The sequence below is a fragment of the Streptococcus intermedius SK54 = ATCC 27335 genome, assembly GCF_000413475.1.
GTDB lineage: Bacteria > Bacillota > Bacilli > Lactobacillales > Streptococcaceae > Streptococcus > Streptococcus intermedius.
In genome coordinates, this window is the sequence record NZ_ATFK01000001.1 from 1 (window position 1) to 57,671 (window position 57,671).

Here is a 57,671-nt window from a genome sequence, read left to right on the forward strand (position 1 = left end):
AGCGTTAGAAAAAAAGATGAAAAAAGGTATTGACAAGAAGAGTAGTAGGTGATATACTAAGATAGTTGTCGCTTGAATGGCGATAAAGACCTTTGAAAACTGAACAAGACGAACCAATGTGCAGGCGACTGTTGAGAGACAGTCAGTCAAACATAAGCAAATAAATCTGTCAGTGACAGAAATGAGTGAAGACTCAAACTATAAATGAGAGTTTGATCCTGGCTCAGGACGAACGCTGGCGGCGTGCCTAATACATGCAAGTAGAACGCACAGGATGCACCGTAGTTTACTACACCGTATTCTGTGAGTTGCGAACGGGTGAGTAACGCGTAGGTAACCTGCCTGGTAGCGGGGGATAACTATTGGAAACGATAGCTAATACCGCATAAGAACATTTACTGCATGGTAGATGTTTAAAAGGTGCAAATGCATCACTACCAGATGGACCTGCGTTGTATTAGCTAGTAGGTGAGGTAACGGCTCACCTAGGCGACGATACATAGCCGACCTGAGAGGGTGATCGGCCACACTGGGACTGAGACACGGCCCAGACTCCTACGGGAGGCAGCAGTAGGGAATCTTCGGCAATGGGGGGAACCCTGACCGAGCAACGCCGCGTGAGTGAAGAAGGTTTTCGGATCGTAAAGCTCTGTTGTTAAGGAAGAACGAGTGTGAGAATGGAAAGTTCATACTGTGACGGTACTTAACCAGAAAGGGACGGCTAACTACGTGCCAGCAGCCGCGGTAATACGTAGGTCCCGAGCGTTGTCCGGATTTATTGGGCGTAAAGCGAGCGCAGGCGGTTAGATAAGTCTGAAGTTAAAGGCAGTGGCTCAACCATTGTAGGCTTTGGAAACTGTTTAACTTGAGTGCAGAAGGGGAGAGTGGAATTCCATGTGTAGCGGTGAAATGCGTAGATATATGGAGGAACACCGGTGGCGAAAGCGGCTCTCTGGTCTGTAACTGACGCTGAGGCTCGAAAGCGTGGGGAGCGAACAGGATTAGATACCCTGGTAGTCCACGCCGTAAACGATGAGTGCTAGGTGTTAGGTCCTTTCCGGGACTTAGTGCCGCAGCTAACGCATTAAGCACTCCGCCTGGGGAGTACGACCGCAAGGTTGAAACTCAAAGGAATTGACGGGGGCCCGCACAAGCGGTGGAGCATGTGGTTTAATTCGAAGCAACGCGAAGAACCTTACCAGGTCTTGACATCCCGATGCCCGCTCTAGAGATAGAGCTTTACTTCGGTACATCGGTGACAGGTGGTGCATGGTTGTCGTCAGCTCGTGTCGTGAGATGTTGGGTTAAGTCCCGCAACGAGCGCAACCCTTATTGTTAGTTGCCATCATTCAGTTGGGCACTCTAGCGAGACTGCCGGTAATAAACCGGAGGAAGGTGGGGATGACGTCAAATCATCATGCCCCTTATGACCTGGGCTACACACGTGCTACAATGGCTGGTACAACGAGTCGCAAGCCGGTGACGGCAAGCTAATCTCTGAAAGCCAGTCTCAGTTCGGATTGTAGGCTGCAACTCGCCTACATGAAGTCGGAATCGCTAGTAATCGCGGATCAGCACGCCGCGGTGAATACGTTCCCGGGCCTTGTACACACCGCCCGTCACACCACGAGAGTTTGTAACACCCGAAGTCGGTGAGGTAACCGTAAGGAGCCAGCCGCCTAAGGTGGGATAGATGATTGGGGTGAAGTCGTAACAAGGTAGCCGTATCGGAAGGTGCGGCTGGATCACCTCCTTTCTAAGGAAAATACGGAAGACATTGAGTTCGTTTTGTTTAGTTTTGAGAGGTCTTGTGGGGCCTTAGCTCAGCTGGGAGAGCGCCTGCTTTGCACGCAGGAGGTCAGCGGTTCGATCCCGCTAGGCTCCATTAGGATATGGAATTCACCTTTAGTTGATGATATCCTAAAGTAGCACATTGAAAATTGAATAACGATATCAAATAGTAACAAGAAAATAAACCGAAAACGCTGTGAATATTAATGAGTTTATGACTGAAAGGTCAAAATAAGGTTAAGTTAGTAAGGGCGCACGGTGGATGCCTTGGCACTAGGAGCCGAAGAAGGACGTGACAAACGACGAAATGCCTTGGGGAGCTGTAAGTAAGCGTTGATCCAGGGATGTCCGAATGGGGGAACCCAGCAGGTTGATGCCTGTTACCCATTTCTGTTAAGGGAATGAGGAGGAAGACGCAGTGAACTGAAACATCTAAGTAGCTGCAGGAAGAGAAAGCAAAAGCGATTGCCTGAGTAGCGGCGAGCGAAAGGGCAGAAGGGCAAACCGAAGAGTTTACTCTTCGGGGTTGTAGGACTGCAATGTGGACTCAGAATTTATAGAAGAATGATTTGGGAAAATCAGCCAAAGAGAGTAAGAGCCTCGTATTTAAAATAGATTCTGTACCTAGCAGTATCCTGAGTACGGCGGGACACGAGGAATCCCGTCGGAATCTGGGAGGACCATCTCCTAACCCTAAATACTCCCTAGTGACCGATAGTGAACCAGTACCGTGAGGGAAAGGTGAAAAGCACCCCGGGAGGGGAGTGAAAGAGAACCTGAAACCGTGTGCCTACAACAAGTTCGAGCCCGTTAATGGGTGAGAGCGTGCCTTTTGTAGAATGAACCGGCGAGTTACGATATGATGCGAGGTTAAGTTGAAGAGACGGAGCCGTAGGGAAACCGAGTCTGAATAGGGCGTTTTAGTATCATGTTGTAGACCCGAAACCATGTGACCTACCCATGAGCAGGTTGAAGGTGAGGTAAAACTCACTGGAGGACCGCACCAGGGCACGTTGAAAAGTGCTTGGATGACTTGTGGGTAGCGGAGAAATTCCAAACGAACTTGGAGATAGCTGGTTCTCTCCGAAATAGCTTTAGGGCTAGCGTCGACAGAAAGATTCTTGGAGGTAGAGCACTGTTTGGGTGAGGGGTCCATCCCGGATTACCAATCTCAGATAAACTCCGAATGCCAATGAATTATGGTCGGCAGTCAGACTGCGAGTGCTAAGATCCGTAGTCGAAAGGGAAACAGCCCAGACCACCAGCTAAGGTCCCAAAATAATTGTTAAGTGGAAAAGGATGTGGGGTTGCACAGACAACTAGGATGTTAGCTTAGAAGCAGCTATTCATTCAAAGAGTGCGTAATAGCTCACTAGTCGAGTGACCCTGCGCCGAAAATGTACCGGGGCTAAAACAATTTACCGAAGCTGTGGATACCTTTATAGGTATGGTAGGAGAGCGTTCTATGTGTGGAGAAGGTGTACCGCAAGGAGCACTGGAACGCATAGAAGTGAGAATGCCGGTATGAGTAGCGCAAGACAGGTGAGAATCCTGTCCACCGTAAGACTAAGGTTTCCAGGGGAAGGCTCGTCCGCCCTGGGTTAGTCGGGACCTAAGGAGAGACCGAAAGGTGTATCCGATGGCCAACAGGTAGAGATTCCTGTACTAGAGTATAGAGTGAAGGAGGGACGCAGAAGGCTAACTCAAGCGTGCGAATGGAAGAGCACGTCTAAGCAGTAAGGTGTGATATGAGTCAAATGCTTATATCTCTAACATTGAGCTGTGATGGGGAGCGAAGTTTAGTAGCGAAGTGAGTGATGTCACCCTGCCAAGAAAAGCTTCTAGCGATAATTTATACTCTACCCGTACCGCAAACCGACACAGGTAGTCGAGGCGAGTAGCCTCAGGTGAGCGAGAGAACTCTCGTTAAGGAACTCGGCAAAATGACCCCGTAACTTCGGGAGAAGGGGTGCTGATTTAGGTCAGCCGCAGTGAATAGGCCCAAGCAACTGTTTATCAAAAACACAGCTCTCTGCTAAATCGTAAGATGATGTATAGGGGGTGACGCCTGCCCGGTGCTGGAAGGTTAAGAGGAGTGCTTAGCGTAAGCGAAGGTATGAATTGAAGCCCCAGTAAACGGCGGCCGTAACTATAACGGTCCTAAGGTAGCGAAATTCCTTGTCGGGTAAGTTCCGACCCGCACGAAAGGCGTAATGATTTGGGCACTGTCTCAACGAGAGACTCGGTGAAATTTTAGTACCTGTGAAGATGCAGGTTACCCGCGACAGGACGGAAAGACCCCATGGAGCTTTACTGCAGTTTGATATTGAGTGTCTGTGCCACATGTACAGGATAGGTAGGAGCCAATGAGATCGGGACGCCAGTTTCGATGGAGGCGATGTTGGGATACTACCCTTGTGTTATGGCCACTCTAACCCGGTAGGTTTATCATCTACGGAGACAGTGTCTGACGGGCAGTTTGACTGGGGCGGTCGCCTCCTAAAGAGTAACGGAGGCGCCCAAAGGTTCCCTCAGATTGGTTGGAAATCAATCGCAGAGTGTAAAGGTATAAGGGAGCTTGACTGCGAGAGCTACAACTCGAGCAGGGACGAAAGTCGGGCTTAGTGATCCGGTGGTACCGTATGGAAGGGCCATCGCTCAACGGATAAAAGCTACCCTGGGGATAACAGGCTTATCTCCCCCAAGAGTTCACATCGACGGGGAGGTTTGGCACCTCGATGTCGGCTCGTCGCATCCTGGGGCTGTAGTCGGTCCCAAGGGTTGGGCTGTTCGCCCATTAAAGCGGCACGCGAGCTGGGTTCAGAACGTCGTGAGACAGTTCGGTCCCTATCCGTCGCGGGCGAAGGAAATTTGAGAGGATCTGCTCCTAGTACGAGAGGACCAGAGTGGACTTACCGCTGGTGTACCAGTTGTTCTGCCAAGAGCATCGCTGGGTAGCTATGTAGGGAAGGGATAAACGCTGAAAGCATCTAAGTGTGAAACCCACCTCAAGATGAGATTTCCCATGATTTTATATCAGTAAGAGCCCTGAGAGAAGATCAGGTAGATAGGTTAGGAGTGGAAGTTGTGTGAGCAATGGAGCGGACTAATACTAATAGCTCGAGGACTTATCCAAAAAGAAGTAATGAAGGCGAAACCAGTAAGGGTTGAGCTTGAGTACGATTTCATTGAGAATCAGCGTAGAAGGGATGATCTTGAGAAGATTTGAGAAGTTATTCAATTTTGAGTGTGTTACATACTCAGCAGTTAAGTGACGATAGCCTAGGAGATACACCTGTACCCATGCCGAACACAGTAGTTAAGCCCTAGAACGCCGGAAGTAGTTGGGGGTTGCCCCCTGTCAGATATGGTAGTCGCTTAGCATTGATCCGGCATAGCTCAGTTGGTAGTAGCGCATGACTGTTAATCATGATGTCGTAGGTTCGAGTCCTACTGCCGGAGTTGTATATAAATTGAATCACTAGAATCAATAGTAACTAAATAAACCGATTCCCAAACGTTTAACTTTTGAGGGTTGGTTTATTTAGTTTTTTTTTGAAGCATACTGCAAAATAAAATATGAAGTTGGCAATACGTCAGAAGCAGAATTTGACAGACTAAAAGCCAGCGTCTTAAACACTGGCTGATAATAGGAAGGTATAGCTCTGACCTAAGTGACCTAAGCATTTCGTTGTGCGGGTGCTTAGAATGTGAGATTTGACCGAGAAATCTTTCTGTCAAGTTCTTATGTAAAAAATGCTTTGTATAATGCTTTAATAGCAGCTTTTTCTTGTTCGGAATTAATGACAATCATGATAGAAACTTCACTAGATCCTTGTGAAATCATTTGGATATTAATGTGATTATCTGATAATGCTTTTGTAGCGGTAGCGGTCAAACCAATGTGGCTTTTCATTTTTTCGCCGACAATCATAATGATTGAAAGATCATGTTCAATTTCTGCGTGGTCGACCTCTAATTTTTGTCTTAATTGGCGAAGAATCTCCTCTTCTTTAATGGGGGTCAACTCACGATCTCGAAGGATGATGGAGAGATCGTCAATACCAGTAGGCATGTGCTCCCAACGGATATTTAGGTCTTCTAAGATTTGCAGAACCTTTCGACCAAAACCTATTTCACGGTTCATGAGGTATTTAGACATATTGATGCTGGTGAAATGGGCATCTGCAGCGATACCTACCACAGGAATATCCCCGTTGCTATGCTTTAAAACAATTGTCGTACCAGGATGAGTAGGGTTATTTGTATTTTTAATAACGAGTGGAATTTTTCCACGGTAAGCTGGAATGAGTGCTTCGTCATGTAATACAGTAAAACCTGCATAAGCTAATTCACGCATTTCACGATAGGTTAATTCTGGAATGGAATGTGGCTTGTGAATAATACCAGGATGAGCTGCAAAAATACCATCAACATCTGTGAAATTTTCATAGAGATCAGCTTTTATTCCTGCGGCAATAATGGAGCCAGTAATATCTGATCCACCACGCGAAAAAGTACAAATCTGGTTGTCTTTTGTTACTCCGAAAAATCCTGGTATAATCAATACTTCATCGGATTCATTTAATTCCTCAATTTTATCATAACTAGAGGGGAGGAGTCGTGCATTTCCTGGTTCGCTGGATACAATGAGCCCAGCTTCTCTGGGATGAACATAGCGTGCATTTATGCCATTTTGGGAGAAATAGGCTGCAATAAGTTTCGCATTATTATTTTCACCTGCAGCAAGAAAAGTATCATACAAGAATTTATTATTTTCGATAGGAAGGCTTGCGAGCTTTTGGATACTTTTTGAAATTCTTTCTAGAATATTTGGCTTGAGCTCCAGTTCTAGCGCCATGTCTTGATAGCGCTGAATAATCCATTGTTGATGTTTTGTTACGTCATTACCAGCAACATAGTCTCGATAATATTTAATGAGGGCATCTGTTACCTTTGTATCTTGCGCGCTTCGTTTTCCAGGAGCAGATACAATCACAAAACGCCGTTCAGAATCTTCTTTGATAATCTGTAATACTTTTGCTAATTGGGCAGCGGAGGCAAGTGAGCTTCCTCCAAATTTAACAACTTTCATAACCTCTCCTATTGGCTGATTGTTTAAATTATAGCAAAATTCTGAAATCTTTTCAAATTTGTTGGGGCTTACTTGCTAAAGAAAAGAATTTATGTTAGAATATTATAAATTATTTGACAGTCAAATAATTTAATTGACAAAGAAAATGATTATCGGAGGCAAGTTAATGCAATTTGGAAATATTTTATATAGTGTCAATGATGGTGTTGCAACATTAACTTTAAATCGCCCAGAGGTTTCCAATGGATTTAATATTCCCATGTGTGAAGAAATTTTAACGACGATAAAAATGGTTTCTGAAGATGAATCAATTCAAATACTGCTTATCAATGCAAATGGGAAAGTCTTTTCTGTTGGAGGCGATTTGGCAGAAATGCAACGTGCAGTAGAAGCGGATGATATTCAATCGTTGGTAAAAATAGCTGAGTTAGTAAATGAAATTTCTTACGAAATGAAGCGAATGCCTAAACCAATTATAATGAGTGTAGATGGACCAGTTGCTGGTGCGGCAGCTAATATGGTGATAGCTGCGGATTTCTGCATTGCAACAGATCGTTCTCGCTTTATTCAAGCTTTTGTGGGAGTTGGTCTTGCTCCAGATGCGGGAGGATTGTATTTACTTGCAAGAGCGATTGGTGTAACGAGAGCGACACAATTAGCAATGACGGGTGAGCCATTAAATGCTGAAAAAGCTTTAAATTATGGACTTTTATATAAAGTTTGTGAGGCTGAAAAGTTAGAAATTACCACGAACCAGTTGATTAAAAAGTTAAAACGCCATTCACTCAACTCTTATCGGGCTATTAAAGAATTAGTATGGAAGAGTTTATTTACTGGTTGGGAAGAGTATGCAAAACTCGAACTGCATTTGCAGAAAACTTTAGCTTTCACAGAGGATTTCAAAGAAGGGGTTCGGGCTTATGCTGAAAAGCGTCGACCAAAATTTTCTGGGAAGTAAAAAAGTAGTTGCAATTTATTTTGATATCTGATATACTTTTTTAGTCAAATGTTTTGATAGTAAAAGTTTTTGTTAGAGGAGGATAGATTTTTGGATTACCAATTGGTCAATGATTATTTAACATCTATTTTCAATAATGTATTGGTTATTGAAGAATCTAGTTTGCGAGGCAGTCGCTTCAAGGATATCTCTATCAAAGAAATGCACACGATTGATGTTGTTGGAAAAAATCCCGATGCGACTCCCAGTAGTGTTGCAAGGGAATTGATGGTTACACTAGGAACCGTAACGACTAGCTTGAATAACCTTGAAAGAAAAGGTTATATTGAACGGACACGTTCAGAAGTTGATCGTCGTGTAGTTCATCTAAATTTGACAAAAAATGGTCGCCTAATTTATCGTTTGCATAGAAGATTCCACAAGAGAATGGTTGAGAGAATCATTGAAGGAATGGATGCAGAAGAGATGAAGGTCATGGGGAAGGGTTTAAATAATCTGTATCATTTTCTAGAGGATTTGAAATAATGAACTATGCTAAAATTAGTCAAGTTGCTCATTATGCTCCGAGTCAGGTGGTTACAAATGATGATTTGGCAAAAATCATGGATACGAGCGATGAATGGATTTCAAGTCGAACGGGAATAAAGCGTCGTCATCTGTCACGAACGGAGTCAACGAGTGATTTGGCTACTAAAGTGGCAAATCAATTGTTGAAAAAGGCGAAGATAACTGCAGATGCACTAGACTTTATCATTGTGGCAACTATTACCCCAGACTCTATGATGCCTTCAACGGCTGCACGAGTTCAAGCAAATATTGGTGCCCATCATGCCTTTGCATTTGATTTGACAGCAGCTTGTAGCGGCTTTATTTTTGCCCTGTCGATGGCTGAGAAGTTAATTTCCTCAGGTCGTTATCAAAAAGGCCTTGTTATAGGAAGTGAAACTTTATCAAAAGTCCTTGACTGGTCTGATCGATCAACTGCGGTTCTTTTTGGTGATGGTGCTGGTGGAGTTTTACTAGAGAATGCAGAGCAGCAGCGTTTTTTAGCTGAGCATCAATATACAGACGGTTCTCGTGGCGATAGCTTGACTTGTGGTAGAATTGGTTTATCTTCACCCTATTCTGAAAAGGAAACAGCAGCACCTTATCTGACGATGGAAGGTCGTAAAATTTTTGATTTTGCTATTCGAGATGTGTCAGAATCTATTAAAAATACGATTGAATCTAGTGGTGTTCAAGCTGAGGATATTGACTATCTATTACTGCACCAGGCCAATATTCGCATTTTAGATAAAATGGCGAAGAAGATTGGTGTAGCAAGGGAAAAACTCCCTGCAAATATGATGGAATACGGGAATACGAGTGCAGCAAGCATTCCAATTCTTTTATCCGAGTGTGTTGAAAAGGGGCTGATTCACCTAGATGGCAGCCAAACAGTTTTGCTGTCAGGCTTCGGTGGAGGTTTGACATGGGGCACACTTATTGTTACAATTTAGTTATTATGTGGTAATCACATGAATATAAATATTTATTTTTAAAGGAGTCTATCATGGCAGTATTTGAAAAAGTACAAGAAATTATTGTAGAAGAACTTGGCAAGGAACCTTCAGAAGTTACTCTTGAGTCAACTTTTGATGACCTTGACGCAGATTCATTGGATTTGTTCCAAGTTATCTCAGAAATTGAAGATGCATTCGATATTCAAATTGAAACCGAAGAAGGATTGAACACAGTTGGTGACTTAGTTGCCTATGTTGAAGAAAAAACAAAATAAAAAGTTGAAACGGGGCTGAGATAAGATTCTCGCCCTCTTTTGAAAAAGGTATTGAGGTAGGCAGTAAAAGTGGGCTGTATAACCGATTTTCTTTTGAGAAAAGATCAATAGACAGTCATTTTTGCTGGGGTGAAACAATAAAATCTATGGTTAGATGATATGTTTCACTCCCTCTTGTTTAGGTAATAGTTTGACTTTCAAAGTATACAAATACTTAGATTGAAGTAATTGAGCCATTACTTAAGCAATATGAAGGGAAGGTATTATGGAAACACGTGTTACAGAATTGTTGAATATAAAATATCCTATTTTCCAGGGGGGGATGGCCTGGGTTGCTGATGGTGACTTGGCTGGTGCAGTTTCTAAAGCTGGAGGTCTTGGAATTATTGGAGCTGGTAATGCACCAAAAGAAGTAGTTAAAGCTAATATTGATAAGATAAAATCATTGACAGACAAGCCTTTTGGTGTCAATATTATGCTTTTGTCTCCTTTTGTGGAAGATATTGTTAACTTGGTGATTGAAGAAGGTGTTAAAGTAGTAACGACTGGTGCTGGAAATCCAAGTAAATATATGACTCGTTTCCATGATGCAGGTATTACAGTCATTCCGGTAGTACCTAGTGTAGCATTGGCTAAGCGAATGGAAAAGATTGGCGCAGATGCAGTTATTGCTGAAGGGATGGAAGCAGGAGGTCATATCGGAAAATTGACTACAATGACCTTAGTTCGTCAAGTTGTTGAAGCGATTGATATCCCTGTGATTGCAGCAGGAGGGATTGCCGATGGCCATGGTGCTGCTGCGGGCTTTATGCTTGGTGCGGAAGCTGTTCAAGTAGGAACGCGTTTCGTTGTTGCAAAAGAGTCAAATGCGCATCAAAATTATAAAAATATGATTCTGAAGGCTCGGGATATTGATACAACCATTTCTGCTCAACATTTTGGTCATGCGGTACGAGCTTTAAAAAATAAACTAACTAGAGAATTTGATCAAGCAGAAAAGGATGCGTTTAAGCAAGAAAATCCAGACTTATCTGTTTTTGAGAATTTAGGCGCGGGTGCTCTGGCAAATGCAGTTGTTCGGGGTGATGTTGAACATGGTTCTGTCATGTCAGGACAAATTGCGGGGCTTGTTAGCAAAGAAGAGACAGTTGAAGAAATTTTGAAGGATATATACTACGGTGCAGCAGAGGTAATCCAAAAAGAGGCTAGCCGTTGGGCAGGAGTAACTAGAAATGACTAAAACAGCCTTTCTATTTGCAGGTCAGGGAGCTCAGTATTTGGGAATGGCTCGTGACCTTTATGATCAGTACAATGTAGTGCGAGCAACCTATGATGAAGCAAGCCAAGTGTTAGGTTATGATATAAGAAATTTAATTGATCGTGAGGAAGAAAAACTCAATCAGACACGGTATACTCAGCCAGCGATTTTGACGACTTCGGTTGCTATCTATCGGTTATTGCAGGAGGAAGGAATACAAGCTGCCATAGTAGCAGGTCTTTCTCTTGGAGAATACTCTGCTATGGTAGCCGCTGGTGCTTTGGAGTTTACAACGGCGGTTGCTTTGGTGGCAAAGCGTGGTGTTTTTATGGAGGAGGCAGCTCCTGCTGGCTCTGGTAAAATGGTTGCGGTTTTAAATGCTGATTTAGCTACGATTGAAACGGCCTGTCAAGAGGCTAGTCAGCTGGGAATTGTATCACCAGCAAACTACAATACACCTAACCAGATTGTTATTGGCGGTGAAGTTAAAGCGGTTGACAAAGCTGTGGAATTGTTAAAAGAAGCTGGCGTGAAACGTTTGATTCCACTCAAAGTTTCTGGCCCATTTCATACAGCTTTGTTAAAGCCAGCTAGTGATAAATTGTCAAAAGTTTTAGCAACAGTCGAATTTACTGATTTTAAACTCCCTTTGGTAGGAAATACAGAAGCTGCTGTCATGGAAAAAGAACGGATAAAAGAGCTATTAACCCGTCAGGTGATGGAGCCGGTTCGTTTTTATGACAGCATTGCCAGAATGCAAGAAACTGGTGTAACAAAGTTTATCGAGATTGGTCCTGGAAAAGTTTTGTCTGGTTTTATGAAAAAAATTGATAAGACAGCTAATGTTTATCAAGTAGAAGACGCGAAGAGCTTGACTGCTCTTCTAGAAAAAAGGAATAGGTATGGAACTTAAAGGAAAAAATATTTTTATAACTGGTTCAACACGTGGCATTGGACTTGCAATGGCTCATAAGTTTGCAAGCTTAGGTGCCAACATTGTTTTAAATGGTCGCCGTGAGATTGGTGAGGAGCTCATTTCTGAATTTTCAGATTATGGAGTTCAAGTGATTCCGATATCTGGTGACGTATCAGATAGTACAGATGCTAAGCGAATGGTAGAGGAAGCTATTGAAAAACTTGGAAGCGTGGATATTCTGGTCAATAATGCTGGTATCACAAAAGATAAACTTATGTTGAAATTAACTGAGGAAGATTTTGAACAGGTTTTGAAAGTGAATCTTGTTGGTGCTTTTAATATGACGCAAGCGGTTTTGAAGCCAATGACAAAAGCTCGTCAGGGTGCTATTATCAATGTATCTAGTGTTGTCGGCTTGATTGGGAATGTTGGTCAAGCAAATTATGCAGCTTCTAAAGCAGGGCTTATTGGTTTCACTAAATCTGTAGCGCGTGAGGTAGCAGCTCGTAATGTACGAGTAAATGCTATTGCACCAGGCATGATTGAGTCGGATATGACTGATGTTTTGTCTGATAAAGTAAAAGAAGCTACACTGGCTCAGATTCCAATGAAGCGCTTTGGTAATACCAGCGAAGTGGCAGAAGTGGCGACCTTTCTAGCCCGTCAAGAGTATTTAACAGGACAAGTTATTGCTATTGATGGTGGCTTAGCCATGTAATGATAAATTAAGTTGGACAAAAACAGAAAGTTTTGAAGAGATATTTTTCTTAGCTATAAATCAGAATAAAGGAGTTCGATATGAAACTAAATCGAGTTGTTGTAACAGGGTATGGCTTGACTTCTCCCATTGGGAACACACCTGAAGAATTTTGGAATAGTTTGAAAGAAGGAAAGATTGGAATTGGACCAATCACAAAGTTTGATAATAGTGATTTTGCAGTTCACAATGCTGCAGAAATTCAGGATTTTCCTTTTGATAAATATTTCATTAAAAAAGATACTAATCGATTTGATGATTATTCCCTTTATGCTCTTTATGCTTCCCAAGAAGCTATAAATGCTGCTAAATTAGATGTTGAAACAATCAATCGTGATCGTTTTGGTGTCATTGTGGCATCAGGAATTGGGGGAATTAAAGAAATTGAAGATCAGGTTCTTCGTTTGCATGCAAAAGGTCCAAGACGTGTTAAACCAATGACGCTACCAAAAGCTTTACCGAATATGGCGGCGGGAAATGTTGCGATGCGCTTTGGTGCAAATGGAGTTTGTAAATCTATTAATACGGCGTGTGCTTCATCCAATGATGCGATTGGCGATGCTTTCCGTTCTATTAAATTTGGTTTCCAAGATGTCATGTTAGTTGGAGGTTCGGAATCTTCCATTACACCATTTGCTATCGCTGGTTTCCAAGCTTTGACAGCTTTATCTACAACTGAAGATCCAACTCGTGCCTCTATTCCCTTTGATAAAGATCGGAATGGATTTGTTATGGGGGAAGGTTCAGGTATGTTGGTGCTGGAAAGTTTGGAACACGCTGAAAAACGTGGAGCAACGATTTTAGCAGAAATTGTTGGTTATGGTAATACTTGTGATGCTTATCATATGACCTCCCCACATCCAGAAGGAGCTGGTGCGATTAAGGCGATGAAAATGGCGCTTGAGGAAGCTGAAATTCACCCTTCAGATATTGCTTATGTGAATGCTCATGGAACTTCTACACAAGCTAATGAAAAAGGTGAAAGCCAGGCAATTGTCGCTGTTTTAGGAAAAGAAGTGCCAGTTTCTTCCACAAAGTCCTTTACAGGTCATTTACTTGGAGCAGCTGGAGCTGTTGAAGCTATTGCAACTATTGAAGCGATGCGTCATAGCTTTGTACCAATGACTGCGGGAACACAAGAACTCTCAGACTACATGGAGGCAAATGTTATCTATGGTCAAGGGAAAGAGTATGATATTCCTTATGCTATCTCAAACACTTTTGGTTTTGGTGGGCATAATGCGGTTCTTGCATTCAAGCGCTGGGAGGCTTAAATGAATATCAATGAAATCAAAGATTTGATGGCTCAATTTGACCAATCAAGTTTACGCGAATTTTCTTATAAAAATCAAAGTGATGAATTAACGTTTAGCAAGAATGATAAACCATTTGAATCAGGTACTCAGCCTTCAGAAGAGTCAACAGCGAAGACCAATCTTGTCTCACCAGTAGAAGTTGCTCAGTCAACTACTGCTTCGATTGTAGAGGAAACGGTTAGTCCAGAAGCGCCAACAGCTGAAGGTGATGTTGTAGAAAGTCCTTTGGTTGGGGTAGCTTATTTAGCTGCTGGTCCGGATAAGCCACCGTTTGTATCAGTTGGTGATCAAGTAAAAAAAGGTCAGACCTTGATGATTATTGAGGCTATGAAAGTAATGAACGAAGTGCCATCACCTAAAGACGGTCTGGTTACAGAAATTCTGGTCCAAAATGAAGAAATGGTTGAATTTGGGAAAGGGCTGGTACGCATTAAATGATTGATATCAATGCAATAAAAGAAGCACTTCCTCACCGCTACCCGATGCTTTTGGTAGATCGCGTTTTGGAAGTCAGTGAAGATGAAATTGTTGCTCTTAAAAATGTGACAATTAATGAGCCTTTCTTTAACGGACATTTTCCTCAGTATCCTGTTATGCCTGGCGTTCTCATTATGGAAGCTTTGGCTCAGACTGCTGGTGTCTTGGAATTGTCTAAAGAAGAAAACAAAGGTAAGCTAGTCTTTTATGCTGGTATGGATAAGGTCAAGTTCAAGAGACAAGTTGTTCCAGGTGACCAGCTTATCATGACTGCTAAATTTGTCAAACGTCGTGGAACAATTGCTGTTGTGGAAGCTAAAGCAGAAGTTGACGGGAAATTGGCAGCAAGTGGTACTTTAACTTTTGCACTCGGACAATAAAAAGGAGATTTCACCATGTTTCGTAAGATTTTAATTGCCAACCGTGGGGAAATTGCGGTTAGAATTATTCGAGCGGCCAGAGAATTAGGAATTACGACAGTAGCAGTTTATTCAAAAGCTGACAAAGAGGCCCTTCATACCTTATTGGCAGATGAGGCGGTTTGCATTGGTCCAGCGAAGTCGACGGAGTCTTATCTTAATATGAATGCAGTTCTTTCTGCGGCAGTTTTGACTGGGGCAGAGGCGATTCATCCTGGTTTTGGCTTTTTGAGTGAGAATTCTAAATTTGCGACCATGTGCGAGGAAGTTGGGATTAAATTTATCGGTCCTTCTGGAGCAGTTATGGATTTAATGGGTGATAAAATCAATGCGCGTGCGCAGATGATTAAAGCAAATGTTCCAGTTATTCCAGGATCTGACGGTGAAGTTCATACGCCAGAAGAAGCACTTGCGATTGCAGAAAAAATTGGCTACCCAGTCATGCTCAAAGCTTCCGCTGGTGGTGGTGGTAAAGGTATTCGGAAGGTTGAAAGGGCAGAAGATTTAGTAGCCGCCTTTGAATCAGCTTCCACTGAAGCCAAAGCAGCTTTCGGAAATGGTGCTATGTACATGGAACGGGTTATTTACCCAGCTCGGCATATTGAAGTTCAAATTTTGGCTGACCAACATGGTCATGTCGTTCACTTAGGTGAACGCGACTGTTCGCTTCAAAGAAATAATCAAAAAGTGTTGGAAGAAAGCCCGTCGGTTGCAATTGGTAAGACCCTTCGTTGTCAAATTGGTGAAGCTGCTGTACGAGCTGCTCAATCTGTTGGCTATGAAAATGCAGGGACGATTGAATTTTTGTTTGACGAAGGAAAAAGAGAATTTTATTTCATGGAAATGAATACTCGAGTTCAAGTTGAACATCCGATAACAGAATTTGTAACAGGGATCGATATTGTTAAGGAACAGATAAAAATCGCTGCGGGGCAAGAGCTAGCTTTTAATCAAGAAGATATACATATAACGGGACACGCTATTGAATGCCGAATCAATGCTGAAAATCCTGCCTTCAACTTTGCACCAAGTCCAGGAAAGATTTCCAATCTTTATTTGCCAAGTGGTGGTGTGGGGCTGCGTGTAGATTCAGCAGTTTATCCAGGTTATACGATTCCACCTTATTATGATAGTATGATTGCCAAAATTATTGTGCATGGTGAAAATCGTTTTGATGCATTAATGAAGATGCAACGCGCACTCTATGAATTAGAAATTGATGGTGTTGTGACAAATAGCAGATTTCAATTGGATTTGATTTCAGATTCACATGTCATCGCTGGAGACTATGATACAGCTTTTCTTATGGAGAAATTTTTACCAGCTTATCAAAAGAAAAATTAGAGGAGTAAAGATATAGATCATGGCTTTGTTTTCTAAAAAGGATAAATATATTCGTATCAATCCCAATCGTTCAAGTCGTGAGGTGCCTCAAGCAAAGCCTGAGTTTCCCGATGAATTATTTTCAAAATGCCCAGGATGTAAACATATCATTTACCAAAAAGATTTAGGGAGTGAACGTATTTGTCCACAGTGTGGTTATACGTTTCGTATTTCAGCTTTTGAACGTCTCAATTTGACAGTAGATGCCAATAGCTTTGAGGAATTATTTACCGGAATTGAAACGACAGATCCGTTGGATTTTCCAAATTATCGTGAAAAATTGAAAAAAATTCGCACGAAAACAGGTTTGGATGAAGCAGTACTGACAGGAATTGCAACAATTGACGGACAAACGACTGCTTTGGGGATCATGGATTCAAACTTTATCATGGCTTCTATGGGAACAGTTGTTGGAGAGAAAATTACCCGCCTTTTTGAATATGCAACAGAACACCAGTTGCCAGTTACGCTGTTCACAGCTTCTGGTGGTGCTCGCATGCAAGAAGGAATTATGAGTTTGATGCAAATGGCTAAGGTGTCTGCAGCTGTGAGGCGTCATTCTAATGCTGGTTTATTTTATTTGACAGTTTTAACTGATCCAACAACAGGTGGAGTGACGGCTTCATTTGCTATGGAGGGAGACATCATCTTGGCTGAAACTCAAGCGCTGATTGGCTTTGCAGGTCGCCGAGTGATTGAAACCACTGTCCGCGAAAAATTGCCAGACGATTTTCAAAAAGCAGAATTTCTGCTTGAGCATGGTTTTGTTGATGCCATTGTCAAGCGCTTGGAATTGCGTTCCACCATTGCTAGACTGCTTGCTTTCCATGGAGGTAAACAATGACGAATATTACTCGAATTATTAAAGAAGCACGAGATCAGGCGCGATTGACAGCTTTGGATTTTGCACAAGGAATTTGTGAAGATTTTATTGAATTGCATGGAGATCGCTCTTTCCGAGATGACGGGGCAGTAATTGGTGGTATTGGAATCTTGAATGGCCAGCCCATCACTGTTGTTGGGATCCAAAAGGGACGCAATTTACAGGATAATTTACAACGTAATTTTGGTCAGCCTCATCCAGAAGGGTATCGGAAGGCACTTCGTTTGATGAAGCAGGCAGAGAAGTTTGGTCGTCCTATTGTGACGTTTATTAATACAGCTGGTGCTTATCCAGGGGTTGGAGCTGAAGAGCGTGGCCAAGGAGAAGCGATTGCGCGTAATTTGCTCGAAATGAGTGATTTAAAGGTACCAATTATCGCTATTATTATCGGTGAGGGTGGATCTGGTGGTGCGCTTGCTTTAGCAGTCGCAGATAGAGTGTGGATGCTAGAAAATTCGATTTACGCAGTACTTAGTCCAGAAGGTTTTGCTTCGATTTTATGGAAAGATGGCAGTCGTGCCATGGAAGCTGCAGAACTCATGAAAATTACTTCTCATGAACTTTTTGAGATGGGCATAGTGGACAAGGTGATTCCAGAAGCGGGACTGAACAATCAAAATTTGTTGGACGCTGTGAAGCAAGAAATAGTTGCTGAATTAACTAACTTATCCCAGTTATCAGTTGAACAGCTTTTAGAAACACGTTACCAACGATTTAGAAAATATTAAACCTACAAGAGGAGGAAAGTCTTCTACTGCAAAATCAACCAATGTGATAGTAGCTGATTGTTTAAAGCACTGCTTGGAGAAGGTGGATAGAATTTACGAATTCAGATTCAAGGCTATTACTTCTAAGTTTGGAAGAGTACTTTTGGCAAAAACGTCGCTATTTGTATCTACCATCTAGATGGTCTTCCAGACTGTTGAACAACTTTTAGTTTCTAATTTTACTCCTTTTAATTTTCAGAATGTGTTTCTTCTGCTTCATTTTCTGATATAATAGAGAATAGACAAAAGGAGAAGAGATGTTTATTATTGATTTTATTTTGCATATTGACGAGCATATTTACAATATTGCCAATGCAGTAGGTGGTTGGACGTACCTGATTTTATTTTTGGTCATTTTTATTGAAACAGCTGCTGTAGTCTTTCCGTTCTTGCCGGGAGATAGCTTACTTTTTGCGGCAGGAGCCTTATCAGCCAATCCAGAAATGCATTTTAACGTCCTACTTTTTATATTCCTATTTTTCGTTGGGGCTTTTGTGGGCGATACCTGTAATTTTTTTATTGGTAGAACTTTGGGATATCGTTTTGTACATTATAAGTTTTTTAGTAAGTTGATAAAAGAAGAAAATATCAAAGAAGCAGAAGCCTATTTTGAAAAGCATGGTTCCACTTCCATTATTTTAGGGCGTTATATTCCCATTATTCGTACCTTTGTTCCTTTTGTAGCGGGTATTAGTCAATTTCCGATCCATTCTTTTTTGAAACGGACTTTCCTTGCTGCCGTGTCCTGGTCTGTAATTGCAACAGGGGCCGGCTATCTTTTTGGTAATATTCCCTTTGTGAAAACACATTTTTCAGCCATTATTTTTGGAATTGTCATTGTCACTTTACTCCCAACTGTGATAAGTATTGTTCGAAGTGCATTGATTAAAAAAAGAAACAATCAAATGAAACGATAAAAAAACTCTGAGATGATATGAAAATCTCAGAGTTTTTATGTTACTTCGGTGTGATGACATCTATACCACCCATGTATGGCCGCAGCACTTCTGGAATCGTAACAGAACCATCTTCATTTTGATAATTTTCAAGAATCGCAGCAACAGTACGCCCAACTGCGAGACCGGAACCGTTCAAAGTATGTAAGAGTTTGACCTTACCATCTGCTTCGTCACGGTAGCGGATTTGAGCTCGACGAGCTTGGAAATCTTCAGTGTTAGAGCAACTAGAAATTTCACGGTAGGTATTCTGTGCTGGAATCCAGACTTCCAAGTCGTAGGTCTTAGCAGCAGAGAACCCCATATCTCCCGTAGAAAGAGCTACAACACGGTAAGGCAGATTTAGCTTTTGCAGGATGTTTTCAGCGTTTGCAGTCATCTTTTCAAGCTCTTCATAAGATTCTTCTGGCTTGGCAAATTTAACCATTTCAACCTTGTGGAATTGGTGCAGACGAATCAGACCTCGCGTGTCACGACCAGCAGATCCAGCTTCAGAGCGGAATGATGGGCTCATAGCTGTGAAATAGATGGGTAAGTCTTTGCCGTCTAGAATTTCGTCTCGATAGTAGTTGGTCAGTGGAACTTCAGCAGTAGGAATCAGAACGAAGTTAGTATCAGCCAGCTCGAAAGTATCTTCTTTAAACTTAGGATATTGCCCAGTCCCAAACATAGAATCGTGGTTGACCATGTAGGGAGTGATAACTTCTGTATAGCCTTCTTTGCCATGTTCATCCAGCATAAAGTTATAGATGGCACGCTCTAATCGAGCTCCTAAGCCCTTATAGAAGAGGAAACGAGCACCAGTAACTTTTGCCCCACGCTCCCAGTCTAAGATATCCAGCTCTTCACCCAAATCCCAATGAGCTTTAGCTTCGAAGTCAAATGTACGTGGTGTCCCCCAACGACGGATTTCCACATTATCATCTTCATCGACACCAACAGGAACACTATCATGTGGAATATTAGGCAGAGTAGTAGTGAATTCGGTCAATTTAGCATCGATTGCTACCAATTCAGCATCTAAAGCTTTTACCTCAGCAGAAAGGGTCTGCATAGCAGCAATCTTATCGTCTGCATTTTCCTTGTTGCGCTTAGCTTGGGCAATTTCAGCCGAAACAATGTTACGCTCTGCCTTAAGGGTTTCAACCTTAACCAAGATGTCACGACGTTTGGCATCGATTTCTTTTATTTCATTCAAGACAGCGGCATCTACACCACGTGTAGCCAATTTTTCAGCGACAGCATCGAAATCTGTGCGAATGCGTTTAATATCTAACATAAGACCTCCTAGAGAATAAAAGTGCACCTGTGAAACTGTTGGAGTGGCAGGGCCACGGTTCCATCCAACTTCACATAAGTGCACTTGATTGTTTATGAAATTAGTGTTACGGTAGAATTTCAAACTAGCTCTCTATCTGCTCACAGCCACCGCAGACTTTCTGAAAGAGATATAGATTTACTTATCCGTTTCTTACGATTATACAAAAAATTTTATTTTTTTGCAAATAGATTTTTAATAAATTGACCAATTGTTTGAATCAATGTTGGTAATTTAATAACCTTTTCATTACCAATATGATTTCGAGCGTGTTTCAGAATAGTTCCAGCATCTTTTGAGGCAAAGAGGAACTTGCCTTTATCAGTAAAGACTTCAAAATGACGACTAATTCGTTTGCCCGACACATTGGCTCCGATTTGCTTGATACTTTCCCAAGGAATTTGAATGTAGTCTTCAACATTTGCATCGGCATAGAATTCGAGTGCCTTATCTCCAAGTAAAAATTTGCCAACTTTTCCTCCAAGCCCCAGATAAGAAATTCCAGTTGTTTTGAAGCTGATTTTTGTATTTTGTGATTGTGCCATCTTTCCCTCTTTTTCTTAAATCTTTCTTTTTTATTATATCATATTCGAGTTGAAAAATTAATTTCTTCTTCAAAGCTAGCTTTTGAATGATAAGGTTGTCCACTGCATTCGAGTGTTGTCAGTAATCGAACACAGACTCAAGAATCTTTGGATTGGGTTATAGGACAACAATAGGTCGGAAGGTGGTATCTAGTAATTGCTAATCTGGTTCTAGAAGTTGAGTCAGCGCTTTTGGAAATTTAAGATAAAAAAAAGAAGGCAGAAGCCTTCTTTTCGTTTTACATCAAACCAATAACTTTGGCAATAATACCAACGATGAATAATCCGATGATGATAGTGATTGGTGAAACTTTCTTCTTAAGCAACCACATGCAAAGGAAAGTGAGCAGAAGCCCCATCAACCCAGGAATCAAGGAATCAATTTGTCCTTGAAGAGTATTTGTTTTTTCAGGAGTTAAACTCAAGCCGCCAGCAACATCACCTAAGATTTTTTGAAGTTGTTCGCCAGTTACGGCACCTTTAGGGAAGTTGATGTAAGCACCTTCTGAAAGCTTTGTTGAAGGAAGGTGAAGCGCAAAGCTTACGTTTACCCAACGTTCAACGAGTACAGCAAGGATAAACATACCAAGAATAGAAGCCCCTTTAGTGATATCTTGTAGGATACCACCTGACATATCTTTTGTAATTTCAGAGCCAGCCTTATAGCCGAGTTCTTGAGTGTACTCTAAGAAAGCCATACGGATGAGATTCCAAAGGACAAAGAAGAGAATTGGTCCCATGATATTTCCCGCTGAAGCAAGAGACGCACCAAGAGCGCCGAGAATAGGGCGAACTGTGAACCAGAATACGGGATCACCGATACCAGCAAGAGGTCCCATCATACCGATTTTAACCCCTTGGATAGCAGCATCATCGATTTCGACACCATTTGCTTTTTCTTCTTCCAAAGCAAGGGTAACCCCGATGATAGGTGCTGCTACATATGGGTGAGTATTGAAGAATTCCAAATGACGTTCGAGAGCAGCAGCTTGGTCTTCTTTTTTAGTGTATAATTTTTTGATAGCTGGAATTAATGCATAAGCCCAACCTAAGTTTTGCATCCGTTCATAGTTCCAAGAACCTTGCAAGAAAGTTGAACGCCACCAAATTTTTTGACGATCTGATTTTGATAATTGAATTTTTTCTGTCATGATATTAGTAGCTCCTTTCTTAGTAGTCTTCTAAAATATCACCAATTGGGTCATTTGATGTAGCAGATCCTCCACCACCATTTCCGCCTTTTTTAGAAAGGTTAAGGTAGATAAGTGCGATTGCAACACCGATTGTACCAAGAGCGATAAGAGTTAATTGACTAACAGCTGCAAGGGCAAAACCGATAGCAAAGAATGGCCATACTTCGCGAGTTGCCATCATGTTGATAACCATAGCGTAACCAACGGCAACGACCATGCCACCACCGATGGCCATACCATCTTTCAACCAAACTGGCATGAGACCGAGTAAATGTTGAACTGATTCGGCTGGGATAGCAAGAAGAAGTGCAGCAGGAAGAGCGATCCGAAGACCTTGCAAAAGAAGGGCTACAAAGTGAGCACGTTCTATGCTAGCAATATCACCTTTTTTAGCAGCTGCATCAGCGCCGTGAACAAGAGCAACTGAGATCGTACGCACAATCATTGTAAGGAAAAGACCCGCGACAGCAAGTGGGATAGCAACAGCAGTTGCAACAGCAATTCCTTTGTTAGTGTAGTCCCCACCTTGTACTAATATGATAGCAGCAGCAACAGAAGCAAGGGCAGCATCAGGTGCAACAGCAGCACCGATATTTGCCCAACCAAGAGCGATCATTTGTAGTGATCCACCAAGGATAACACCGGCTTCTAAGTGTCCTGTTACAAGACCAATTAGAGTACATGCAACAAGTGGTTGGTGGAATTGAAATTGGTCTAAGATTCCTTCAAGTCCGGCAAGAAAGGCAACGAAGACCACTAAAATCATAGAAATAATTGACATATTCTAAATCCTTTCCATTATTGAACGTTGGCTTTATTAATTAAGTCAAACAAATCTTTTTTAGAGTCGTTTGGTACTTTACGTACATCAAATTCAACTCCTAGGTCACGCAATTTTTCAAAGGTTGCAACGTCATCTTTATCCATTGATAATACGTTATTCACCATTGTTTTACCTGTTGAGTGAGCCATTGAGCCAACGTTAAGTGTTTTGATATTCACGCCACCTTCAACAGCACGAAGTGCATCTTGAGGTGTTTCAAAAAGAATAAGTGCGTGTGTTTCGCCAAAACGAGGGTCTTTTGCTACTGCAATCAATTTGTCGATTGGAACAACATTTGCTTTGACATTACCAGGTGCAGCTTGTTTGATCAGCTCCTTACGAAGCTCATCTTGCGCTACTGAGTCTGAAGCAACGATGATACGGTCTGCTTTCGAATCTGGTGTCCAAGCAGTCGCAACTTGACCATGCAGAAGACGTGTATCGATACGTGCAAGATTGATTTTTAATTTGCCATCTCCGATAACGGTTCCTTCTGGAATAGCAGCTTGAGCAGTTGGTGCAGCAGGTGCACTTGTTACCTCAACTACAGGATTTAGTTCCTCAGGAAGAGCTTTCACTCCTTCCTTGGCTTCTTTGATGATGTTTGCAACCACAGCGTCAACGCCAGCATTGGCATCCATCATCCGTTCTGTATAAGCTTGAATCAACATTGGCAGATTCAAGCCTGTGATGATCGCGAATTTGCGGTCAGGATTTTCACCCATTACGCGGCTAGCTTGGTTAAATGGAGAGCCACTCCAAAGGTCAGCCAAAACTAGAACTTCATCGTTCGCGTCAAAAGCAGCCACAGCATTATTGAACTTAGCGTACAAATCATCAGGACCTTCATTTGGCATAAAAGTTACAACTTGAACTTTTTCTTGCTCACCAAAAATCATGGAACCTGATTGATGAATACCCGCAGCAAATTCACCATGGCTTGCAATAATGATTCCGATACTCATTATTGTCTTTCCTCCTTATAAAATGTTTGACTTAAGTTTAAGAAAAATTTAAGACTATTTAAGTATAAAACGTTTTCATGAAAAATGCAATAGTTTGAGCTAAAAAAGTCAAAATCTTTCATAATTTTTGACAGATTTGTCAATGAATAAAACTAGTTATTTTAACAATATATTAACGATTGAAAGCGATTGCTGAAAATGGATGAGATTCTTTGAAAATGAAAAAGAAGAGTGGAAAAATATCTCCACCCTTCTGTAGGGGTTCTACTTATCAGTGAGTAAAATCAAGAACCATCCGACCTTGAATCGTTCCGGCTTCCATTTCATCAAAGATATCTACGGCATCTTCTACAGGGCGTTTTTGGACAACTGGTACGACCAGACCTTCAGCACCAAATTGGAATGCTTCTTCTAAATCTTTACGGGTACCAACTAAAGAGCCGATGACTTGAATGCCATCAAGTACAGTTTTCACAATACTGAGATCCATCATTTCTGAGGGAAGTCCAACGGCTACTACACGCCCACCTGCACGTACAGAATCAACGGCTTGGTTAAAAGCGACTTTTGAAACAGCTGTTACGACAGCTGAATGAGCTCCACCGTTTGTCTTTTCTTTAATTAATCCTGGAACATCTTCTACTTCGTGACCATTGATAACGATATCTGCTCCGACTTGTTTAGCCAACTCAAGTTTGTCATTGTTGATGTCAACAGCAATGACATGAGCATTGAAGACTTTTTTAGCGTATTGTACAGCGAGGTTACCAAGACCTCCTGCACCGTACATGACAACCCATTGCCCTGGTTCAACTTTTGCTTCCTTGATAGCTTTGTAAGTGGTAACACCAGCACAAGTGATAGAAGAAGCTTGCGCAGGATCTAATCCTTCAGGAACTTTAACAGCATAATCAGCTGTGACGATACATTGTTCGGCCATACCTCCATCAACGGAGTAGCCTGCATTTTTTACAGTCCGACAAAGTGTTTCACGTCCAGTGGTACAGTATTCACAAACACCACAGCCTTCAAAGAACCAAGCGACGCTGACACGATCGCCAACTTTTAAGCTTGTCACATCAGGTGCTAATTCTTTGACAATGCCGATTCCTTCGTGACCAAGAACACGTCCTGGAACTTTTCCGAAATCACCATGTGCTACGTGAAGGTCAGTATGGCAGACACCACAATATTCAATCTCAACGAGTGCTTCGCCTGTTTCAAGGGGACGTAGTTCCTTGTTTTCAACGATTTCGACACTAGTGCCTGCTGGATTAACAACAACTGCTTTCATACAGTAATCCTCCTTATTATAAGAGTTGATACATTTTCAACTCTAAGTTTGATTTTTGATAAATTTATTATAACAAAAGCTAAATGTTATTGCAAGCGTTTACAGAAAATCTCTTGAAATTTTCCTTAGCCGGTTTAATAGTATGTGATTTATTAACAAGAAAGTGATGAACCAAAAAAGAAATCCCCTTACGATGAAGGATTTCTTTAACAGGATGAATTCTTATAAAAACAATTTTAACAGTTGATGAGCAACACCATCTTGATCATTGGTCAGTGGTAGTTGTTCATCTGCATAGGGAAGCAGTGTTTGACTCGCATTTTTCATGGCATAGCCAGTACCGGCAAATGCTAGCATTTCTGTATCATTGTGCTCGTCACCAAAAGCAATCAAATCTTTTCGATCTACGTTTAGAATATCTAATAAATATTTTAAAGCAAAGGCTTTGTTTACACCCTTTGGAGTGCATTCAAGGATATTTAGTGGTCCTCCCCAAGTGTTGATAGATAATTGCTGATGATAAAATTGATTCAATTCATCAGCTAGGGCATATTTATCATTAGCATGTGTTTGTAAAAGAATGCAGTTGGGATTCTTGGTCACTAATTCTGGCTTGAATTGATTTTCAGGGCGAAAAGATTCCACACCAAACAATTTGGGGTCAGCAATTGTTTTATTGGGAGCTGTAATATAGAATTTCTTCCGATATTCTCCAGCAATGAAGTCTGCTTTAATTTCTTGTTTCCGTTTGACAATATCCAATAGATATTCTTTGTCTAAGGTGATGCATCTTTCTTGTTGCCATTTTTTCTCAGGAATATGAGTCAAAGAACCATTGAAATTAATCATTGGCGTATGTAACTCCAACTCTTTGTAAAATTCTCGTGCCATCCGATAAGGTCGTCCTGTTGTGATAACAACATGGTGGCCTTTTTTAGAAATTTTTTTAATGGTTTCTTTTGTAAATTCAGAAAGTTTGCTGTCAGAATTGAGCAAAGTTCCATCTAAATCTACTGCAATTACTTTTTTAGTCATAATTTACTCTTTCATTTGTGCTGTTTTCTATTATAGCAGATTTTAAGATGAAAGTGCAGAATTTGTGATATAATGTTTTCTTATATAATGAAGGAGGAAATCAAGCATGCGTAAAACAATTGTCATTCATATTTTCTTTGCAATCATTTCTGCTATTGTTTATGTCGAAGGAATTTTAACGAAGGGGCCGGATTTGATCTGGAATATGTTTTTAGCTTTGATTGCCTATGATGCGGCTTTTTTAGCCATTCAGTTTAAAAAGAAATGGTTTTTCCTACCTGTCATTCTTCTTTGGCTAGCATTTTACCCCAATACGTTCTATATGATTACGGACTTGGTACACATGCACTGGGTGAGTAATACCTTGTGGAATCGAGAAAGTTTACATCTTTTTATGGCATTTGTTCCAAGTATTTTCTTTGGAGTTTTATGTGGGATTGAGAGCTGGAACATGATTGTACATTATTTAAAGTTGAATTGGTGGATAGAGTATTTAGCTATTGGAGCGGTGTCGTTTTTATCTAGTTTAGCCATTTATATAGGTCGTTATGATCGACTTAATTCTTGGGATTTAGTTAGTCATCCTACACTAGTTTTTGAACGTCTGGCAGCGTCTTTACAGCGGGAGAGTCTGCTGTTCATTTTAGGGTTTACCTTTATTCAAATCATGTCCTTGGTCTTTTTGAGTAAAAATCAGTCCAAATAAAGATTTTATATGAAAATTGCTGTGATAATTTGTTTATTTTTTGAAAAATCGTTGAAATCGTGAATGTTTTGTGTTATCATATCTACTATCGTTCGTAAATTTTAAGGAGATTTAAAAATGGACAAGCTTTTTAAACTAAAAGAAAACGGTACAACTGTTCGTACAGAAGTTCTTGCTGGTTTAACCACTTTCTTTGCAATGAGTTATATTCTCTTTGTCAATCCTGAGATGCTCAGTCAAACAGGGATGCCGGCTCAAGGTGTTTTTTTGGCGACAATCATTGGGACTGTTGCTGGAACGATGATGATGGCTTTGTATGCCAATATTCCTTATGCTCAGGCTCCTGGTATGGGGTTGAATGCTTTCTTTACTTATACCGTTGTTTTTGCGCTTGGTTATACTTGGCAAGAAGCGTTGGCGATGGTTTTTCTTTGCGGGATTATTAGTATTGTTGTTACGCTAACCAAAGTTCGTACAATTATTATTCATGCAATTCCAGAAAGTTTAAAATATGCTATTTCTGGTGGGATTGGGATTTTTTTAGCTTACATTGGAGTTAAAAAAGCTGGACTTTTAAAATTCTCAATTGATCCGGGAACTTATAGCGTTACAGGAAAAGGTGCGGATAAGGCCCAAGCAGCTATTACAGCCAATGGAATGGCAACGCCGGGCTTGGTAGATTTTAACAACCCAGCTGTTCTTGTAGCTTTGTTTGGAATTTTCATCACCATTTTCTTTGTCTTGAAACGCGTGCGTGGAGGTATTGTGTTATCTATTGCGGCAACCACAATCGTAGCCATTTTGGTGGGAGTTGTAGATCTTTCAAAAATCAATTTTTCTTCCAATAATATCGGTGCTGCTGTTCAGGATTTGGGAAAGATTTTTGGTGCAGCTTTAGGCAAAAACGGTTTGTTAGCTTTATTTGCAAAACCTTCTCGCATCCCAGAAGTGCTTCTTGCTATTTTGGCCTTTTCATTAACAGATATTTTTGATAACATCGGAACGTTGATCAGTACAGGGCGCAAAGCGGGCATCTTTAACATTGCAGATGAAGAAGCTGCTAAAGATTCGTCTGGCCTTCAAACTAAAATGGATAAGGCATTATTCTCAGACATGGTTGGGACAACTATTGGCGCGATTGCAGGGACTTCAAATGTTACGACTTATGTAGAAAGTGCAGCTGGAATTGAAGCGGGCGGTCGTACTGGCTTGACAGCGCTTGTCGTTGCAGCTTTGTTTGCTGTGTCAAGTTTCTTTAGTCCACTTCTTGCTATTGTACCAACAGTAGCGGTAGCACCTATTCTTATCATTGTGGGAATAATGATGCTTTCCAGCATGAAGGATATCGAATGGGACGATTTATCAGAAGCAGTACCAGCATTCTTTACATCCGTTTTCATGGGCTTTACTTACAGTATTACTCATGGTATTGCTGCAGGTTTCATCATGTATGCTTTTGTGAAAATCATCAAGGGTGAAGCTAAGGAAGTTCATCCCATTATCTGGGTGTTGGATGTCTTATTTATCCTAAACTTTATCAGTCTAGCTCTGGCTTAATGATTGAAAAAATGAGGTTGGAACGAAAGTTCCTAGCTTCAAAGCATACTGTTGAATAAATCACCGATACAGCAGTTGATTGCTCAAAGCACAGCTTTGAGGAGGCGAATAGAGATTGCGAAGCAAGTCTCAAGAATAGTTGCTTTTCAAACTCAGAAGAGTCTTTTTAACAAAAACTCTGTTTCCTTTATCCATTACCTCAATAGTCTCTCAGACTGTTGAGCATCTTTGTGGAAGTGAGACTACGAACTAAAAATTTTCAAAATGAGTTCTGTCCCACCCCTTTTTCTTTTGTCAAATTTTAGCAGAAAACGAAAAATTTTGATATAATAGTAAAATGTTTAGTCATAATGAAAATGAGTTAATGGCGTGGGGCGAGAAATTAGGTGCTTTACTCCAAAAACAAGATGTTTTGATTTTAACAGGTGATTTAGGAGCTGGAAAAACAACCTTTACCAAAGGGGTAGCACGTGGGCTAGATATCAAACAAATGATTAAAAGTCCGACCTACACGATTGTTCGGGAATATGATGGCCGCCTTCCACTCTATCATTTGGATGTATATCGTATTGGGGAAGATCCAGATTCGATTGATTTAGATGACTTTCTCTTTGGTGAAGGGGTAATAGTCATTGAATGGGGTGAATTATTGGAAGATAGCTTGCCAAGCGACTATCTCAAACTGACAATCCTCAGAAAAAATGATGGTCGAGAATTGGTCTTTGATGCGAAAGGTCATCGAGCTGAGAATTTACTTGAGGAACTTTTCAATGGCTGAGTTAGAATTGCTGATAAGAGAAGCAGAGATTCAGGATGCTGTACATTTGATTGATTTTCTTAATCAGGTTGGGCAAGAGTCAGATTACATGACATTAGATGACGCAGGGATCTTGATGACAGAAGAGCAGATGAGCTCTTTCATTGAACATCAAGCCGCGTCAGATAATCAGATTTATCTAATTGTACTATTAGATAATGAAATTACTGGTCTTGTGAGTATTACAGCTGATTTTCATGAGCGGATTCGGCATATTGGGCAGGTCTTTATCGTGGTTAAAAGAGCATTTTGGAATCAAGGCTTAGGAAAGCTTCTTTTAGAAGAGGCGATAAACTGGGCAGAGAATTCTGGAGTGATTCGGCGATTAGAATTGACTGTACAAGCAAGAAATGAACGTGCTGTTCATTTGTATCAGGCGTTTGGGTTTGAGATTGAGGGCGTTCAAAAAAGAGGAGCCTATCTTACAGAAGGGGAATTTCTTGATGTTTATCTAATGGGAAAACTGATAGACTAGAATAAATATGTTTAAAAAAATTATCTTAATGTTTTTGAGTTTGTGTCTTGTAACTATTGCGGGGCTAGGCGTTTATGGATTTACTATTTATAACCAATCAACAGATGCTTTGTCTAAGACTTATAAAAGCTTTGGGAAAGAAACAAATGTGATTGCCGCTACCAAACCTTTGACCTTGCTTTTGATGGGGGTGGATACAGGTAGTGGATCGCGCTCAGATCGGTGGGCTGGAAATAGTGATTCCATGATTCTCGTAACAGTTAATCCTAAAACAAAAAAAACGACAATGATGAGCTTGGAACGTGATATTCTTACCAAAATTAAAACCACTGATGGGACAATGCAAGCAAAACTTAATGCAGCTTATGCTAATGGTGGTGCCGAACTAGCAATTTCAACGATTCAAAAAATGATGAATATTCACATCGATCGTTATATTCTTATCAATATGAAAGGTCTGGTGCAATTAGTTGATGCTGTTGGAGGCATTACGGTCAATAACACCCTTGGTTTTCCTATCTCGATTGAAGAAAACGAGCCAGAATACAAAGCAGTTGTTGAACCAGGGAAGCAACATATCAATGGTGATCAAGCACTGGTCTATTCGCGGATGCGTTATCAAGATCCGGAAGGAGACTATGGTCGTCAGAAACGCCAACGTGAAGTGATTCAAAAAGTGGTCCAAAAAGTATTAAGTTTAAACAGTGTTAGTCACTATCAAGCTATTTTAAAGGCTGTTAGCAACAATATGCAGACGAATGTTGAGTTGTCTTCGGGTAGTATTCCTCAATTATTAGGTTATCAAGATGCTTTCAAAAATATCGAAAGCAAACAGTTAAAAGGTGAAGGAGCAACCCTGGCAGATGGTGGTTCTTATCAAATTGTCACTTCTGAGCATTTATTGGAAATGCAAAATATTTTGAGAAAATCATTAGGTTTGGAAGAAGTAACTAAATTGGAAACCAATGCAGTTCTGTATGAAGAATTGTATGGTGGTGCTCCTAATACCAGTCAGTCAGGAAAGGTTCCAGCAAGTGGGGGAACTGATTCATCGGCTTACTCAAACAATTCGTATGGGCCAAATTCAAATGGACAGTATTATGGGCGATGATAAAAAAGAAGTTAGCGTTTGAGCTAACTTCCTTTTTTATATCTATTTTTGCTGAGCATTCCAGGTATCTTGTATTTGCTGAAGACGTGCAGTAGCTTCTTGCTCAAAAAGTTTAAATTGGTAAGCCAAATCCTGTGAAATGGATTCTAAATGGCTTTTTTGTGCTTGAATAACTTGTACATTTTTTTGAATGTTTTGAAGGCTCTGCTGTATACTGTTTATAGAATCATAGGTTTCAACAGCTTCATCCATAATTTTCTCTCTGTTTTTTACCAAATAAAAACTAGTAACGGCTGCACCTGTGAATAACAATAAATTGCTAAATTTCATGCTTTCTCCTTATGCTTTTGAAATTTTTTTGGCTAAAGCTGCCAATGCAGGGAAGTCGGGTTCGTGAGCAACAAAGGTTACGTTCAAATCATCATCTTCAGTATAGCGCGGCGCCAAATGGATATGTGTATGAAAGACAGTCTGACCCGCAATTTCTTCGTTGTTATTGATGATATTCATTCCTTTTGCAGCAGTTGCTGTCATTATTTTACGAGCAATATTTGGTATGCATGCAAAGAGTTGGCCGACTGCTGCTCCGTCCATTTCAAGCATATTACGAAAATGTTTTTTAGGCACAACCAAGGTATGCCCAGGAGTCACTTGTGAAATATCTAAAAAGGCTAGAACGTGTTCGTCTTCATATACTTTAGAAGCCGGGATTTCCCCTGCAATAATCTTACAAAAAATGCAGTCCGTCATCAAATTTACCTCTACTTCGCTAGATTTTGTTATAATATAAGAACATTATACCAGAATTTGGAGAAAATATGTTAGAAATAAAAGGGCTTACAGGCGGATATATAAATATCCCTGTTTTAAAAGATATCAGTTTCACGGTAGAAAATGGTGAGCTGGTGGGCTTAATTGGTTTGAATGGTGCTGGAAAGTCTACAACAATCAATGAAATTATTGGACTTTTAACTCCTTATAAAGGGGAAATTTTAATTGACGGCGCTAAACTGCAAGATAATCCCATGGGTTATCGTAAGAAAATTGGATTTATTCCAGAGACCCCTAGTTTATATGAGGAATTGACTTTAAGAGAGCACATTGAAACAGTTGCTATGGCTTATGATGTCGATCAAGAGGTAGCTTTTGCGCGCGTGGAACAATTATTGACCAAGTTTCGCTTGAAAGAAAAATTGGATTGGTTCCCCGTTCACTTTTCAAAGGGAATGAAGCAAAAAGTCATGATTATTTGCGCCTTTGTAGTTGATCCGAGTCTCTTTATCGTAGATGAGCCATTTTTGGGACTCGATCCAGTAGCGATTGCTGATTTGATAGAGCTTTTGAAAGATGAAAAGACGAAAGGCAAATCTATCCTGATGAGTACGCATGTGTTGGACTCAGCAGAAAGAATGTGTGATTCATTCGTGATTTTGCACAAGGGGGAAATCCGAGCGAAAGGTAACTTATCAGAGTTGCAATCAGAATTTTCTATGCCAGAAGCTAGCCTGAATGAGATCTATCTGGCATTGACAGAAGAGGCAAGTCTATGAAAGAAGTGTTTCAAAAGCGCAAGCAAGTATTTCGCAATCAATGTTTGAAATATTCACGCTATGTTTTTAACGATCATTTTGTTCTATTTTTATTAGTTTTTAGTGGTTTTTTAGCTGTTCAATATAGTCAACTGTTGCGAAATTTTCCTAAAAATCACCTGCCAATTATTCTTGCTTTAGCAGTTCTTTTGGTGTTCTTGTTGCCTTTGGGAAGAATTGCAACGTATATGGAAAAGCCAGATAGTCTATTTTTGTTGGTCAAAGAAGAAGAATTAAAAAGTTATTTACAAAAACAAATGTGTTCATCTTATCTATTATGGAGTGTATTTCAAACGGCTATTCTATTACTAGCAGCGCCACTCCTTTTGGCGCTAGGATTACCATTTTGGGGATGGTTTATTCTTGTATTTTTTATGTTAATAGCAAAATGGTTTCTATTTTTGAAAAAGAGCCGAAGATTTTATCAAGGAGCAGGCATAAATTGGGGCTATCTCATTGACTACGAAGAGAGACGAAAGCAGACAATCTTGCGTTTCTTTGCTCTATTTACCAATGTAAAAGGAATCTCCAATAGCGTGAAACGCCGAGCCTATCTTGATGGTTTGACAAATATTTTGCCAAAAAGGCAATCAACCACTTGGCAGAATATGTTTTTACGCTCTTATTTGCGAAATGGTGATTTTCTGGCTTTGACCATGCGGTTGCTATTTCTATCTCTTTTAGGAATTGGCTTGCTCGGTCAATCTTGGATTGCGGCTGTTTTTGTGATACTGTTGAATTATCTTTTGCTATTTCAATTGACTGCTTTGTACAACGCTTTTGATTATCAATATTTGACATTCTTATTTCCTCTAGAAATCGGATTAAAGTTAAAGGGTGTGAGACAAGTGATTGTTCTTGTTGGTTACAGTGTGCTGTTAGTTGAAACAATTATGGCGTTGCTATTTTTCCAAGATAGAGTTGCACTGCTTTTCATGGTAGGAGTTACACTATTGCTTTATTTTTTCTATTTACCAGTTAAATTAAAAAGTTTGGTTGACTAAAGGAAGTAAAATTAGTAAAATAGATAGGAAACTTTTTACGGAGGGGAATCATGGACTTGGTTGATAATGAGCTAACTCTGACACCGATTGCAGGTAAAAGTGGAAAAGCCTACATGGGCACCTATCCAGATGGGGCGCGCGTTTTCGTCAAGATGAATACAACCCCAATCTTAGTAGGTTTAGCTAGAGAACAAATTGCACCACAGCTATTATGGAGTCGTCGCATGGCAGATGGTAATGTCATGAGCGCGCAAGAGTGGCTGTCAGGAAAAATTTTGACACCAGCTGAAATGGATAAAAAGCAAATTGTGAATATTTTGACAAGATTGCACCGTTCACGTCCGTTAATGACGCAATTACGACGGCTAGGTTATGCTCTGGAAACTCCAGCAGATTTAGTCGAGTCTTGGTTAGATCGTGCGCCAATTGCACTTAGTCATAATCATTATTTGCGATCTGTTTTAAAAGATATGCACAGTAGTCTGCCACAATTTCGCGAGGATTATGCAACGATTGTACATGGCGATGTTCGACATAGCAATTGGATTGAAACAGATAGCGGTTTGGTGTATTTGGTAGATTGGGATTCTGTGCGTTTGACAGATCGAATGTTTGATGTAGCCCATATGTTAAGCCACTATATTCCAGAAGTACGTTGGAAAGAATGGTTGACCTATTATGGCTATCGGTATAATGCAACCGTATTGAAGAAATTATACTGGTATGGTCAATATGCTTACTTGTGCCAGATTGCCAAGTACTATGAGAATGCAGACTTAGAAAATGTGAATCGGGAGATTTATGCACTACGTAACTTCCGTTCAAAATACGGAAGAAAGGTATTATGAGAGTAAGGAATCGTAAGGGAGCGACGGAATTACTAGAAGCAAATCCCCAGTATGTGATTTTAAATCCTACTGAAGCAAAAGGCAAGTGGCACGAGATTTTTGGAAATAATTACCCTATTCATGTTGAAGTAGGGAGTGGAAAAGGTGCATTTATTTCAGGAATGGCAAAAGCTCATCCAAAAATTAACTATATTGGAATTGATATTCAAAAATCTGTTTTGAGTTATGCTTTGGACAAGGTTTTAGCGACAGATGTTCCAAATATCAAACTTCTTTGGGTAGATGGTTCTGATCTGACTAACTATTTTGAAAATGGGGAGATTGATCGCTTGTACCTGAATTTTTCTGATCCTTGGCCCAAGAAACGTCATGAAAAGCGTCGTTTGACCTATAAATCTTTTCTAGATACCTTTAAGCGAATTTTACCAGATCATGGTGAAATTCACTTCAAAACAGATAATCGCGGTCTTTTTGAGTATAGCCTTGTTAGTTTTTCCCAATATGGTATGAAATTAAATGGCGTTTGGTTGGATTTGCATGCGAGTGACTTTGAAGACAATGTGATGACAGAATACGAGCAAAAATTTGCTAATAAAGGCCAAGTCATTTATCGGGTCGAAGCAGCGTTTTAATGTAAAATAAATAATGAAAAAGGCCATGCGGTCTTTTTTGATTTTCAGGGAAATAGTTTAAATAACGACGTAGTAAACGATATTTCAAGCAATAAAATGGTTTTGAGAACACTTCTTAAAACCATTCACGAGTACAAAAATAGTAGCAGCATAACGATTCAAAATGTTACAGAAGATTGTGCTATCCATCAGAGGGCTTTTCCTTAACTTTAAAGCTAGCTATAATTTGTTACAATTGCTTATGTCTGCTAAACAGCAAAGTTATCATTTTTTGAGTATATGTCTAAGGAATTTTATCTTAAAATAGTGGAACTTTTCTCATTTTCCGATTTTTTATTGTGTCCTATGAGATTTTTATTTATAATAATTCTAAATAAAAAAAGAAAAGAGAAGTTTTGGGATGACAAATAATCAGGAGATTGATAAGAACTTTAGCGGTCGACTAAATATTTTACGGGCTGGAGTATTGGGGGCTAATGATGGTATTATTTCTATTGCGGGTGTCGTTATAGGAGTAGCAAGTGCAACGGAAAGTGTTTGGATTATATTTCTTTCAGGTTTAGCAGCAGTGTTTGCAGGAGCTTTTTCCATGGCAGGTGGTGAATATGTATCTGTTTCAACCCAAAAGGATACGGAGAAGGCTGCGGTTGCCAGAGAACGAGTACTTTTAACAAAAAATCCAGAGATTGCTAGACAGTCACTTTATGCAGCTTATATCCAGAATGGCGAGTGTGAGACATCTGCCCAACTCTTGACAAATCGAGCTTTTTTGAAAAATCCGCTTAAGGCTTTGGTAGAAGAAAAATATGGACTTGAGGTGGAAGAATTTACAAATCCATGGCATGCAGCAATATCTAGTTTTATTGCTTTTGCAGTAGGAGCCATCTTTCCAATGTTAACCATAGTTTTCCTTCCTGCTAGCTATCGCATTCCGGCAACAGTCATTGTTGTTGCTTTAGCATTGTTAGGGACGGGATATACTAGCGCTAAGTTAGGAAAAGCACCGATAAAAAATGCCATGATTCGAAATTTAGTCATTGGACTTTTGACCATGACAGTTACTTATCTTGTGGGTCAATTGTTTGTTATTTAAGTCCAAAATAAAAATTGTGTGGGGCGTAGTTTTAATGATAATTTCTTTTATTGAGCGTTATGGTGAATTTGCTTAAGAATGATTTGTTAGACACAATTATAAAATCAAATAAAATACAAGAATAAATTTTCTTGTATTTTCCTTTTTCTTATGCTATAATGTAGATAATGAATATGAAAGAGAGGCGAGGAAATATCTTCGCCTCTTATCTGTGAGGAGGTGTAGTCTTATCACAACGATTGTCAAATTAGTAAAAGAAGTTGTTGAACCAGTCGTTCAAGAGCCGTATGAATTAGTGGATATTGAGTACGGTAAAATGGGGAGCGACCATGTTCTTAGTATTTTTGTAGATAAGCCAGGAGGAATCACTGTAAATGATACGGCAGAATTGACGGACATCATCAGTCCACTTTTGGATACGATTAAGCCGGATCCCTTTCCTGAGCAGTATTTTCTTGAAGTAACTAGCCCAGGGTTGGAACGTCCGCTGAAAACGAAAGAACAACTAGCAGCTGCAATTGGGGAATATATCCATGTTAGTCTGTATCAAACACTTGATAAAAGTAAAGTCTTTGAGGGGACACTGCTTTCTTTCGAGGAAGATCATTTAACAATGGAATATATGGATAAGACTCGTAAGAAAGTTGTTCAAATTCCTTACCAGCTAGTATCGAAAGCAAGATTAGCAGTCAAATTTTAGCAAGAATAATAAAGAAAGGATTGCTTTTGTTTCCACAAAAGCTGAAAAAACATGAGTAAAGAAATGCTAGAGGCCTTCCGTATTTTGGAAGAAGACAAAGGGATCAAAAAAGAAGATATTATCGAAGCGGTGACGGAGTCACTTCGTTCGGCTTATCGTCGTCGCTATGGTCAAGCAGACAGTGCAGCCATTGAATTCAACGAAAAAACAGGAGATTTTCGTGTTTATACCGTTCGTGAAGTGGTAGACGAAGTTTTTGATAGCCGTTTAGAAATTAGTTTAAAAGATGCTCTTGCTATTAGCTCGGCTTATGAACTTGGTGATAAAATAAAATTTGAAGAGGCACCAACTGAATTTGGACGGGTAGCAGCTCAGTCTGCTAAGCAAACGATTATGGAAAAAATGCGCAAGCAGACACGCGCAATCACTTACAATAAGTATAAAGAACATGAAAATGAAATCATGTCAGGAACAGTCGAGCGCTTTGACAATCGTTTTATCTATGTCAATCTAGGTAGCATTGAAGCACAGTTATCAAAGCAAGACCAGATTCCTGGTGAAGTATTTGCTTCTCATGACCGCATCGAAGTCTTTGTCTATAAGGTAGAAGACAATCCTCGCGGTGTCAATGTCTTTGTCAGCCGCAGCCATCCAGAAATGATCAAGCGTTTAATGGAGCAGGAAATTCCAGAAGTTTATGACGGAACAGTTGAAATCATGAGTGTTTCTCGTGAAGCAGGCGATCGGACGAAGGTTGCTGTACGCAGTCACAATCCCAATGTAGATGCAATCGGTACGATTGTTGGTCGTGGTGGTGCAAATATTAAGAAAATTACCAGCAAATTTCATCCAGCTAAATATGACGCCAAATCTGGCCGTATGATTCCTGTAGAGGAAAATATTGATGTTATTGAGTGGGTGGCAGATCCTGCAGAATTTATCTACAATGCGATTGCTCCTGCAGAAGTCGATCAAGTTATCTTTGATAGTGAGGATAGCAAGCATGCTCTTGTTGTTGTACCAGATAATAAGCTATCACTTGCTATTGGGCGGCGAGGGCAAAATGTGCGCTTAGCAGCTCATTTGACAGGTTATAGAATTGATATCAAATCTGCAAGTGAATTTGAAGCTATGGAAGAAGCAGGTGAGCTTGGTGGATTTGCTGAAGAAGCAGATGAATTTGCAACAATTGAAAGTCCTGTGGAAACAGAATTTTTAGAAAGTGAAGTTGAAGCAGAAGACTAAGGAGGGGGAAATGGTAAAAACAAGAAAAATCCCTTTACGAAAATCAGTAGTTTCTAACGAAGTCATTGACAAGCGTGATTTGCTTCGGATTGTCAAAAATAAAGAAGGCCAAATTTTTATTGACCCGACAGGAAAGGCCAATGGACGAGGAGCTTATATCAAACTTGACAATGAAGAAGCACTTAAAGCTAAGAAAAAGCGAGTTTTTAACCGTAGCTTCAATATGGAAGTCGAAGAAGCATTTTATGATGAATTGATTGCTTACGTGGATCATAAGGTTAAAAGAAGAGAGTTAGGTCTTGAATAAACAAAAATTAGCAAATATACTTGGATTAGCACAACGAGCCAATCGTATCATATCTGGTGAAGAATTGGTCGTTAGGGCAATACAAGACGGAAAAGCAAAACTGGTTTTTTTAGCCGATGATGCTGCTCCAAACTTGACAAAAAAAATTACTGATAAAAGTCATTACTATAAAGTAGAAGTATCAACCGTGTTTTCAACACTGGAATTAAGCACCGCAGTGGGTAAAGCAAGAAAAGTACTTGCTATCACTGATGCTGGATTTACAAAGAAAATGAGGTCTCTTATGGAATAGAAGAGGAGGACAAGATTTGTCTAAGAAAAGATTGTACGAAATTGCGAAGGAGCTGGGAAAAGAAAGCAAGGAAGTTGTGGCACGTGCAAAAGAGCTTGGTATTGAAGTAAAAAGTCATGCTAGCAGCGTTGAAAGTGAAGTGGCCGCGCGTATTACAGCCAGTTTTTCTCAAGTGGCAGCTCCTAAAAAAGAAACGAATCAAAAAACAGCTCACTCTTTAGCTAAAGAGCAACAGCCAGCTCAAGTCGTAGCGGAAGAAGTGACGATGGCTGATAAAGTAGTGCCTAGGATAGCAGAACAGGCGCAAAAATCAGCCGTGGCAACAAAAGCTTCATCAGTAAAGCCAAAGAGTCGTAATTTTAAGGCCGAGCGAGAAGCGAAAGCGAAAGAGCAAGCAGAGCGACGAAATAGACAGCGAGAAAATCGAGCGCGAAACCAACAAAATGGCGATAAACAAAATCGAGAAGAGAACAATCAGCATAATGAGCGAAGCCAGAAAAATCGAAATGACCGTGGGAATCGCAATGAACAACGCAACAATCGCAATCATCGCAGCCAAGATAATCGGTATCAAGGGCAAAACCGTTCAAATGGTATTACAAATCAAAATCGCTCTCAATCGAATCAAGGGCCACGCATTGATTTCAAGGCGCGTGCAGCAGCTCTGAAAGCTGAACAGAATGCCGAATATGCTCGTGGAAGCGAGGAACGTTTTAAACAGGCTCAAGCTGCAAAAGCAGCTCAACGTGAGCAGAAGAAACGGAAAGAACCGGTAGAAGAATTATTCAAAGCAGCAGCGCCTATCGTGGAGGCTACAAAGCCGGCTCCACAGTCTCAAGTTGCCCCTGAGGCGGTTCCAACTCCTGCAGTTGATACTCGTCGGAAAAAACAAGCTCGACCAGACAAGAAACGTGATGACTTTGATCGCGAAGAAGATGGTCCAAGAAAACAACAAAAGAATCGAAGCAGTCAAAATCAAGTGAGAAATCAAAAGAATAGTAATTGGAATCATAATAAGAAAAATAAAAAAGGCAAGAATAATCGGAATACGAATCAAAGTCCAAAACCGGTTACAGAACGTAAGTTTCATGAATTGCCTAAAGAATTTGAATACACAGAAGGTATGACCGTTGCAGAAATTGCAAAACGGATTAAACGTGAACCAGCCGAAATTGTCAAGAAACTCTTTATGATGGGGGTTATGGCAACGCAGAATCAGTCGTTGGACGGTGATACTATTGAACTTCTGATGGTAGATTATGGCATTGAAGCACATGCTAAAGTTGAAGTCGATAATGCAGATATCGAACGCTTCTTTGTGGATGAAGATTATCTTGATCCAGATGCTTTAGTAGAACGTCCGCCAGTTGTGACCATCATGGGACATGTTGACCATGGGAAAACAACACTTTTGGATACCTTGCGTAATTCTCGTGTTGCTACAGGTGAAGCAGGTGGGATTACACAACATATTGGTGCTTACCAGATTGAAGAAAATGGTAAGAAAATTACCTTCCTTGATACACCAGGGCATGCCGCTTTCACCTCTATGCGGGCGCGCGGTGCTTCTGTCACAGATATTACGATTCTTGTTGTGGCAGCAGACGACGGGGTAATGCCTCAAACAATTGAAGCGATTAACCATTCAAAAGCAGCCAATGTGCCAATTATTGTAGCGATTAACAAGATTGATAAGCCAGGTGCCAATCCTGAACGTGTCATCGGTGAATTAGCTGAATATGGAGTTATGTCTACAGCATGGGGTGGTGATTCTGAATTTGTCGAAATCTCAGCTAAGTTCAATCAAAATATTGATGAACTGCTCGAAACCGTTCTCCTTGTAGCTGAAATTCAAGAGCTAAAAGCTGATCCAAAGGTTCGCGCAATTGGTACAGTAATCGAAGCGCGGTTGGATAAAGGAAAAGGTGCGGTTGCAACCTTGCTTGTTCAACAAGGTACCTTAAATGTACAAGATCCAATTGTTGTTGGTAATACTTTTGGTCGTGTGCGTGCTATGACTAATGACCGTGGACGTCGAGTGAAAGTTGCGGGGCCATCGACGCCAGTATCTATCACAGGTTTAAATGAAACACCAATGGCGGGTGACCATTTTGCCGTATATGAAGATGAAAAAGCAGCGCGTGCAGCTGGTGAAGAACGTGCAAAACGTGCTCTCATGAAACAGCGTCAAGCAACGCATCGTGTTAGTTTGGAAAATCTCTTTGATACCCTTAAAGCTGGTGAAGTCAAGTCTGTCAATGTTATTATCAAAGCCGACGTACAAGGTTCAGCGGAAGCATTAACAGCATCTCTTCAGAAGATTGAAGTGGAAGGTGTTAAAGTAACAATTGTTCACTCAGCAGTTGGTGCGATTAACGAATCGGATGTTACTCTTGCGGAAGCTTCCAATGCCTTTATCATTGGTTTCAATGTTCGCCCTACTCCACAAGCTCGTCAACAAGCTGAAGCGGATGACGTCGAAATGCGTCTTCACAGTATCATTTATAAAGTGATTGAAGAAGTAGAAGATGCCATGAAAGGGATGCTTGATCCAGAATTTGAAGAAAAAATTATTGGTGAAGCTGTCATTCGTGAAACCTTCAAGGTTTCTAAAGTCGGTACTATCGGCGGATTTATGGTAGTTAGCGGTAAAGTAACTCGTGATTCTAAGGTTCGTGTGATTCGTGATGGTGTGGTGATCTTTGATGGTGCTCTTGCCAGCCTTAAACATTATAAAGATGATGTGAAAGAAGTCGGAAATGGACAAGAAGGCGGTCTCATGGTTGAGAATTACAATGACATCAAAGTGGATGACATGATTGAAGCTTACATCATGGAAGAAATCGCAAAATAATATAAATGAAGGGGAGACAGACTGTGATATATTGGAGCCTGCCTCAACCCTTTTCTAAAATAAGCGAAAGGAGACATCATGGCAAATCAATTTCGTGTGGATCGTGTGGGAATGGAAATCAAACGCGAAGTCAATGAAATTTTGCAAAAAAAAGTTCGTGATCCACGTGTTCAAGGAATTACCATTACAGATGTGCAAATGTTGGGCGACTTGTCAATGGCAAAAGTGTACTACACGCTGATGAGCAACCTTGCTTCTGAACAAGAAAAAGCTCAGACTGGTTTAGAAAAGGCGAAGGGAACCATCAAACGTGAATTGGGTCACAACTTGAAGATGTACAAAATCCCTGATTTGACTTTCATCAAGGATGAATCGATTGAATATGGGAACAAAATTGATCAAATGCTCCGTGATTTAGATCAAAAATAAGGCGTGTTTTTAGCTATGTCAATATATTTAAAAAGAAAGGAAATTCTATTTTTCTTTCTTTTTTTGATAAAAATGCTAAAAAAGGCTTGTTACTTTTACACTTATCCTTTAAAATAGAAAAGGAGATAATCCGCTACAGATTTTTCGGAGGAGAAAAGATGTCCATCAATTGGCAGCAAATTATATTTAGCTTTTTAGGCGGTTTAGGACTTTTCCTATATAGTATTCGGATGATGGGAGATGGTTTGCAGCAGGCTGCAGGTGATCGGCTTCGTTATTTCATTGACAAATATACCAGCAATCCATTTTTTGGTGTTCTGGTTGGAATTGGTCTAACAGCTTTGATTCAGTCAAGTTCAGGTGTGACAGTTATTACAGTTGGATTGGTGAGTGCAGGCCTTTTAACACTCAGACAGGCAATTGGGATTGTCATGGGGGCCAATATTGGAACAACGGTAACCTCTTTTATCATTGGCTTTAAACTGGGGGATTATGCATTACCCATTCTCTTTTTAGGGGCGGTCTGTCTCTTCTTTACCAAAAAACGCTCTATCAATAATATCGGTCGCGTTCTATTTGGGGTAGGAGGGATCTTCTTTGCTTTGAATTTGATGAGTGGTGCTATGGAGCCATTGAAAAATTTAGATGCTTTTCGTGAGTATATGATAAAGTTGAGTGGAAATCCAGTCCTAGGTGTATTTGTAGGGACAGGTATTACCTTGTTGATTCAAGCCTCATCAGCAACTATCGGTATTCTACAAAATTTATATGCGAGCGGCTTGATTGAGTTAAAGGGAGCTTTGCCAGTTCTTTTTGGGGATAATATCGGGACAACAATTACAGCAATTATTGCATCATTAGGAGCCAATATTGCTGCTAAACGTGTGGCAGGTGCTCATGTCACTTTCAATGTGGTCGGTACTGTTTTATGCTTGATCGTTTTAGGTCCATTTACGAGCTTGATTCATTGGTTTCAAGCAACGCTCCATTTAAGCCCAGAAATGACTATTGCCTTTGCTCACGGAACCTTCAATGTTACCAATACAATTATTCAATTTCCATTCATTGGCTTGTTAGCTACCTTGGTAACAAAACTGATTCCAGGTGAAGATGAAGTTGTGAAATATGAGCCGCTTTATTTGGATCCGATTTTAATTAAACAAGCTCCGTCTTTAGCGCTTGGAAATGCCAAAAAAGAATTGCTTCATTTAGGACGTTATGCGATGCGTTCATTTGAGTTAGCTTATGATTATATTGTGAACAATACTGAAAAGTCAGCAGACAAGGGACACAAGACCGAAGAAGCAATCAATAAGATTGATGAAGATCTCACACGTTACCTCATTGATTTATCTAGTGAGCCTCTTAGCCAAAAAGAAAGTGAAGTACTGACAAATATTTTGGATTCATCTCGAGATTTAGAAAGAATCGGAGACCATGGTGAAGCGCTGATTAACTTGACTGATTATATCCGTCGGAAAAAGGTGGAATTTTCTCCAGCAGCTTTGCAAGAGTTGGAATTGATTTATAACATGACTTTGACTTTCATTAAAGAATCCCTGACTTCTGTAGAAAATAATGACATTGAGTTGGCGGATAGCTTAGTAACTAAGCATGAAGCGATTGATAAAATGGAACGAAAGCTACGGAAAACGCACATTCATCGTCTGAATAGAGGAGAATGCTCAACACAAGCAGGCGTAAACTTTATTGATATCATCTCTCACTATACGAGAGTCGCGGATCACGCCATGAACTTAGCGGAAAAGGTCCAAGCGGAACAAATATAATCATGAGAAACAAACTGCTGGCGTGGTTTGTTTCTTTTGCATTGAATGGGTCTATACCATTTACAAAAAGAAAAGAAAGCGATATAATGAAAGAGACATAATGAAAAATGCGAGAGTGATTTAAAATAGCACTTACAGTTGTCTAAAGTGACAGCTTATACAAACTCTCACTGAAAGAAGGAGGTTTTATTATGCCTAAATATATTCAAGCAGATCAATTTTTCTATCCCTATGGTATTCGTCAAGGTGGCTATCTAGAATTAGTGGATGGTAAATTTGGTAAATGGACAAAAGAAATCCCAGCAGGTGCGGACGTGATAGATTATACAGGCTATTCTATTGCACCGGGCTTAGTTGATACGCATATTCATGGTTTTGGTGGTGTAGATGTGATGGACAATAATATTGAAGGAACTCTGCATACCATGAGTGAAGGTCTGTTGTCGACAGGTGTTACCAGTTTTTTGCCGACAACCTTAACCTCAACTTTTGAATCGTTACTAGCGGTCACGGAAAATATCGGTGCTCATTATCAAGAAGCGACAGGTGCTAAGATTCGTGGCTTATATTTTGAAGGTCCGTATTTCACAGAAAAATATAAAGGAGCCCAAAATCCAATTTACATGAAAAATCCTCGAATGGATGAATTTCGTGCTTGGAAAAAAGCATCGAATGGTTTGCTCAATAAAATCGCTCTAGCTCCAGAACGAGAAGGTGTGGAAGATTTTGTTCGAACTATTACTGATGAAGGGGTTACGGTTGCACTTGGGCACTCAAATGCAACGTTTGAAGAAGCAAAGGCTGCGGTAGATGCAGGTGCCAGTGTCTGGGTGCATGCTTATAATGGTATGCGCGGCTTAACCCACCGTGAGTTGGGGATGGTTGGCGCTATGTATGAATTGCCACACACTTATGCTGAATTAATCTGTGATGGACACCATGTTGATCCAAAAGCTTGTGACATCTTGATGAAGCAAAAAGGGCATGAAAATGTTGCGCTCATCACAGACTGTATGACTGCAGGAGGCTTGGAAGACGGTGACTATATGTTGGGAGAATTTCCAGTAGTAGTCGCAAATGGAACTGCTCGACTCAAATCAACAGGTAACCTCGCAGGATCTATCTTGAAATTGAAAGACGGGTTAAAGAACGTTGTCAAATGGGGGATTGCTAACCCACACGAAGCAGTTATGATGGCAACCCTCAATCCGGCTAAATCCGTTCATATTGAGGATGTTTGTGGTCAAATCAAGGAAGGACATGATGCAGACTTCATTGTGTTGGACAAGGATTTGGAACTGGTTGCGACCTACTTGGATGGCGAAAAGAGATACGAAGCATAATATATGAATACTTAATTAACGTAGAAACTCCTGCAAGAAGAATTACTTTTAAAGTTAGACCTTCTATGTCTAACTTTTTTTGTGTGCAATACATATCTATTTCCGAACAAATATTATCTAAATGAAATAATTTAATGCTTAAAACTTTATATTTTCTAATTTTTATATATGATTATAAAGGAATATTACATTTTCATTACAATTCAAAAAAAGATGAATTTTCTGAAAATTTTACGCTATAATATTTTTTAAAAATAAAAATGAGGGAGATTAATATGAAAAAACAACGTTTTTCATTGAGAAAGTATAAGTTTGGTCTGGCTTCAGTCGTTTTAGGGACATTTTTAGTTATTGGTGCGGGACAAGTGCAGGCCAATGAGCAGGCAGCAAACAATCCGACTGTAACACAAGAAGTTCAGTCATCAGTTGCTGATAAAGCTGTTCCGGCTTCAAACCAATCAAATGGGAATTCTGCTGCTTCCACAACCGTTATAGCAACAGAAGAAGGTACACAAACAACCACGCAATCATCATCTACAAGAGCAGAATCAACTGTTTCAACTTCATCTGAAACTTCTGCTGTAAAGCCAGTTCCATCTACTGCGGGAACTGGTGCAAGCAAGGTAGCAACAACAGGGAGTGAATCACCAGTAACAGAAGCAACTCACTCTACTTCAACATCAGAAAAGTCAGTTGCAAGTAAGGAAACAACAGAGTCAGAAAAGAAACAGTCAGCTGAACCAGTGACTCCATCTAGCACAACTAGCAATGAAATTATCAAAGTTCCTCAGACTTGGCAACAAGGCTATAAAGGAGAAGGGAAGGTCGTTGCAGTGATTGATTCAGGGCTAGATGTGAATCATGAGGTATTACGCATTACTGATCCTTCGAAAGGGAAATTCAAAGATGAAGCAGCAATGGAAGCGGCTAAGAAGAAAGTAGGCATTAATTATGGTAAATGGTACAATAACAAAGTTGTTTTTGCCTATAACTATATAGATGCTGATGACAATATCAAAGAAAAAGCCACGGATTCTCATGGAATGCACGTGACAGGAATTGCGACTGGGAATCCAAGCAAAAAAGACACCAATGGCGAATATATTTATGGTGTAGCACCGGAAGCGCAAGTAATGTTTATGCGTGTCTTCTCTGATCGCAGTAGTACGACTAGTTCAGCTATCTACGCTAAAGCGATTGACGATGCAGTAGCGCTTGGAGCTGATACGATTAACATGAGTTTGGGGTCTACGACAGGTTCAATGGTGAACGCTGACCCCAGTATTGTAGAAGCTATCAAGCGTGCGCGTGCCAAGGGAGTATCTGTTTTAATCTCTGCAGGAAATAGCAATACGTTTGGAAATGGAAAATCTAAACCTTTGGCAGAAAATCCAGATTATGGTCTGGTGGGCAATCCTTCAACAGTAGAGGATTCAATTTCGGTAGCTTCAGTTAATAATACAGTTGTTACAGAAGAAGTCATGGAAGTTCGTGGTTTAGAGGATAATGCCAAACTTCATCATGGAAAGTTTAATTATTCTGTTTCTGAAACGGATGCCCAATTTGAAAAAGGCAAGGAATACGAATACGTCAATGTTGGATTAGGACGTGATGAAGATTTCAAGGGCCTTGATTTGAAAGGAAAGGTTGCGCTTATTCAGCGTGGTGCTCTCACCTTCTCAGACAAGATCAGCAATGCTGTCAAACGTGGAGCAATTGGAGCAGTCGTCTACAATAATGTTGCTGGTGCTAATCTTAAAATGGCACTGGAAGGACAAGCTAAGACGATTCCTTCTGCCTTTATTTCTAAAGAATATGGAGAGGCTCTAGCGGCAGGTAAGTACAAGTTAGTTTTCAATGGGAACAAGGCGAATTTACCTAATCCAGAAGCTAATCAATTATCTGACTTTTCAAGCTGGGGTGTGACAACGGATGGGCAATTAAAACCAGATGTAACAGCGCCGGGTGGCTCTATCTATTCATCACTGAATGATAATACTTATGGTAGTATGAGTGGAACGAGTATGGCGGCTCCTCATGTAGCAGGTGTAGCTGCTTTGGTGAAACAATATCTGGAAAAGCATTACCCAGAAAAAAGTCCGGCAGAAATTTCATCTTTGGTGAAAGCTTTGATCATGTCGACAGCAAAGCCACATATGAATAAAGAAACAGGTGCCTATACATCCCCTAGACAACAAGGAGCAGGAATTGTAGATACAGCAGCGGCAGTATCAACAGGCCTTTATGTAACTGGAGAAGACAATAACTATCCTAGTGTATCGCTAGGAAATGTTGGCGATGAATTTACGTTTGATGTGACAGTTCATAATATGACGGATAAAGATCGCACTTTAAAAATGATTGTTAATACCAATACAGACACAGTCAAGGATGGACATTTTGATTTGACTCCTCGAAAATTGACTGAAACAGTTTGGCCAGAAGTGACTGTGAAAGCACATAGTAGCACACGGGTAACTGTTAAAGTTAATGTAGCTAAATATGCGGAAGAGCTAAAGAGGCTCATGCCAAACGGTTATTTCTTGGAAGGCTTTGTTCGCTTTGTCGAACCAGCAGATGATGGTGATGTCGTCAGCCTTGCATTTATGGGCTTCCGTGGGGAATTTCAAAATTTGCCAGCTGCTGAAAGGCCAATTTATAATCTTGTTAAAGAAGGTAAATCAGGCTTTTATTATGATGTCCCTAAAGATAAAAGTGTTTCAGCAAAAGACAATGTGTCGGCTATCATCACATCGTCTAATGACACACTGTACTCAACTGGGAAGACGGCAGCACGCAGCCCGATTGTCCTTGGTACAGTAGAAAATGAGCAAGGACGTACGATTTTGCAATTGGATGCCAATGGCAATGTTCGTCTAGCGTTTTCTCCAAATGGAGATGGCAATAAGGATTTAATCCAGTATCGCTCTGTCTTTTATCGGAATTTCAATAATCTGACAGCAGCTGTTTATAAGAGTGATGGCTCCTTAGTCTGGCAAAGCGCTGCAGCAAAGGATGGGCGGAAAAATTACTTTGATGGAAATGAGCGTAATCCAAAGTCTTATTTCCTGGACAATACGGTATGGGATGGGCGTGATAGTAGTGGAAGAACTGTTGTAGATGGTCTGTATACTTATGTAGTACGTTACACGCCGGATGTACCAGGAGCTAACGAGCAAACAGTATCTTTCCAACTCCAGATTGATACGCAAAAACCGCTTATCACATCTGGCTATATTAAAAAATCACAAGATGGTACGGAAATATTTGTGCCACGTAAAGTCAAAGATGTCGGAAATGGCGGTATTTTGAAAGAGCGAGTATTTTATTTGAAGCCAGATCAAAATGGACAAGTAACTTATCAGGCTGTGGATGAGTTGGGGAATGTTCGTGAATATGAACGTCGTGTTTATATTTCTGCCAATGCAGATGGTAGCTACACTCTTCCGAAAGGTGTTCATAAAGCAAACATTTTCTACGTAGTAGAAGATTTTGCGGGCAACAAAGATGCAACTTCTCTTGCAAATCTAGTCGGTACTGAAAATAGTGGTCGAATTCGTGTAGCTGTGGTTGATGCAGATAGCCATCAAGCACTGGATACACCATATGTTTATCGAATCAAGGATGCAAAAGGGAACTATATCAATGTTGATAAAGGGAAAGACATCAATTTCTTGACATTTGGGCATTATACGGCAGAACTCTTTACTTATGACAAGAGCGGGCTGAAAGTCTTGAGTGCCCTCACACAAGAATTTGATTTAACAGCAGAAGATAGCTTTAAAATGATTGAATTTTTGGCAAAGGAAATTAGCTATGCTCCACTTAGCGTGACTTTCAACCAAGCCGTTCCGAAAAATACGACGATAACATTGAAAAATGAAGCGGGTGAGCTTGTTTCTCTTCCAGCTGAGAAATATAGAAAATATTCATTTGGTAAGACGGTAGCAGTGGGTCAATATTCTATCGTTGCTACTCTGCCATCAGGCTATGAACTATGGGATGAAAATCCAACAGTTCTAGTCAAAGAAGGTAAGAACAACCTTGTTCAATTGACTGTTATTGTTAAAGTAGCCTTACTAGCAGCTGTTCAAAAACAAGTTACTTTGGTGACTACGGCTCAATATTATAATGCAAGTATAGAAAAGCGGATAGCGTACAATCAAGCTTATGCGCAAGCGAAGGCGGCTTTGACCGGGAAATTGAGTCAAGCAGAAGTAGATCGAATATTGGCAAATCTCGTCACTGCTGCTGATAATTTAGATGGCAAGGATTCTGATATTGTGGCTCTAAAAACAGCCATGGCAGCTTATGTGGCAACGACTAAAACGGGTTTGTATGCCAATGCAAGAGAAAAACAACGGCAAGCATATGACCGAGCCTTCCAAGCAGTTGCTCTCTTAGCGATTCAAGATAGTATTACGCAAGAGCAGATTGATACTGTTTTGGCACAATTGACTGCAGCTTATCAAAAGTTAAATGGTAGAGAAACGGATTTCTCTCATCTGCAAAATACGATTGCACGAGAAATTCATTTCCAAGCTCTTAGTAATAAGTTTATCTATGCAACTGATGATGTAAAAGCAGCTTATCTGGCTGCATTTGAGCAAGCGAAAGCAGTTTTAGCCAATCCAGGTGCTAGTCAAGCAGATGTGAGAGAGGCAATTGCGAATCTCAGAGCAGCTAAGAAAAAACTAAATGGGCACAAACCAAAAAGAATTAAAGCTTTGACAGTGTAAAATTTTACTGATGAAGTTTCTTAGTACAAAATGGGTGACTCAAAATATTAGAGGGTCACTCATTTTCTTGTTATAATGGTCACTATGAAGGAGGTCTTGTTAAAAGTTTCTAGTGATTCTGGGGTGGTGAAAGCTAGATAAGCAAAAGCTGAGAATGAAACTTTCGGTAAGTTTTAGTCAGTAGATTTTTAATTAAGACTATATCAACAATGAAATAATCAATACGATTCTGTTGTGTGAAAGAGAGCCCAAGTCTTGGCGCTATATGGAAGAAAGCAAAGAACATATGGGCTTTGTAGATATTCAGGTCATGCAGGAACTGCAGACTTTATCAAAAATCTAAGCGGTGTTATTGAAGTGCCAAAAACAGATGAGATGAATGTTAACATTGCGGGAAGAAAAGTCTGAATCAGAGTGTATCTCAGCCTTTCAGATTGACTTAACAACAGAGTCAGAACAGAATGAAAAAGGAAGTCACTTTCTTCTTGACAAATATTGTAAGCAGACTTATAATATAAGTGTTTATTAAATATGGAGGTGTTTTTATGAAATTTTCTTTTGAATTGGCGGTTAATGCTAAAAAAGAGGACGCTTGGACCTACTATTCTCAAGTTAATCAGTGGTTTGTCTGGGAGGGTGATTTGGAACAAATTAGTTTGGAGGGTGAATTCACTACAGGGCAAAAGGGGAAAATGAAGATGGAGGATATGCCTGAACTCAACTTCACTTTAGTTGAAGTGCGTGAGAATCAGTGTTTTTCTGATTTAACAGCAACGCCTTTTGGCAATGTTCTATTTGAACATGAGATACTTGAAAATCCTAACGGTACCATTAGTCTAAGGCATTCAGTTTCTTTGACAGACAGCGATACGACAGAGGAGGCTTTAGCCTTTTTGAAACAGATTTTTGCTGATGTGCCCAAAAGTGTCGGAAAGCTGAAACAAATCTTGGAGGCAGTATGACAAAAACTTTTCATTCCCAGTATGCTGACAACCATCAGGAATCGACAGGTCTCTTATTCGCACGAGTTTACAATGCTTGGCATGGCCGAGTAAAAACAGCTCTGCAAAAAGTGGGGCTGACTCATCCGCAATTTATTATTCTGACTAGTTTGGGGTACTTGGAGCTACAACAGGACTTGGTTACTCAGGTCAATCTAGCTGCTTTTTCAGATATGGATGTGATGACGGTTTCTCAAGTTCTTAAGCTCTTGTTGAAAAAAGGCTTAGTTGAGCGGCGAGAACACCCTCAAGATAGTCGGGCAAAAGTTGTGTTTCTGACTGATATAGGCAGAGAGCGTATGAATCAGGCTTTGCCTCTCGTTGAGGCAATTGACCAAACCTACTTTGGCCAGCTGGGCAGTCAGGTGTCAGATTTTAATCGGCTTTTACTAAAATTGGAGGAAAATAATGGTTAAGTTCTGGGTTGGTGTTGTTTCAGAAAATCATGTTAAACGCGGTGTTGACGGCGGTTTTTGCCAGGTCTGTCATGGTAAAGGCGGTCCTTTAAGACGCATGAAAAAGGGCGATTACCTGCTCTATTACAGTCCTAAAATCGCTCTTGATTCTAATCAAAAGCTGCAGGCTTTCACAGCCGCGGGTAAGATGAAGGATGATAGGGTTTATCAATTTGAAATGGCACCGGACTTTATCCCTTTCAGGCGGGATGTTGAGTATTACAAATCTGTCCGGCCTTGTCCGATTGGAACTGCCAGGCAGCACTCAGACTGGAAAACCTATGCCAGCCAGCTACGATACGGACATTTTGAGGTTAGTCGAGATTTCTTTATGTATGTTTTTAATTCTATGAAGTTGGAGTAAGTCTGGACAAGATTGCCCTTTTTTGCTATAATACTAGTCAGAAAGAAAGTCTTATGGCATTTCTCAAGCGAGCCTGAGATAGTGGAAGTCGGGTGAAATAAAGTATGAACGGGCGCTTTCGGTAAGTTTTAGTCGGTAGATTATTAATTAAGACTATATTAACAATGAAGTAATAAACTAGGGTGGAACCGCGTTTTGACGCCCCTATGCAAAGCTGTATAGGGTGTCGTGTCGAGTGCAGTTCTGCTTTTTGTTTTGTTAGTCAAATTGATTCACTTGTTGAGACTAGTATATTCCTACTATAAGCTCAAGTTACAAGAATATTATAATAAAAAGAATGGAGTAAACATTATGCCGAAGAAGTTAACCTTCCAAGAAATTATTTTAACGTTGCAACAGTTTTGGAATGATCAGGGCTGTATGCTCATGCAGGCTTACGATAATGAAAAAGGTGCTGGTACGATGAGCCCCTACACTTTCTTACGGGCTATTGGACCTGAGCCATGGAATGCGGCTTATGTAGAGCCTTCACGTCGTCCAGCAGATGGACGATATGGTGAAAATCCGAATCGCCTTTATCAACATCATCAGTTTCAGGTTGTAATGAAACCAAGTCCTAGCAACATTCAAGAGTTGTATTTACAATCATTGGAATTGTTAGGAATTAACCCGCTAGAGCACGATATTCGCTTTGTCGAAGACAACTGGGAAAATCCTTCAACTGGTTCTGCAGGTTTGGGTTGGGAAGTATGGCTTGATGGGATGGAGATTACACAGTTTACGTATTTCCAACAGGTTGGTGGTTTATCTACCAGTCCAGTTACATCTGAAGTTACCTATGGTTTAGAACGTTTGGCATCTTATATTCAAGAAGTGGATTCTGTTTATGATATTGAATGGGCAGATGGAGTTAGGTACGGAGAAATTTTCCGTCAACCAGAATTTGAACATTCAAAATACAGTTTTGAAGTGAGTGATCAAGCTTTGCTGTTGGCTAATTTTGATCATTTTGAAGCTGAGGCTAAGCGTTGTTTAGAGTATAATCTCGTTCACCCTGCTTACGATTATGTTTTAAAATGTTCGCACACCTTTAATCTATTGGATGCTCGCGGAGCTGTTTCTGTGACAGAGCGAGCGGGTTACATTGCTCGGATTCGTAATTTAGCGCGTATTGTTGCTAAAACCTTTGTGGCGGAACGCAGACGGCTAGGCTATCCATTGTTAGACGAAGCAACACGTAAGAAATTATTGGCTGAGGAGGAATAAAAATGACGAAGAATTTATTGGTTGAGTTAGGGCTTGAAGAAATGCCTGCCTATGTTGTAACACCAAGCATGAAACAATTGCGTGATAAAATGGCAGCCTTTTTAACAGACAATCGTTTGACATTCGATAAGATTGAAATGTTTTCCACTCCTCGTCGCTTGGCTGTACGTGTGTCCAATCTAAGTGAAAAACAAACAGACCTAACAGAAGATTTCAAAGGGCCAAGTAAGAAAATTGCTTTGGATGCAGATGGTCATTTTACGAAAGCTGCGCAAGGCTTTGTTCGTGGAAAAGGCTTGACGGTTGAAGATATCACATTTCGTGAAGTAAAAGGTGAGGAATATGTCTATGTGACCAAACAAGAAATCGGAAAACCTGTTGAAGAATTAATTGATGGAGTAACTGATGTCTTAACCTCTCTGAGTTTTCCGGTCAATATGCATTGGGGTACCAATACGTTTGAATATATTCGCCCTGTTCATACCCTCACCGTGTTATTGGATGATGAATCTTTTTTGATGAATTTGTTCGATATTGAAAGTGGACGGACAAGTCGGGGTCATCGTTTTCTAGGTCATGAAGTGAAGATTCAGTCTGCAGATTCTTATGAAGAAGATCTGCGCGAAGTTTTTGTCATTGCGAGTCCAATGGAACGGGAAAACATGATTTTGGATCAAATCAAAGAAATTGAGAGAATGCACAATGTTCATGTGGAGATTGATGAAAATTTGCTAGATGAAGTGCTGAACTTGATTGAGTACCCAACTGCTTTTATTGGGCGTTTTGACGATCGTTACTTAGATGTGCCGGAAGAAGTCCTTGTTACGTCTATGAAGGTTAATCAACGTTATTTTGTTGTTCGCAATGAAAATGGTAAGCTTCTTCCATATTTCGTATCGGTACGCAACGGAAATGCAGAACACCTCGAAAATGTCGTCAAAGGAAATCAGAAAGTTTTAGTGGCTCGGTTAGAAGATGCAGAATTTTTCTGGCGTGAAGATCAACGATTGATTATTTCTGACTTAGTTGACAAGTTAAAACATGTAACTTTCCATGAAAAAATTGGCTCATTAGCGGAGCACATGGAACGAACAGCAAAGATCGCAGCTCTTTTAGCAGAAAAAGCACACTTATCTACTCGGGAAGCAAAAGATGTAGCCCGTGCCGCATCTATTTACAAATTTGATTTATTGACTGGTATGGTTGGAGAGTTTGATGAATTGCAAGGTATCATGGGAGAAAAATATGCTCTACTTGCAGGAGAAAACACAGCAGTAGCTAGAGCTATTCGAGAGCATTATCTCCCGACTGCTAGTGATGGTGAATTACCAGATACAAAAGTTGGTGCAATTTTGGCCATTGCAGACAAGATAGACACAATTCTTTCGTTCTTCTCTGTTGGACTCATTCCAAGTGGTTCAAATGACCCTTATGCTCTTCGTAGGGCTACACAAGGTGTTGTGCGTGTTTTGGACAAGTTCGGCTGGCACATTGCCTTAGATGAATTGGTAGATCAACTCTATGCGCTGCAATTTGATAGTCTCACATATAGTAACAAAGAACAGGTACTGGATTTCTTCCGTGCGCGCATTGAAAAAATGATAGACAGCGATATTCCAAAAGATATCGTGACAGCTGTGCTCAACAGCTCGACGTTTGTTGTACGTGATTTGGTCGAGGTGGCGGCCCTTCTAGCAGAAAAAGCACAAGAAAATTCTTTCAAACCAGCAGTTGAAAGTTTGGCACGTGTCTTTAATTTGGCAGAAAAAGCAGAAGCAGTGAGTGTTGTGGATGAAAGTCTGTTTGAAAATGAAGAGGAAAAAGAACTTCATACAGCAATCGAGCGCTTGACTTTATCTGATGACTTGGCGGATAATATTGAACAATTATTTGCTTTAAGTCCGGTCATTGATGCATTTTTTGATAACACTATGGTCATGGCAGAAGATGAAGCAATCCGAGCAAATCGTTTGGCGCTTTTAGTCGCTTTGATGACAAAGGCTAAAAAGGTAGCACAGTTTAATCAAATCAATACAAAATGATAAGAGGTGAATCTTATGGAACCGAAGAAAATTGAACGAATCAATGAACTGGCCAAAAAGAAAAAGACAGTTGGGCTGACACCGGAGGAAAAAGTAGAACAAGCTAAACTACGTGAAGAATATATCGAAGGCTATCGTCGTAGTCTTCGTCATCACATCGAAGGGATTAAAATTGTGGATGAAGAAGGCAACGATATCACGCCAGAAAAACTCCGTCAGGTTCAAAGAGAAAAAGGTCTACATGGCAGAAGTTTAGACGACCCAAATTCCTAATGAAGACAACAAAAAATCGCTGAGAGATACTCTCGACGATTTTTTATTTATCTATTTTGTAATATCTTCAAAATGATCAAATGTTTGACTGTCAATTACAGCCATTAATAGTTCATTCTGTTTAAAGATATAGTCAGGCGATGTATCAATATTGAGTACACCATCAGGAGTTTCTCTAAAACCAATGATGTTAAGCTTATGATTCTGACGAAGTTTTAATTGTGCTAAATTTTTACCAATCCAAGCCTGAGGTGGATAAAATTCAATAATAGAGACATTTTTATCTAATTCAATGACATCCGTCGTGGCTTGGTGCAAAATATTTTTAGCAAGCGAAATCCCGGTCTCACGCTCAGGGGAGATGCAGCGATCAGCTCCAACTTTTAGCAAGACTTTTCTGGTTGTCTTACTTTTCACCTTGGCAATCACCTTTTCAACGCCTAAAGATTTACAGTGCATGACGGCGAGGACGCTTGATTCTAAATTGTCTCCTGTAGCCACAACCACTGTATCACAAGTATCAATTCCTGCAGCCTGCAACAAATCGTGGTCTGTAATATCACCGACGACACCTCGCGCCAAAATCGGTTCAAAATGATTGATGACATCTTGGTGGTCATCGACAGCGATAATATCACAATTATATTTGCGGAGTGTGTTAATGATACTGCGACCGAAAACTCCTAGACCTAGTATGCCAATTGTTCGTTTATCCATAAAATCCTTCCTATCCAATAATAGTATTTGCATTAGCAAATTTAATTGTATCGTTTTTCTTCGGTTTTCGATTGGAGAGACTGACAATCAAGGTCAGTGGTCCAATTCGTCCGATAAACATCAAAAACATAATCACTGTTAAAGCAGCATGATTTAAAGTAGGTGTTAGATTGGCAGTCACGCCTACTGTTCCAAGAGCAGACATGGCTTCAAACATTAAGTAAATAAAACGATGCCCCTTATCAGCGACCATTGTCAAAAAAGTCAAACCAAGAATAAAGGTTGTGGTGAAGACAATTAAGACACTAAAGGCTTTTTGAATGGTAGAGGGAGAAAACGTATGATGCCCAAAATTAGTATGGGGCAAACCAAGAATTTCTGTTCGAGCAAAGGCTAACACAACCAAAAAAGTGGTAATTTTCAATCCTCCGGCCGTTCCTCCAGGAGCACCACCTAGAAACATTTGAATGATATAAAGAAGTAATGTAACTGGGCGAGCTTGTGTATAGTCAATCGTTGCAAAACCAGCTGTCCGCATGGTGACGGTTTGAAAGAAGCTGACTAACACCTTTTTTCCGAAAGGCAGCTGACCGATAGTAGCTGTATTTTGAAATTCAGTCAGAAATGTCAAACAAGTTCCACTGATTAAGATAATAGCTGTTAAAGCAAGAACTAATTTTGTATGAAAACGTAGTTTCCGTTTACGTCCTTTTGCTTGTATATTTGTTTTTAAGTCAAACCAGACTGAAAAACCTAAGCCGCCCATAATAATCAAGGCAGCGATGGTTAAATTAACTAAGGTATCTGTTTTATATGATAACAAACTAGTACTACCTAAATTATCAAATCCAGCGTTACAGAAAGCAGAGATAGCAAGAAAAATTGAAGTTAGAAGTCCTTTTCCCCATCCTAAGAGAGGGACAAAACGAAAACTGAGAATCAAGGCTCCGAGTAATTCAATACTAAAAGTAATGAGAAAGATGGAGCGAAGGAAGTCGCGAATAGAATTTGTTTCATCTCGACTAAGACTTTCTTGCAAAGTAGTACGATTGGAAAAACTAAGTTTTTGATTGGAACGTACATAAATCAGCCCGATAAAGCTAATTAACCCTAAGCCTCCAATCTGAATGAGCAGCATACAGATAATCTGCCCCCAAATATTGTAAGTATCAGCGACTGCCTGTGTAAAAAGCCCAGTCACACAGACCATTGAAACTGAAGTAAATAAGTGGTCAAAATAATTAGCTTTGGAAGTCGCTATCTGCATAAAAGGCAGATTTAAAAGAAGAGATCCCACTACAATCACAAGGGCGAAACTCAATAAAATACGCCTAGCAGGAGATAATCTTGATAAAAAATGTGACATTCGTATCTTCTTTCATAGAAATAATGATTTTATTTTACCATAAAGACGTTTAAAAGACGAGAGGGAAGGCGCAAGAGTTTAGTTCTTCTTTAAAAGTTTTTGACCGAAAAAATGCAAGAAGCAATCACTGCCACATCTATCCAAAATAGCAATGCATCTGTCAAGGTGAAGAATAAGTAGAAAGCAATGACGAGAAGGATTGCTAAGAGAGGTAAGAGTATTTTTTTATATTGTTGAAGTTTCATTGAATTTACCCTTTCTTTTCTTAGAAGTGTTCTTGATTCCAAAAAAGTGTGTTTAGGTCTGTTTCCAAAGCTAGTGCTAGATGGATACAAAGATCTAGTGTGGGATTGCATTTATTGTTTTCAATCATGTTGATTGTTTGTCGCGAAACACCAATTTGTTTAGCAAGGTCTAGTTGCGAGAGGCCTAGATTTTTTCGACATTCTTTTACTTGATTCATGTATTTCTCCTTAGCAAAGTGTCAAATATAAGCGACTTTTGTAGTTTCATTATAAGTATCTTTGTTTAACATGTCAAGTATCATTGACAAAAACTTTACATGATTCCAAAAGTCTTTTTTTAAATCTTTGTGGTATAATAGTAAAGATATGACAAATGAATTTCATCATGTAACAGTTCTTCTGCACGAAGCTATTGATCAACTTGGTATAAAGCCAAATGGTGTTTA

53 protein-coding genes, 2 tRNA genes and 3 rRNA genes (1 of these 58 running past the window's edge) are annotated in these 57,671 nt (G+C 40.2%); 45 read left to right on the forward strand and 13 right to left on the reverse strand.

Going from position 1 to position 57,671, the window contains the following annotated elements:
- Positions 1-200 precede the first annotated feature (200 nt).
- The 5 genes from HMPREF1654_RS00005 (at position 201) to HMPREF1654_RS00025 (ending at position 5,253) form a co-directional block, all read left to right on the forward strand.
- Positions 201-1,756: ribosomal RNA gene (locus HMPREF1654_RS00005) — 16S ribosomal RNA — on the forward strand.
- A 56-nt stretch (positions 1,757-1,812) separates the two neighbouring features.
- Positions 1,813-1,885 (forward strand) — tRNA-Ala (locus HMPREF1654_RS00010).
- 141 nt (positions 1,886-2,026) lie between these two features.
- Positions 2,027-4,927 (forward strand): 23S ribosomal RNA (locus tag HMPREF1654_RS00015).
- A gap of 131 nt (positions 4,928-5,058) precedes the next feature.
- Positions 5,059-5,174: ribosomal RNA gene (gene rrf, locus HMPREF1654_RS00020) — 5S ribosomal RNA — on the forward strand.
- The 16S, 23S and 5S rRNA genes sit together here with 2 tRNA genes alongside, the layout of an rRNA operon.
- Before the next feature lie 5 nt (positions 5,175-5,179).
- Positions 5,180-5,253, forward strand: a tRNA-Asn gene (locus HMPREF1654_RS00025).
- Positions 5,254-5,536: 283 nt separating this feature from the next.
- Here HMPREF1654_RS00025 and HMPREF1654_RS00030 read toward each other — a convergent pair.
- Complete coding sequence (locus tag HMPREF1654_RS00030) at positions 5,537-6,886, reverse strand: aspartate kinase (RefSeq protein ID WP_003078223.1); 1,350 nt, start codon at positions 6,884-6,886, stop codon at positions 5,537-5,539.
- Positions 6,887-7,052: 166 nt separating this feature from the next.
- Between HMPREF1654_RS00030 and HMPREF1654_RS00035 the strand changes: the two genes are divergently transcribed.
- The 14 genes from HMPREF1654_RS00035 (at position 7,053) to HMPREF1654_RS00100 (ending at position 18,714) form a co-directional block, all read left to right on the forward strand.
- Complete coding sequence (locus tag HMPREF1654_RS00035; RefSeq protein ID WP_003078403.1) at positions 7,053-7,844, forward strand: enoyl-CoA hydratase; 792 nt, start codon at positions 7,053-7,055, stop codon at positions 7,842-7,844.
- Positions 7,845-7,934: 90 nt separating this feature from the next.
- The gene (gene fabT / locus HMPREF1654_RS00040) at positions 7,935-8,369 is read left to right on the forward strand and encodes a fatty acid biosynthesis transcriptional regulator FabT (protein WP_003073879.1); all 435 of its coding nucleotides are present in this window, start codon (positions 7,935-7,937) and stop codon (positions 8,367-8,369) included.
- Complete coding sequence (locus HMPREF1654_RS00045) at positions 8,369-9,343, forward strand: beta-ketoacyl-ACP synthase III (RefSeq protein ID WP_003078401.1); 975 nt, start codon at positions 8,369-8,371, stop codon at positions 9,341-9,343. The genes fabT and HMPREF1654_RS00045 overlap by 1 nt, the downstream gene beginning before the upstream one ends.
- A 53-nt stretch (positions 9,344-9,396) precedes the next feature.
- A complete protein-coding gene (locus HMPREF1654_RS00050; RefSeq protein WP_003026017.1) occupies positions 9,397-9,621 on the forward strand; it encodes an acyl carrier protein in 225 nt (74 codons plus the stop codon).
- Between the two features lie 265 nt (positions 9,622-9,886).
- The gene (fabK, locus tag HMPREF1654_RS00055; RefSeq protein WP_003078396.1) at positions 9,887-10,861 is read left to right on the forward strand and encodes an enoyl-[acyl-carrier-protein] reductase FabK; all 975 of its coding nucleotides are present in this window, start codon (positions 9,887-9,889) and stop codon (positions 10,859-10,861) included.
- Positions 10,854-11,792 (forward strand): ACP S-malonyltransferase, encoded by a 939-nt coding sequence (gene fabD / locus HMPREF1654_RS00060; RefSeq protein WP_003078293.1) that lies wholly within the window; start codon positions 10,854-10,856, stop codon positions 11,790-11,792. Before fabK ends, fabD begins: the two co-directional genes overlap by 8 nt.
- Positions 11,782-12,513 (forward strand): 3-oxoacyl-[acyl-carrier-protein] reductase, encoded by a 732-nt coding sequence (fabG, locus tag HMPREF1654_RS00065; protein WP_014829579.1) that lies wholly within the window; start codon positions 11,782-11,784, stop codon positions 12,511-12,513. Before fabD ends, fabG begins: the two co-directional genes overlap by 11 nt.
- A gap of 80 nt (positions 12,514-12,593) precedes the next feature.
- A complete protein-coding gene (gene fabF, locus HMPREF1654_RS00070) occupies positions 12,594-13,826 on the forward strand; it encodes a beta-ketoacyl-ACP synthase II (RefSeq protein ID WP_003073872.1) in 1,233 nt (410 codons plus the stop codon).
- A gap of 27 nt (positions 13,827-13,853) precedes the next feature.
- Entirely contained in the window at positions 13,854-14,306 is a 453-nt protein-coding gene (locus tag HMPREF1654_RS00075; RefSeq protein WP_408641158.1) for an acetyl-CoA carboxylase biotin carboxyl carrier protein, read from the forward strand.
- Positions 14,303-14,725 (forward strand): 3-hydroxyacyl-ACP dehydratase FabZ, encoded by a 423-nt coding sequence (fabZ, locus tag HMPREF1654_RS00080; RefSeq protein ID WP_003070400.1) that lies wholly within the window; start codon positions 14,303-14,305, stop codon positions 14,723-14,725. The genes HMPREF1654_RS00075 and fabZ overlap by 4 nt, the downstream gene beginning before the upstream one ends.
- A gap of 15 nt (positions 14,726-14,740) precedes the next feature.
- Positions 14,741-16,108 carry an acetyl-CoA carboxylase biotin carboxylase subunit gene (gene accC / locus HMPREF1654_RS00085; RefSeq protein ID WP_003073870.1) on the forward strand — a complete coding sequence of 456 codons (1,368 nt, stop codon included), beginning with the start codon at positions 14,741-14,743 and terminating at the stop codon, positions 16,106-16,108.
- 19 nt (positions 16,109-16,127) lie between these two features.
- Positions 16,128-16,991, forward strand: a complete 864-nt coding sequence (gene accD / locus HMPREF1654_RS00090; RefSeq protein ID WP_003073868.1) for an acetyl-CoA carboxylase, carboxyltransferase subunit beta — start codon at positions 16,128-16,130, stop codon at positions 16,989-16,991.
- Positions 16,988-17,758 (forward strand): acetyl-CoA carboxylase carboxyl transferase subunit alpha, encoded by a 771-nt coding sequence (locus tag HMPREF1654_RS00095; protein ID WP_003078303.1) that lies wholly within the window; start codon positions 16,988-16,990, stop codon positions 17,756-17,758. The genes accD and HMPREF1654_RS00095 overlap by 4 nt, the downstream gene beginning before the upstream one ends.
- Positions 17,759-18,054: 296 nt before the next feature.
- The gene (locus tag HMPREF1654_RS00100) at positions 18,055-18,714 is read left to right on the forward strand and encodes a VTT domain-containing protein (protein WP_003078423.1); all 660 of its coding nucleotides are present in this window, start codon (positions 18,055-18,057) and stop codon (positions 18,712-18,714) included.
- 40 nt (positions 18,715-18,754) lie between these two features.
- Here the strand turns inward: HMPREF1654_RS00100 and serS are convergent, their stop codons facing one another.
- The 7 genes from serS to HMPREF1654_RS00135 form a co-directional block, all read right to left on the reverse strand.
- A complete protein-coding gene (gene serS / locus HMPREF1654_RS00105) occupies positions 18,755-20,032 on the reverse strand; it encodes a serine--tRNA ligase (protein WP_003078297.1) in 1,278 nt (425 codons plus the stop codon).
- Between the two features lie 212 nt (positions 20,033-20,244).
- Positions 20,245-20,616, reverse strand: coding sequence for a DUF956 family protein (locus HMPREF1654_RS00110; protein WP_003078282.1), 372 nt, complete (start codon positions 20,614-20,616; stop codon positions 20,245-20,247).
- Positions 20,617-20,894: 278 nt separating this feature from the next.
- Positions 20,895-21,806 carry a PTS system mannose/fructose/sorbose family transporter subunit IID gene (locus HMPREF1654_RS00115; RefSeq protein WP_016670346.1) on the reverse strand — a complete coding sequence of 304 codons (912 nt, stop codon included), beginning with the start codon at positions 21,804-21,806 and terminating at the stop codon, positions 20,895-20,897.
- 19 nt (positions 21,807-21,825) lie between these two features.
- Positions 21,826-22,629 carry a PTS mannose/fructose/sorbose transporter subunit IIC gene (locus HMPREF1654_RS00120; protein WP_003078311.1) on the reverse strand — a complete coding sequence of 268 codons (804 nt, stop codon included), beginning with the start codon at positions 22,627-22,629 and terminating at the stop codon, positions 21,826-21,828.
- Between the two features lie 17 nt (positions 22,630-22,646).
- The gene (locus HMPREF1654_RS00125) at positions 22,647-23,636 is read right to left on the reverse strand and encodes a PTS sugar transporter subunit IIB (protein WP_003073857.1); all 990 of its coding nucleotides are present in this window, start codon (positions 23,634-23,636) and stop codon (positions 22,647-22,649) included.
- Positions 23,637-23,907: 271 nt separating this feature from the next.
- Positions 23,908-24,930, reverse strand: a complete 1,023-nt coding sequence (gene adhP / locus HMPREF1654_RS00130) for an alcohol dehydrogenase AdhP (RefSeq protein WP_003078393.1) — start codon at positions 24,928-24,930, stop codon at positions 23,908-23,910.
- A 222-nt stretch (positions 24,931-25,152) separates the two neighbouring features.
- Positions 25,153-25,965: a Cof-type HAD-IIB family hydrolase gene (locus HMPREF1654_RS00135; protein ID WP_003078249.1), complete on the reverse strand. Its 813-nt coding sequence runs from the start codon at positions 25,963-25,965 to the stop codon at positions 25,153-25,155.
- 106 nt (positions 25,966-26,071) lie between these two features.
- Between HMPREF1654_RS00135 and HMPREF1654_RS00140 the strand changes: the two genes are divergently transcribed.
- The 5 genes from HMPREF1654_RS00140 to lytR all read left to right on the forward strand — a co-directional run bounded on the left by HMPREF1654_RS00140 (position 26,072) and on the right by lytR (position 30,631).
- Positions 26,072-26,671: a DUF1361 domain-containing protein gene (locus tag HMPREF1654_RS00140; RefSeq protein WP_003078409.1), complete on the forward strand. Its 600-nt coding sequence runs from the start codon at positions 26,072-26,074 to the stop codon at positions 26,669-26,671.
- Between the two features lie 117 nt (positions 26,672-26,788).
- The gene (locus HMPREF1654_RS00145) at positions 26,789-28,228 is read left to right on the forward strand and encodes an NCS2 family permease (protein WP_003078266.1); all 1,440 of its coding nucleotides are present in this window, start codon (positions 26,789-26,791) and stop codon (positions 28,226-28,228) included.
- 337 nt (positions 28,229-28,565) lie between these two features.
- Positions 28,566-29,006, forward strand: a complete 441-nt coding sequence (tsaE, locus tag HMPREF1654_RS00150) for a tRNA (adenosine(37)-N6)-threonylcarbamoyltransferase complex ATPase subunit type 1 TsaE (protein ID WP_003078375.1) — start codon at positions 28,566-28,568, stop codon at positions 29,004-29,006.
- Positions 28,999-29,520, forward strand: coding sequence for a GNAT family N-acetyltransferase (locus tag HMPREF1654_RS00155; protein ID WP_003073848.1), 522 nt, complete (start codon positions 28,999-29,001; stop codon positions 29,518-29,520). Before tsaE ends, HMPREF1654_RS00155 begins: the two co-directional genes overlap by 8 nt.
- A gap of 7 nt (positions 29,521-29,527) precedes the next feature.
- Positions 29,528-30,631: a glycopolymer--peptidoglycan transferase LytR gene (gene lytR / locus HMPREF1654_RS00160; protein ID WP_003078359.1), complete on the forward strand. Its 1,104-nt coding sequence runs from the start codon at positions 29,528-29,530 to the stop codon at positions 30,629-30,631.
- A gap of 42 nt (positions 30,632-30,673) precedes the next feature.
- On the opposite strand, the gene HMPREF1654_RS00165 is transcribed toward lytR, so the two are convergent.
- Both HMPREF1654_RS00165 and HMPREF1654_RS00170 read right to left on the reverse strand, forming a co-directional pair.
- A complete protein-coding gene (locus HMPREF1654_RS00165) occupies positions 30,674-30,961 on the reverse strand; it encodes a hypothetical protein (RefSeq protein WP_003078430.1) in 288 nt (95 codons plus the stop codon).
- Positions 30,962-30,970: 9 nt separating this feature from the next.
- Entirely contained in the window at positions 30,971-31,381 is a 411-nt protein-coding gene (locus tag HMPREF1654_RS00170; protein WP_003073842.1) for an HIT family protein, read from the reverse strand.
- 68 nt (positions 31,382-31,449) lie between these two features.
- On the opposite strand from HMPREF1654_RS00170, the gene HMPREF1654_RS00175 reads away from it, so the two are divergent.
- The 20 genes from HMPREF1654_RS00175 to HMPREF1654_RS00270 all read left to right on the forward strand — a co-directional run bounded on the left by HMPREF1654_RS00175 (position 31,450) and on the right by HMPREF1654_RS00270 (position 54,897).
- Positions 31,450-32,181, forward strand: coding sequence for an ABC transporter ATP-binding protein (locus HMPREF1654_RS00175; RefSeq protein WP_003073841.1), 732 nt, complete (start codon positions 31,450-31,452; stop codon positions 32,179-32,181).
- The gene (locus HMPREF1654_RS00180) at positions 32,178-33,224 is read left to right on the forward strand and encodes an ABC transporter permease (protein WP_003078361.1); all 1,047 of its coding nucleotides are present in this window, start codon (positions 32,178-32,180) and stop codon (positions 33,222-33,224) included. Before HMPREF1654_RS00175 ends, HMPREF1654_RS00180 begins: the two co-directional genes overlap by 4 nt.
- Before the next feature lie 50 nt (positions 33,225-33,274).
- The gene (gene ccrZ / locus HMPREF1654_RS00185) at positions 33,275-34,072 is read left to right on the forward strand and encodes a cell cycle regulator CcrZ (protein ID WP_003073837.1); all 798 of its coding nucleotides are present in this window, start codon (positions 33,275-33,277) and stop codon (positions 34,070-34,072) included.
- Positions 34,069-34,704, forward strand: a complete 636-nt coding sequence (gene trmB, locus HMPREF1654_RS00190) for a tRNA (guanosine(46)-N7)-methyltransferase TrmB (RefSeq protein WP_003078354.1) — start codon at positions 34,069-34,071, stop codon at positions 34,702-34,704. Before ccrZ ends, trmB begins: the two co-directional genes overlap by 4 nt.
- A gap of 400 nt (positions 34,705-35,104) precedes the next feature.
- Positions 35,105-35,797, forward strand: a complete 693-nt coding sequence (locus tag HMPREF1654_RS00195) for a VIT1/CCC1 transporter family protein (RefSeq protein ID WP_003073834.1) — start codon at positions 35,105-35,107, stop codon at positions 35,795-35,797.
- Between the two features lie 211 nt (positions 35,798-36,008).
- Entirely contained in the window at positions 36,009-36,497 is a 489-nt protein-coding gene (gene rimP, locus HMPREF1654_RS00200) for a ribosome maturation factor RimP (RefSeq protein WP_003078411.1), read from the forward strand.
- 51 nt (positions 36,498-36,548) lie between these two features.
- Positions 36,549-37,742 carry a transcription termination factor NusA gene (nusA, locus tag HMPREF1654_RS00205; protein ID WP_003078357.1) on the forward strand — a complete coding sequence of 398 codons (1,194 nt, stop codon included), beginning with the start codon at positions 36,549-36,551 and terminating at the stop codon, positions 37,740-37,742.
- 10 nt (positions 37,743-37,752) lie between these two features.
- On the forward strand, positions 37,753-38,049 hold the full coding sequence (gene rnpM, locus HMPREF1654_RS00210) for an RNase P modulator RnpM (protein ID WP_003078278.1): 297 nt from the start codon (positions 37,753-37,755) through the stop codon (positions 38,047-38,049).
- Positions 38,042-38,341 (forward strand): YlxQ-related RNA-binding protein, encoded by a 300-nt coding sequence (locus tag HMPREF1654_RS00215; RefSeq protein ID WP_003078421.1) that lies wholly within the window; start codon positions 38,042-38,044, stop codon positions 38,339-38,341. The genes rnpM and HMPREF1654_RS00215 overlap by 8 nt, the downstream gene beginning before the upstream one ends.
- Before the next feature lie 16 nt (positions 38,342-38,357).
- Positions 38,358-41,195: a translation initiation factor IF-2 gene (gene infB / locus HMPREF1654_RS00220; RefSeq protein WP_003078241.1), complete on the forward strand. Its 2,838-nt coding sequence runs from the start codon at positions 38,358-38,360 to the stop codon at positions 41,193-41,195.
- Between the two features lie 78 nt (positions 41,196-41,273).
- Positions 41,274-41,624: a 30S ribosome-binding factor RbfA gene (rbfA, locus tag HMPREF1654_RS00225; protein ID WP_003033710.1), complete on the forward strand. Its 351-nt coding sequence runs from the start codon at positions 41,274-41,276 to the stop codon at positions 41,622-41,624.
- A gap of 158 nt (positions 41,625-41,782) precedes the next feature.
- Entirely contained in the window at positions 41,783-43,414 is a 1,632-nt protein-coding gene (locus tag HMPREF1654_RS00230) for a Na/Pi cotransporter family protein (protein ID WP_003078333.1), read from the forward strand.
- Between the two features lie 191 nt (positions 43,415-43,605).
- A complete protein-coding gene (gene nagA / locus HMPREF1654_RS00235; protein WP_003078251.1) occupies positions 43,606-44,757 on the forward strand; it encodes an N-acetylglucosamine-6-phosphate deacetylase in 1,152 nt (383 codons plus the stop codon).
- A gap of 275 nt (positions 44,758-45,032) precedes the next feature.
- Positions 45,033-49,496 carry a S8 family serine peptidase gene (locus tag HMPREF1654_RS00240; RefSeq protein ID WP_003078301.1) on the forward strand — a complete coding sequence of 1,488 codons (4,464 nt, stop codon included), beginning with the start codon at positions 45,033-45,035 and terminating at the stop codon, positions 49,494-49,496.
- A 545-nt stretch (positions 49,497-50,041) separates the two neighbouring features.
- Entirely contained in the window at positions 50,042-50,458 is a 417-nt protein-coding gene (locus tag HMPREF1654_RS00245) for an SRPBCC family protein (RefSeq protein ID WP_003078386.1), read from the forward strand.
- Positions 50,455-50,913, forward strand: coding sequence for a MarR family winged helix-turn-helix transcriptional regulator (locus tag HMPREF1654_RS00250; protein ID WP_003078432.1), 459 nt, complete (start codon positions 50,455-50,457; stop codon positions 50,911-50,913). Before HMPREF1654_RS00245 ends, HMPREF1654_RS00250 begins: the two co-directional genes overlap by 4 nt.
- Positions 50,906-51,316 (forward strand): EVE domain-containing protein, encoded by a 411-nt coding sequence (locus HMPREF1654_RS00255; protein WP_003078238.1) that lies wholly within the window; start codon positions 50,906-50,908, stop codon positions 51,314-51,316. The genes HMPREF1654_RS00250 and HMPREF1654_RS00255 overlap by 8 nt, the downstream gene beginning before the upstream one ends.
- Before the next feature lie 351 nt (positions 51,317-51,667).
- Positions 51,668-52,582 (forward strand): glycine--tRNA ligase subunit alpha, encoded by a 915-nt coding sequence (gene glyQ / locus HMPREF1654_RS00260; protein WP_003078390.1) that lies wholly within the window; start codon positions 51,668-51,670, stop codon positions 52,580-52,582.
- 2 nt (positions 52,583-52,584) lie between these two features.
- Positions 52,585-54,624, forward strand: coding sequence for a glycine--tRNA ligase subunit beta (glyS, locus tag HMPREF1654_RS00265; RefSeq protein WP_003078245.1), 2,040 nt, complete (start codon positions 52,585-52,587; stop codon positions 54,622-54,624).
- A gap of 15 nt (positions 54,625-54,639) precedes the next feature.
- Positions 54,640-54,897 carry a DUF896 family protein gene (locus HMPREF1654_RS00270; RefSeq protein ID WP_003073805.1) on the forward strand — a complete coding sequence of 86 codons (258 nt, stop codon included), beginning with the start codon at positions 54,640-54,642 and terminating at the stop codon, positions 54,895-54,897.
- A 51-nt stretch (positions 54,898-54,948) separates the two neighbouring features.
- Here HMPREF1654_RS00270 and HMPREF1654_RS00275 read toward each other — a convergent pair whose 3' ends face one another.
- From HMPREF1654_RS00275 to HMPREF1654_RS00290, 3 genes are all read right to left on the reverse strand, one after another.
- Positions 54,949-55,614 carry a potassium channel family protein gene (locus HMPREF1654_RS00275; protein ID WP_003073803.1) on the reverse strand — a complete coding sequence of 222 codons (666 nt, stop codon included), beginning with the start codon at positions 55,612-55,614 and terminating at the stop codon, positions 54,949-54,951.
- 10 nt (positions 55,615-55,624) lie between these two features.
- Positions 55,625-56,980, reverse strand: coding sequence for a TrkH family potassium uptake protein (locus HMPREF1654_RS00280; RefSeq protein ID WP_003078274.1), 1,356 nt, complete (start codon positions 56,978-56,980; stop codon positions 55,625-55,627).
- A gap of 265 nt (positions 56,981-57,245) precedes the next feature.
- Positions 57,246-57,443, reverse strand: coding sequence for a helix-turn-helix transcriptional regulator (locus HMPREF1654_RS00290; RefSeq protein ID WP_003073800.1), 198 nt, complete (start codon positions 57,441-57,443; stop codon positions 57,246-57,248).
- A gap of 148 nt (positions 57,444-57,591) precedes the next feature.
- On the opposite strand from HMPREF1654_RS00290, the gene rsmH reads away from it, so the two are divergent.
- Positions 57,592-57,671, forward strand: partial view of a 16S rRNA (cytosine(1402)-N(4))-methyltransferase RsmH gene (gene rsmH, locus HMPREF1654_RS00295; protein WP_003078305.1) — the 5' end (the start) only. Its footprint extends 871 nt past the window's final position; the window shows 80 of its 951 coding nt (coding positions 1-80); the start codon lies at positions 57,592-57,594; its stop codon lies beyond the right edge, outside the window.

Excerpts from the sequence above, each read along its gene's own strand:
- accC (WP_003073870.1), top strand. The coding sequence starts at position 14,741 with ATGTTTCGTAAGATTTTAATTGCCAACCGTGGGGAAATTGCGGTTAGA.
- HMPREF1654_RS00120 (WP_003078311.1), bottom strand. The coding sequence starts at position 22,629 with ATGTCAATTATTTCTATGATTTTAGTGGTCTTCGTTGCCTTTCTTGCC.
- nusA (WP_003078357.1), top strand. The coding sequence starts at position 36,549 with ATGAGTAAAGAAATGCTAGAGGCCTTCCGTATTTTGGAAGAAGACAAA.
- HMPREF1654_RS00075 (WP_408641158.1), top strand. The coding sequence starts at position 13,854 with ATGGCTCAATTTGACCAATCAAGTTTACGCGAATTTTCTTATAAAAAT.
- lytR (WP_003078359.1), top strand. The coding sequence starts at position 29,528 with ATGTTTAAAAAAATTATCTTAATGTTTTTGAGTTTGTGTCTTGTAACT.
- fabD (WP_003078293.1), top strand. The coding sequence starts at position 10,854 with ATGACTAAAACAGCCTTTCTATTTGCAGGTCAGGGAGCTCAGTATTTG.
- HMPREF1654_RS00280 (WP_003078274.1), bottom strand. The coding sequence starts at position 56,980 with ATGTCACATTTTTTATCAAGATTATCTCCTGCTAGGCGTATTTTATTG.
- fabK (WP_003078396.1), top strand. The coding sequence starts at position 9,887 with ATGGAAACACGTGTTACAGAATTGTTGAATATAAAATATCCTATTTTC.
- HMPREF1654_RS00110 (WP_003078282.1), bottom strand. The coding sequence starts at position 20,616 with ATGGCACAATCACAAAATACAAAAATCAGCTTCAAAACAACTGGAATT.
- serS (WP_003078297.1), bottom strand. The coding sequence starts at position 20,032 with ATGTTAGATATTAAACGCATTCGCACAGATTTCGATGCTGTCGCTGAA.
- HMPREF1654_RS00165 (WP_003078430.1), bottom strand. The coding sequence starts at position 30,961 with ATGAAATTTAGCAATTTATTGTTATTCACAGGTGCAGCCGTTACTAGT.
- glyQ (WP_003078390.1), top strand. The coding sequence starts at position 51,668 with ATGCCGAAGAAGTTAACCTTCCAAGAAATTATTTTAACGTTGCAACAG.
- HMPREF1654_RS00135 (WP_003078249.1), bottom strand. The coding sequence starts at position 25,965 with ATGACTAAAAAAGTAATTGCAGTAGATTTAGATGGAACTTTGCTCAAT.
- glyS (WP_003078245.1), top strand. The coding sequence starts at position 52,585 with ATGACGAAGAATTTATTGGTTGAGTTAGGGCTTGAAGAAATGCCTGCC.
- nagA (WP_003078251.1), top strand. The coding sequence starts at position 43,606 with ATGCCTAAATATATTCAAGCAGATCAATTTTTCTATCCCTATGGTATT.
- HMPREF1654_RS00115 (WP_016670346.1), bottom strand. The coding sequence starts at position 21,806 with ATGACAGAAAAAATTCAATTATCAAAATCAGATCGTCAAAAAATTTGG.
- HMPREF1654_RS00095 (WP_003078303.1), top strand. The coding sequence starts at position 16,988 with ATGACGAATATTACTCGAATTATTAAAGAAGCACGAGATCAGGCGCGA.
- HMPREF1654_RS00255 (WP_003078238.1), top strand. The coding sequence starts at position 50,906 with ATGGTTAAGTTCTGGGTTGGTGTTGTTTCAGAAAATCATGTTAAACGC.
- trmB (WP_003078354.1), top strand. The coding sequence starts at position 34,069 with ATGAGAGTAAGGAATCGTAAGGGAGCGACGGAATTACTAGAAGCAAAT.
- rbfA (WP_003033710.1), top strand. The coding sequence starts at position 41,274 with ATGGCAAATCAATTTCGTGTGGATCGTGTGGGAATGGAAATCAAACGC.
- HMPREF1654_RS00030 (WP_003078223.1), bottom strand. The coding sequence starts at position 6,886 with ATGAAAGTTGTTAAATTTGGAGGAAGCTCACTTGCCTCCGCTGCCCAA.
- HMPREF1654_RS00250 (WP_003078432.1), top strand. The coding sequence starts at position 50,455 with ATGACAAAAACTTTTCATTCCCAGTATGCTGACAACCATCAGGAATCG.
- ccrZ (WP_003073837.1), top strand. The coding sequence starts at position 33,275 with ATGGACTTGGTTGATAATGAGCTAACTCTGACACCGATTGCAGGTAAA.
- HMPREF1654_RS00155 (WP_003073848.1), top strand. The coding sequence starts at position 28,999 with ATGGCTGAGTTAGAATTGCTGATAAGAGAAGCAGAGATTCAGGATGCT.
- HMPREF1654_RS00050 (WP_003026017.1), top strand. The coding sequence starts at position 9,397 with ATGGCAGTATTTGAAAAAGTACAAGAAATTATTGTAGAAGAACTTGGC.
- fabG (WP_014829579.1), top strand. The coding sequence starts at position 11,782 with ATGGAACTTAAAGGAAAAAATATTTTTATAACTGGTTCAACACGTGGC.
- HMPREF1654_RS00240 (WP_003078301.1), top strand. The coding sequence starts at position 45,033 with ATGAAAAAACAACGTTTTTCATTGAGAAAGTATAAGTTTGGTCTGGCT.
- HMPREF1654_RS00045 (WP_003078401.1), top strand. The coding sequence starts at position 8,369 with ATGAACTATGCTAAAATTAGTCAAGTTGCTCATTATGCTCCGAGTCAG.
- HMPREF1654_RS00245 (WP_003078386.1), top strand. The coding sequence starts at position 50,042 with ATGAAATTTTCTTTTGAATTGGCGGTTAATGCTAAAAAAGAGGACGCT.
- tsaE (WP_003078375.1), top strand. The coding sequence starts at position 28,566 with ATGTTTAGTCATAATGAAAATGAGTTAATGGCGTGGGGCGAGAAATTA.
- HMPREF1654_RS00230 (WP_003078333.1), top strand. The coding sequence starts at position 41,783 with ATGTCCATCAATTGGCAGCAAATTATATTTAGCTTTTTAGGCGGTTTA.
- adhP (WP_003078393.1), bottom strand. The coding sequence starts at position 24,930 with ATGAAAGCAGTTGTTGTTAATCCAGCAGGCACTAGTGTCGAAATCGTT.
- HMPREF1654_RS00170 (WP_003073842.1), bottom strand. The coding sequence starts at position 31,381 with ATGACGGACTGCATTTTTTGTAAGATTATTGCAGGGGAAATCCCGGCT.
- fabZ (WP_003070400.1), top strand. The coding sequence starts at position 14,303 with ATGATTGATATCAATGCAATAAAAGAAGCACTTCCTCACCGCTACCCG.
- HMPREF1654_RS00100 (WP_003078423.1), top strand. The coding sequence starts at position 18,055 with ATGTTTATTATTGATTTTATTTTGCATATTGACGAGCATATTTACAAT.
- rnpM (WP_003078278.1), top strand. The coding sequence starts at position 37,753 with ATGGTAAAAACAAGAAAAATCCCTTTACGAAAATCAGTAGTTTCTAAC.
- HMPREF1654_RS00290 (WP_003073800.1), bottom strand. The coding sequence starts at position 57,443 with ATGAATCAAGTAAAAGAATGTCGAAAAAATCTAGGCCTCTCGCAACTA.
- HMPREF1654_RS00275 (WP_003073803.1), bottom strand. The coding sequence starts at position 55,614 with ATGGATAAACGAACAATTGGCATACTAGGTCTAGGAGTTTTCGGTCGC.
- accD (WP_003073868.1), top strand. The coding sequence starts at position 16,128 with ATGGCTTTGTTTTCTAAAAAGGATAAATATATTCGTATCAATCCCAAT.
- HMPREF1654_RS00175 (WP_003073841.1), top strand. The coding sequence starts at position 31,450 with ATGTTAGAAATAAAAGGGCTTACAGGCGGATATATAAATATCCCTGTT.
- fabF (WP_003073872.1), top strand. The coding sequence starts at position 12,594 with ATGAAACTAAATCGAGTTGTTGTAACAGGGTATGGCTTGACTTCTCCC.
- HMPREF1654_RS00035 (WP_003078403.1), top strand. The coding sequence starts at position 7,053 with ATGCAATTTGGAAATATTTTATATAGTGTCAATGATGGTGTTGCAACA.
- HMPREF1654_RS00140 (WP_003078409.1), top strand. The coding sequence starts at position 26,072 with ATGCGTAAAACAATTGTCATTCATATTTTCTTTGCAATCATTTCTGCT.
- HMPREF1654_RS00125 (WP_003073857.1), bottom strand. The coding sequence starts at position 23,636 with ATGAGTATCGGAATCATTATTGCAAGCCATGGTGAATTTGCTGCGGGT.
- HMPREF1654_RS00180 (WP_003078361.1), top strand. The coding sequence starts at position 32,178 with ATGAAAGAAGTGTTTCAAAAGCGCAAGCAAGTATTTCGCAATCAATGT.
- HMPREF1654_RS00145 (WP_003078266.1), top strand. The coding sequence starts at position 26,789 with ATGGACAAGCTTTTTAAACTAAAAGAAAACGGTACAACTGTTCGTACA.
- HMPREF1654_RS00270 (WP_003073805.1), top strand. The coding sequence starts at position 54,640 with ATGGAACCGAAGAAAATTGAACGAATCAATGAACTGGCCAAAAAGAAA.
- HMPREF1654_RS00195 (WP_003073834.1), top strand. The coding sequence starts at position 35,105 with ATGACAAATAATCAGGAGATTGATAAGAACTTTAGCGGTCGACTAAAT.